Consider the following 57671-nt stretch of genomic DNA (forward strand, 5'->3'; position numbering starts at 1 on the left):
AACAAGGTTGAGGGCCATGGATGGCCGGAGAGGGCGCAGTGGAGGATGGGTGAGGTGCGCAGCGCCCCTTTCCCTGCCGTCGCCAGCGCCGCAAACCGCCGTGCGCCAGCACACTAACCCCGGTTCAGGCCGCCGCGCCAGCGGCCCACCAAACAATGATGCTGCAACTCCAGGGGGAGATCAAGAGGGGCAACGCCCCGCTTACTGCCCGTCCTCGCGGTAACGCTCAGGATCAAACTCACTGACATAAATAAGCCGGCTTAGGCATTGGGGATCCGTCGGCGGCTTACAGATCAACGCCGCTGGCGCTACCGGCGCAGCGCTGGAGGAGGCGTCCGGCGTTGTGTCCGGCAGGAAGAACAAGATCGACAGGAAGGAGAAGGTTAAGGAGAAGGGGATGTGGGTCAGGGCATAGCCCAGATGCTCACTTTTCGTCATCGAGTGGTCGAAGATCGCCACATAGATATGGATCAGCACGGTAGCCGCCACCGGCAGGGTAAAGAGCAGCAGCAGGCTGCCGGAGTACTCGATGCCGATAAAGTGCAGCAGGATCGCCGCGAAGATGTGCACCATGGAGATCAGCGGCGGCAAGGCCAAAAGCAGTTTTAACATAGGGTTGGACTCATAGGATCAGTAAAAGCGGTGGACGGCCAGGCTTGGTGACCGCCCACGGGCTCCCGCCAGCGTGGGGCGGCGGTTAAATCGCCTCCAGCGCCTCCGACAGCTTGCCCACGGCAATCACCTCCAGCCCCTCGATAGGTTGGCGTGGCAGGTTGCCCTTAGGCACGATGGCCCGTTTAAAGCCGTGCTTGGCGGCCTCGGAGAGGCGCTCCTGGCCGTTGGTCACCGGGCGGATCTCCCCGGAAAGCCCCACTTCGCCAAACACCACCAACTCCCGCGCCAGCACTGAATCGCGGAAACTGGAGACCATCGCCAGCAGCAGGGCCAGATCGGCGCCGGTCTCCGCCACCTTGACCCCGCCCACCACGTTGGCAAAGACGTCCTGGTCCGACATCAGCATGCCGCCGTGACGGTGCAGTACCGCCAGCAGCATCGCCAGCCGGTTCTGCTCCAGCCCCACCGCCACCCGGCGTGGGTTGGCCAGCTGGCTGTGGTCCACCAGCGCCTGCAGCTCCACCAGCAGCGGTCGGGTTCCCTCCCAGACCACCATCACCACGGAGCCCGGCGCCTGCTCCTCCCCGCGGGAGAGGAAGATCGCCGATGGGTTGGCCACCTCCTTGAGTCCGGTGCCGGTCATGGCAAACACCCCGAGCTCGTTGACCGCGCCAAAGCGGTTCTTATGGCTGCGCATGGTGCGGAAGCGGGAGTCCCCCATGGAATCGAGCAGCACCGAGCAGTCGATGCAATGCTCCAGCACCTTGGGGCCGGCCAGGGTGCCATCCTTGGTGACGTGACCCACCATGAAGATCGCCACGTTGTGCTGCTTGGCGAAACGGGTCAGGTAGGCGGCGCTCTCCCGAACCTGGGCCACGCTGCCCGGGGCGGACTGAACATCCGCCATGTGCATCACCTGGATGGAGTCGATCACCATGATGGCGGGCTTCTCCCGCTCCGCCACCAGGCAGATCTGCTCTACTGAGGTCTCCGACAGCATCTTGAGCTTGTCCGTGGGCAAGCTCAGGCGGCTGGCCCGCATCGCCACCTGCTGCAGCGACTCTTCGCCGGTGATGTAGAGGGCATTCATCTGCTGTGACAATCGGCACATCACCTGAAGCAGCAGGGTGGACTTACCGGCGCCGGGGTTGCCGCCGATCAGGATGGCGGCCCCGGGCACAACGCCGCCGCCGAGCACCCGGTCCAGCTCGGAGTAACCGCTGGAGAAACGGGGCATCTCCCGCAGGTCGATCTGGTCCAGGGTCTGGACCTGGCTGCCACCGGCACCGGCATACCCGCTGTAGCGGTCACTAGTGCGGGCGCTCTTGGCGCTGCCCAGGCGGACTTCGGTCAGGGTGTTCCAGGCACCGCAGGCATGGCACTGGCCCTGCCAGCGGGGGTGGTCGGCGCCACAATCGTTACAGACGTAGGCGGATTTTGCTTTTGCCATGAAATGAGGGCCTTGAAGTCATTAGGAGGTAAGGATGCGCGCCATTATCACAAAGTCATCACTGCGGTGACAATGGCGGGGTAGCGGGCTTCAAAGCAAGAAGCAGACGAAGATGAATAACGTCGCTGTCCCCCAAATCTGGGCTCAGTCCCCATGAAGTGTTGAAGATCACGCTAGCAATGACAGTCAATGGAACTCGATAGCCCACCAGCGCTTCGCACGCTATTAGGATCTAGGGCCTCGCTATAAGTTCCTAGAACCGAATTCCTAAGGGCCTGGCTCCGGGCGCCTGAGAGCCCCCATAACAGGAGGTGGGCCGGAGAGGGATTTAAGGACGCAACAGGGCCGGGATCGCGTCCAGCCCCAGGGTGGCCAGATGCACATCCACCTGCGCCGCCACCGCTGGCTTGGCCCGGTAACCCACCCCCAGGGCGGCACGCCCAAGCATCGGCAGGTCATTGGCCCCATCGCCCACCGCCAGCCACTGGGTCGCCGGGATCCCATGCTGTTGCCCCAGTTCAGCGAGGATCGCAGCCTTACGCCGGGCATCGACGATGGGGCCCTCAACCTGGCCCGACAGGCAGCCATCCAGCTCCGCCAGATCGTTGGCCTCAAAGTGATTCAGACCCAGCTGCCGGGCCAGAACAGCAGCGATGCGGTTGAAGCCACCGGAAGCCAGCGCCAGCACCCACCCGTGACGCTTGAGCTGCTGACACAGGGTGGTCAATCCCGGGTTGAGCGGCAGTTCGGCGGCGATCTCGTCCATTACGTCGGCGGGGATCCCCTTGAGCATGGCGACCCGCTGGCGCAGCGACGCCTCAAAGTCGAGGCCCCCCTGCATGGCCCGTTCGGTCACCTCGGCCACCTGGTCATACACCCCGCCACGACGGGCAATCTCATCGATGCACTCGATGGCGATGGCGGTGGAGTCCATGTCCATCAGCAGGAGGCCGGGCTGGGACAGCGACGGCGTCGAGGCCGGCACCCTCACCCAGGCCCAGCCTTCGCCGCTTGCCAGCGACAGCGCCGGGATAGCGGCCACCTCCGGCCCTTGCCAGCCCTGCCGCGTCAGCAGGCCCACCACATCCTGTACCACCGGCGTCAGCCCCTGGGTCATGGTGGCAATCTCGGACGATGGCAAAGCGGCACTTCCCTGCCTCAGCAGCAGCAGGGTCTCCTGGGTGGGATCCCAGGGAGAAAGGGGAGATGAGGGGGAGACGGCCATGGCGATTCCTTTGTTTTGCTTATGCGGGGTAACCGGACCATTATAGAAAGTGGACCGTTGGAAGGAACTTATAAAACAAGATGTTATGGGAACAGCGCCTGCGATTTATCAGGTTATTCAAAATGGCCATCACCCTGGCACTCTTTGCTGCGGTGCTGATCGTCTGGCAGCAGCAGCGCCAGGCCCAACAGCAACAGCTGGATCGGGAGGCCTTAGCGCTGACACAGCAGCTACTGACCCATGCCAGCTTCAGCGCTGCCGCGGCCCTGAAGCGGGATGATGATGAGTTACTGCAGTGGGTGGTCGAGTCGCTGGTAAAGAATCCCAAGATCCTCTCCGCCTCCCTGTTTGACTACCAGGGCCACCAACTGGGCTTTGCCCAGCGCCTGTTTCCCGAAGCGCACGCCCCGGAACCTGCCATCATCGAGCGCTCCCTCGAACGTCACCGGGTCCTGACCACCCCGGTACTCTACCAGGATGAACCCCTGGGTTACCTTAGGATCCGGGTCAACCAACGACTCTACTTTTACCCGCTGCGCCAGATGCAAAAGGATCATTTCCGCCAACTGGGCTTACTGCTGCTGCTCAGTGGACTGGTGGGCTGGCTGCTGGGACGAACCCTCTCGGTCAAGCGGGCCGGTTACAGTTACCGGATGCGCCGGGCGAGGCAGATCAAGCAGGCCCGAAGCCGCCAGCGTGGCTGAACCAATAAAAAAGGGCGCTTCATCGAAGCGCCCTTTTGCCGTGGTTCTCTGTGCTGCCTGGCTTACAGCAGGGAGTCCAGGGTCATCACCAGCATCTCGTTGAAGGTGGTCTGGCGCTCCTCGGCACTGGTGGCTTCACCGGTACGGATATGGTCGGAGACGGTCACCACACAAAGAGCGTTGGCGCCGTATTCTGCGGCCACACCATAGAGACCGGCGGCCTCCATCTCGACGCCCAGGACACCCATCTTCTCCATCACGTCAAACATCTCCGGATCCGGGGTGTAGAACAGGTCCGCGGAAAAGACGTTACCGATGCGTACCGGGATGGACGCCTTCTCTGCCGCATCCACCACCTTGCGCAGCAGGCCGTAGTCGGCAATGGCGGCAAAGTCATTGTCTTTGAAGCGGGTGCGATTGACCTTGGAATCGGTACAGGCGCCCAAACCGATGATCACGTCACGGACCTTAACGTCGGTGGAGATGGCGCCACAGCTGCCAACCCGGATCAGGTTCTTCACGCCGTACTCGGTGATCAGCTCCTTGGCGTAGATGGAGCAGGAGGGGATCCCCATGCCCGAGCCCATCACGGAGACACGCTTGCCCTTGTAGGTGCCGGTGAAGCCGAGCATGTTACGGACATCGGTGACCTGCTCCACATCGTCGAGGAAGGTTTCCGCAATGTATTTCGCGCGCAGTGGGTCCCCAGGGAAGAGGACGGTGTCAGCGAAAGCGCCTTCGGGCGCGTTAATGTGAGGGGTGGCCATCAATAGACTCCAGCGTTTTATCAATTACAAAAAAGAGGTGCCGTACTCCATCGGAGTCAGGCGAAAATGACTGGCCAGGCTCTGGCCAATGTCGGCAAAGGTGTCGCGCTTCCCCAGGTCCCCGGGGGTCACGCCCGGGCCGAACAGGATAACGGGCACATGCTCCCGGGTGTGATCGGTGCCGGTCCAGGTGGGATCGCAGCCGTGATCGGCGGTGATGATGACGATGTCATCCGCCTTCAGGCGCTCCATCAATTCCGGTAAACGGGTATCAAAATACTCCAGTGCCGAGGCATAGCCGTTGAGATCCCGGCGATGACCGTAGGAGGAGTCAAAATCCACGAAGTTGGTGAACACCAGGCTGTGGTCTTTCGCCTCGTCCACCGCCTTGAGGGTGGCATCCCACAGTGCCTCAAGGCCGGTGGCCTTCACCATGTCGGTAATGCCGCTGTGGGCATAGATATCGGCAATTTTCCCCACCGAAATCACAGAACCTCCATCCTCCGCCAGCTTGTCCAGCACCGTCGGTGCCGGCGGCTTCACCGCGTAATCTTTCCGGTTGCCGGTACGGGCAAAGTCCATGGCGCTCTGGCCGACGAAGGGACGGGCGATGACCCGGCCAATGTTGTAAGGGGTGAGCTCCTCACGGGCGATCTGGCACAGCTCATAGAGCTTCTCCAGGCCGAAGGTCTCCTCGTGACAGGCGATCTGGAACACGCTGTCCGCGGAAGTGTAGAAGATCGGCGCCCCGGTGCGCATATGCTCCTCCCCGAGACGTTCCAGGATCACCGTACCGGACGCATGGCAGTTGCCGAGAAACTCGGTCAGCCCCGCCCGCTTAAGGATCTTATCGGTGAGCTCCTTGGGGAAGCTGTTCTGCTTGTCGGTGAAGTAGCCCCAGTCAAACAGCACAGGCACCCCCGCCATCTCCCAATGGCCACTGGGGGTGTCCTTGCCGGAGGAGAGTTCGGCGGCAAAGCCATAGGCCCCAACCACCTCCTCCTCGAGGTTAAAGCCCGCGGGCACCTTGCCGGTGCTGCCATAGGCCAACCGGGCAAGGCCGAGTCGGGACAGGTTTGGCAGCGAAAGTGGCCCAGAGCGGCCTACTTCAGCCCCCCCTTCGGCACACACCCGAGCGATGCTTCCGAAGGTATCGGCACCCACATCACCAAACTTGTCGGCATCGGCGGTGGCGCCGACGCCGAAAGAATCCATCATCAATACAATGGCACGAGCCATGCTTTACTCCTTCTTTAACTTCGGTTGCGGACCACCCGGTAAACCTCCGGGGTAGCCTGAGGAGCAACGTCGCTGAGGCTCACGGCCTGGCGAAGTGCCTCCGCCGCCGCCTGCCAGCTCTCTTCATCGCGGGCATGCAGCATAGCCAGTGTCGAGCCCGGCTCCATCTTCTGACCCAGGGTGCACATCTGCTCGAAGCCCACGCTGTGATCAATGGCATCGCTGGCCACCTTGCGGCCGCCGCCAAGATTCACCACGGCCATGCCGATGCCCCGGGTATCCATCGCCGACACGAAGCCGCTGCCCTCGCTGGTGACCGGTTTCACCACCGCCGCCTTCGGCAGGTAGTGATCGTAACGCTCAACAAAATCCTGCGGTCCGCCAAGGGCGGCCACCATGCGACCAAAACGGTCCAGGGCTTCGCCGCGCTCCAGCACCGCTTCCAGCATCGCGCGTCCCTCCTCCGGTGTCTTGGCCAGGTTACCCAGCACCAGCAACTCCGCCCCCAGGGCCAGGGTCACGGCATGGAGCCGGGGGTTTCGGTACTCGCCGTTGAGGTAGCGAACCGTTTCCCGGATCTCCACCGCATTACCGGCGCTGGACGCCAGCACCTGGTTCATGTCGGTCAGCAGTGCGGCAGTGGGCACGCCTGCGCCATTGGCCACCTGCACGATGCTTTCGGCGAGTTCCCCGGAGGCTTCCAGCGTCGGCATGAAGGCCCCGCTGCCGGTTTTCACATCCATCACCAGGGCATCCAGGCCACAGGCCAGCTTCTTGGAGAGAATGGAGGCGGTGATCAGGGAGATGGAATCGACCGTGGCCGTAACATCCCGGGTGGCATAGAAACGCTTATCCGCCGGGGCGAGATCGCCGGTCTGGCCAATGATCGCCACACCGACCTCTTTCACCACCCGGCGGAAGGTGTCGTTGTCCGGCACGATGTTGTATCCGGGGATCGACTCAAGCTTGTCCAGAGTGCCACCGGTGTGGCCCAGACCCCGTCCGGAGATCATCGGCACATAGGCCCCGCAGGCGGCGATCATCGGCCCCAGCATCAGGGAAACGCCGTCGCCCACCCCACCGGTGGAGTGCTTATCCAGCACGGGACCATCAAAGGCCATATCGTCCCAGCTGATCACCATCCCGGAGTCCCGCATCCCTTCGGTCAGGGCAACCCGCTCCGGCATGCTCATGTCATTGAAGTAAACCGCCATGGCAAAGGCGGCAATCTGCCCTTCACTGATCTCGCCGGTGGCGATCCCCTGACAGAAAAAGTGGATCTCTTCCGCAGTCAGCGGCTGATTATCGCGCTTCTTGCGAATGATCTCTTGGGGTAAAAACATCGCTTCCCTCCCTATGAGGAAACGGGGCGCAAAAGCACCCCGATGAAAAGGGGATCAGTAGCCCTGGCCTTCTGCCGGTGCCTCGCCATGGCCCAGGGTGGCCAACAGGCTGGCCAGCAGGCTGGAAGCGCCAAAGCGGAAGGTCCGCGGGGAAACCCAGTTTTCACCCAGAATGGAAGCGGCCAGGTCCAGGTACTCTTTGGCCTGTTCGGCGTTGCGGACGCCACCGGCCGGCTTGAAGCCAACCTTGGGATCTTTCGCCTTGATCACTTCCATCATGATGCGAGCCGATTCCAGGGTCGCATTGACGGGCACCTTGCCAGTGGAGGTCTTAATGAAGTCGGCACCGGCGTCGATGCTCAGCTCGGACGCCTTGCGGATCAGGCTCTCCTCTTTCAGCTCACCGGTTTCGATGATCACCTTCAGCAGCACTGTGTCTCCACAGGCGGCCTTGCAGGCCTTCACCAGGTCAAAGCCCACCTGCTCGTTACCCGCCATCAGGGCACGGTAGGGGAAGACCACATCCACCTCGTCGGCGCCGTAAGCCACGGCTGCCTTGGTCTCTGCGACGGCGATATCGATGTCATCGTTGCCGTGGGGGAAGTTGGTGACCGTGGCGATCTGAACACCCTCAGCGCCGATCTCGCGCAGGGTCTTACGAGCGATGGGGATGAAGCGGGGATAGATGCAGATGGCCGCAGTGTTCCCGGCTGGGGACTTGGCCTTATGACACAGTTCAATCACCTTCTGGTCGGTGTCATCATCGTTCAGGGTGGTGAGGTCCATCAGCGACAGAGCGCGCTGAGCTGCGGCATTAAGATCGGTCATGTTGATCTCCAAAAAATGGGAGTAGTAGGCAGTATAGATAAGTTCACTCGCCCGAGATCGTGACCGGGAGATGGCTGTGTATTGCCCACAGACAAGCCCGTCACGGTAAGGCGACACGGACTTGGTTCCTTGAAGATCGAAAGGAGGAAGCTCGAAGGAGCACCAATCTTCGCGAAAAATCCTTTTCCCCGCAAAAATCGACGACAGAATAGCAAAAGGGCCTGCCAAATGGCAGGCCCCTACAGCAACTTACACTTAGAAGTTGTACTTCACGGTGTAGATCAGTGCATCGCCGTAGCCGGCATCACCCAGCTTGTGATCGTAGTAACGGTACTGCAGACCCAGGGTGAACTTCGCCGGCAGGTGCCACCACAGGGCAACCGCACCGTTGTGACCAACACTGTCCAGGGCGCCGCCCTGACGGAACTGATCTTCACGCAGGAACTCGGTCTCGTGCCAGTTGCTCACAGACAGCTTCTGGTTGCCGACGTTGAAATCGTAACCCAGTACCCAGCCCGCCATCAGACCGTTGTAGCCGGTGCCGGCAAAGTTGTTGCTTTCGATGTGAGCACCCAGGAACGGCTTGAACCAGAAACCGGACTCGGTGAAGACGTTGTAGCGCAGACCCCCAACGTAGTTCTGCACCTGGAAGGTGTTCCCTTGAGAGCCGCTCTCATTCAGGGTGTAAAGCTGACCGTAAACCTGCAGGTTATTCACACCGGTGTTCAGGCCAATGGTCCCTTTAGCGGCCAGGCGGAAACCGTCCGGTTTACCGTCTTTGTCACCGTTACCGATGGAACCCGGGTTTTCCAGGTCGATGAAGCCGTACATTTCACCCCAGGAGAAGCCCGCGCCACCTTCCAGCTCCAGGAACAGGAAGTCTTCTTTGAAGCCGTTGGACAGATCTTCGGCCTTGTTGCTCCAATCCAGGTAGTTTACGGAGGCAGAGCCAAACCCGTACAGGTATTCCGCAGAAGCCGGGGCGGAGATAGACAGAGCCGCAGCGCCAGCCAGGGCCAAAGATTTCATTTTTTTCATCATCAACCTACAAACCAAATAAGTGTGTTTCGTTATTTTTTTAATTCCGTTTGCCTTCATCCCTGCTGGCGGAGGGAATTGTATTCAGCTAACAGATTGAAACAATCACAACTGTGACTTCCTGTTGAGACTTTGTGCGCTCGATCACACTTCGGGGATAAATGGCGAGGCGGCGATCACTTTTGGGTGGGCGTGGCGCGTGGAGGGTTGTTCACGGGTGTGAATGCAAATCAGCGGCGCGCAGAATACCTCAGCTCTGGCGCGCCGCCATCTGGCGTCAGAAGAGTGGCGTTAGAAGTTGTACTTAAAGGTGTAGATAACGGCGTCTCCATATCCCCCCTGGCCCAGCTTGTTGCGGAAGTAGCGATACTGAAGGCCCAGTGAGAAATTCTTCGGCAGGTGCCACCAGAGCGCCAAGGCACCGTTGTGGCCAACCTCACCGGAATTGGTCGGGATAAAGTTGCCATCGGGATCGGTGAAGCCGAGGTAGTTATCATCTCGGCCAAACTCGGTTTCATGCCAGTTGGTGACCGACAATTTCTGACTACCGGCGTTGAAGTCATAGCCAAACACCCAGCCCAGCATGCCGCCATTGACGCCGGTCCAGCCGTCTGTGCGGGTATAGTTCAGTCCCAGGAACGGCGTCATCCAGAAGCCGGAGTCGGTAAAGAGCTTGTAGCGCACACCAAACACGTTGGTGCTGTCGTAGAAACCATTACCCATGGCGTAGTAGGTCTGGAAGTAGGCCTGCCAGTTATTGACCAGGTTGTAACCGATGGAAAACTTGGAGGCGATCCTGAAGGTGCTGTTGCCGTAGAACCGGCCCCCTTCGCCGTCACTCTTCGAATCGTTCCCGGCGAAGGTGTTCTCCATATCGAAAAAACCGTAGAAGTCGCCCCAATCAAAGCCAGCTCCCCCCTCCAGCTCGATATAGTAGAAATCCTCTTTAAACCCCCCGGAGTTTCGCTCTGTCTTGGTGGTCCAATCCAGGTAATTGACATTCAGGTCCGCAAAGCCGTACAGGTATTCCGCCTGCGCCGGGGGCAACAGAAGCACGGCGAAAGCGGCCAGGGTCGCTATCTTCTTCATCATCATCTCCTCGCTCTTTTGCCCAGACGACAGGGCGGCAAAGACCCCCCTGCTCGGGCCTGTTAAACCTTAGTCGAGCACGCCTGTTCCGCCACCGGGCCGGAGCAAACACACAAAAAAGCGGCCACCCCAAGGGGTGGCCGCTCAATCGATGAAAGCGAGAGTTACAGGGCCAGGAACAGGCCAGCCAGGGTCGCGCTCATCAGGTTGGACAGGGAACCGGCAATCACCGCACGCAGGCCCAGTTGAGCCAGGTCGTGACGACGGTTCGGCGCCATGGCACCCAGGCCACCGAGCAGGATGGCGATAGAGCTCAGGTTGGCGAAGCCACAGAGGGCGAAGGAGAGGATCGCCTGGGTCCGTGCGCTCATCTCAACGCCGTTGATCAGCGCTTCACCGCTCAGGTAAGGAGCCAGGTTGATGTACGCCACAAACTCGTTCACGACGATCTTCTGACCGATGAAGGAGCCCGCAGTCAGGGCCTCTTCCCACGGCACACCCATCAGGAAGGCCAGCGGCGAGAAGATGTAACCCAGGATGATCTCCAGGCTCAGGCCGTCAACACCGAACAGACCACCGGCCCAACCGATAATGCCGTTGACCATGGCGATAAGACCGATGAACGCCAGCAGCATGGCACCCACGTTCAGGGCCAGTTGCAGACCGGAGGAGGCACCGGCTGCTGCGGCATCCAGCACGTTGGCCGGTTTGTCTTCCGGCTCGGCCAGGTCCTGTACGTCCTGCTTGGCAGTTTCCGTTTCAGGCTCCATCAGCTTGGCCATCAACAGACCACCCGGCGCCGCCATGAAGGAGGCCGCAATCAGGTACTCCAGCGGTACACCCAGACCGGCGTAGCCCGCCAGAACGGAACCGGCCACGGAGGCCAGGCCACCTGTCATGATGGCGAACAGTTCGGAGCGGGTCATGGTGGCGATAAAGGGACGAACCACCAGGGGCGCTTCAGTCTGGCCCACGAAGATGTTGGCAGTGGCAGACATGGACTCGGGACGAGAGGTACCCAGCGCCTTCTGCAGGGCACCACCGATTACACGGATAATCCACTGCATTACGCCGATGTAATAGAGCACGGCAATCAGGGAAGAGAAGAAGACGATGATCGGCAGCACGTTTACGGCGAAGATAAAGCCGACTTTAAACGCAGCCAGGTCGCCGAACAGGAAGCTGATACCATCGTTGGCGTAGCCAATAACCGAGGAAACAGCCTCAGAAATTCTGCCGAGGATAACCTGTCCAACCGGCACGTAAAGGACGAATGCCCCCAGAGCCGCCTGAATTGCAAAGGCGCCACCCACGGTACGCCAGTTAATCGCACTGCGGTTTGAAGACAAACCGAAGGCAATGGCCAGCAGGGTCAGGATCCCCACCAAACTCATTACTACACTCATGAACCCAATATCCTCTAATTATTTTGATGGACTTGATGTTATCTGCACATCAACCCGCAGAATCGGGCGGATTATACTGGTCCGCCCACCAAATTACTTCGAATATCCCAGATAAAGTGTGATCACCGCATCATTCTGAACGGAATTTCTCATTGCCGGAACACTTCATCACAGGGTTTAACAGAGAGGTCTAACACAATGGGGGTGAACGAAGCTCACCTCAGTGATGCAGTAACCATAGCAGTTCTGCCCATCACCATTAGAGGCCATGCCAACGGGGAAAGAGTGACCGCGTGTTGTTGAGGATCTGTTCGCAGAGGGCGTTTTCAGACACGCTTCGTAACCGCGCCAACTCCGACAGTACCCGGGGCAGACGGGCAGGTTCATTGGCCTGACCCTGAAACCCCTCGAGGGGCATATCCGGACTGTCGGTTTCCAACAGCAGGGAATCGGCGGGCAGTTGGGCCACGGTGTTGCGGGTTTTGGCTGCCCTGGGGTAGGTGATGACGCCACCGATCCCGAGCTTCAAACCGTGGCGCAGGTACTGTTTGGCCAGCTCAGGACTGCCGCTGAAGGCGTGAATCACGCCACCGGCGCTGGGGGGATGACGCTTTAACAGCGCAAGCAGTTCGTTATGAGCCTGGCGCACATGCAGGATGATGGGCAGTTCGTGGCGTCGCGCCAGCCCCAACTGTGCTTCACACAGACTGACCTGCTCTGCCATCGGCAACACCCCGGACACCTTGTCCAGTCCGCACTCACCAATGGCCACGTAGGGGTGGGGAGACTGGAGGCGCTGCGCCATGGCGTCCAGATCCGTCTGGCGATGCGCAAAACAGGGGTGTAATCCGATGGCCACCGCCACCTTGGGCAGGTTCGAGCGCCGCTCCAGTCCGGACCAGTGGCCTCGCTGCACGGCCGGGATCAGGCACCCTTGGACGCCGAGCTTTTCGGCCCGCGCCAACACCGCTTCATACTCCTCGGCCAGCGGGGGCAGGTCCAGGTGGCAGTGGCTATCGACCAGCTTCATCCCGCGGCCTCTCTGACGCCACCGGGGCTCTTTCACCGCCCTCACGGATGGCCCGCTGTGCCCGCTCCGATAAGGGAACGCAGCAACGTCGGTTCTCCGGCGTCAGGCCAAGCCCATCCAAAAAGTCGCAGTAGCGACGCCACAACGCTTTGAACCACCCCATCTTCATCTCCCAACACCACCTTGGGTCCCACTATAACCGCTGAGATTCAAACCAACATCTTTCCAGGCCTCTGCCGCTCTCTGAACAGCGTGGCGAAATAGTTGCGAGTGAGAGTATTTTCTCGGCACAATGAGATAAAGCAACGGAGGCTAGATGGAACCCTTTAATCTTCAGGAGTTTATCCCATATCGCTTGGCCAGATTGTCGGGGCGGGTCAGCCGCTCCCTGGCACAGACCTACCGCAAAGAGGGATTGGCCACCGTCCATTGGCGGATCCTGGCGCAACTGGCGGATAACCCCGGCCTGACCGCGGTGGAGGTGGGTCGCCGTATCGATCTTGAGAAGAGCAAGATCTCCAGGGCGCTGGCCGCCATGGAAGCCAAGGGCTGGCTGGAACGGCGCCGGGATCCCAGCGATCAACGCGCCGCCATCATCACCCTCACCGCTCCAGGCTGGGCCCTGTTTCACCGGATCCGTCCCATGGCCCAGGCCTGGGAGGCAAAGCTGCTCGACACCCTGCCCGCCGAGACCCGGCAACAGCTGCTCGCGCTCATCGAAAGCCTGGAGCAGCGTCTGGATCAGACCGAGTCAGGCTGATTGCCCGGCTGGGCCGCGATGAACTCCGGCAAACGGTTGCAGGCTTCGTAGCTGGCTTGAAGAGTGGGGAAAGCATTCATATCCACACCAAAGCGCAGCGCATTAAACACCTGGGGAATGAGGTAAACCTGCAGCCAGCTAAGGCGCTCTGGACGGTAACTGGGGCTGGTACTCAACCCCTGCTCCAGGACGCCAAAACCCTCCTCTATCCAGTGCCGGATCCAGGCCTCCTTGCCCGCATCATCCACCCCCAGCTCCGCCTTCAGGTAATTGAGCACCCGCAGGTTGCAGATGGGGTGGATGTCGCAACCGATCAGCTGACACCAGGCCCGGACCTGTGCGGCCTCCAGCGGATCCGACGGCAGCAGCGCCGGCTCCGGGTGACTCTGCTCCAGGTACTCCAGGATGGCGCCAGACTGGGTCAACACCTGCCCCCCGTCCAGCTCCAGCGCCGGCACCAACCGCTGTGGGTTGATCGCCGCATAGTCGCTCAGCCGCTGCTCACCGGCAAGCAGGTTCACCGGCACCGACTCGTAAGCGATTCCCTTAAGATTCAGTGCCAGCCGGACCCGGTAAGCGGCGGAGGAGCGGAAGTAACCGTAAAGTTTCATTCCCCCTCCCGACGACGGGCCGGTAGCACCGTCCCCCGGACCTCACCGAAACCGATCCGTACCGCGCCCGGTGCTTCGCAGAAGCCTCGCATCACCACGGTATCGCCATCCTCCAGAAAGAGCCGCTCCTCACCGTTGTCCAGCTTCAGTGGCTGCTTACCACCCTGGGTCAGCTCCAGCAAAGAGCCCGCCTCCTCGGGCAGGGGGCCGGACTGGGTGCCCGTCCCCAGCAGATCGCCGGGCATCAGGTTACAGCCGTTGACACTGTGATGGGTCACCATCTGGGCTGGCGTCCAGTAGGAGTGCCGGAAGTTGGAGCGGGCCAGCTGCTGCGGCGCCAGTCCCTGCTCCGCCATCCCGGCGGTTTGCAAGCAACACTCCAGCTCGATATCCAGCGCACCCTGGGCCCGGTTATGCTCAGAGTCCAGGTAGGGCAACGGCGCCGGATCTCCCTCGGGGCGGGTAAACGCCTGGCGGAAGGGAGCCAGGGCCTCCAGGGTGACAATCCAGGGTGAGATGGTGGACGCAAAGCTCTTGGCCAGGAAGGGACCGAGCGGCTGGTACTCCCACGCCTGAAGATCCCGGGCTGACCAGTCATTGAGCAGACAGAGACCAAATATCTGGTCCTCAGCCTGGGTCATGCTGATGGGCGCACCCAGCTCATTGCCGGTTCCCACCAGGATCCCCATCTCCAGTTCGTAATCCAGCCGGCGGCTGGGCGCCAGGCTCGGCTCGGCGGCATCCGGCGCCTTGACCTGGCCCTGTGGACGATGAAACGCCTGGCCAGAGACATCGATGGAGGAAGCGCGGCCGTGGTAACCGATGGGCACCCACTTGTAGTTGGGCAGCAGGGGGTTGTCCGGTCGGAACAGCTTCCCAACCGCCGTGGCATGATGGATGGAGGAGTAGAAGTCGGTGTAGTCCCCGATGACACAGGGCAGGTCATACCGCACTTCCGCCATCGGCACCAGGCACTGGGCGAACGCCTCCGCGTCCTCCGCGCCCTCGCGCAGGGCCCGGGAGAGGGCCAGGCGCAGCGCCGACCAGGCAGAGGGGCCCATCGACATCAGCAGATTCAGGTAGGGCTGGCTGGCCGCCTCCAAGGCTTCTGCCGCCAGGCCAATGAAGGGGCGCAGGCGTTGCAGGGCTGCCAGGTCGAGCACCTGGTCGCCGATGGCGACGCCACCGCGCATGGCGTTCTCCTCATCCTGGCGGCAGAACACCGCAAACGGCAGGTTCTGGATGGGGAAGTCACACCCCTCCTGGTTGGCGCTGTCCACCCAACTGCGCAGGCTGGGATCATGGGTCTCGTTCAGTAGTGTCATGGTTAATCCTTTAACGGTGTCCGTTGAATTGGCTCTCCAGGCCCTGCCAGCACTGAGCGTAATCCTGCTGGCGTAGCGTGCTGTTCAGGGCGTGGGGCGTGGGCTCGAGCAGGTAGCGGGATTCCAGCATAAAGGCCAGGGTATCCCGGTAACGCTCGGGCTTAAGATCGGTGGTACTCCCCTGGGCATGCACGGCGGCATCGGGCCCGTGAGGTGTCATGCAGTTGTGCAGGCTCATGCCGCCGGGCAAAAAGCCGTCGGCCTTGGCGTCGTATTGTCCCTTAATCAGACCCATAAACTCGCTCATCACATTGCGATGGAACCACGGGGGTCGGAAAGTGTGCTCCGCCACCATCCAGCGGGGTGGGAAGATCACGAAGTCCAGGTTGGCCCAACCCGCGGTATCGCTGGGGGAGGTGAGCACGGTGAAGATGGAGGGGTCTGGATGGTCGAAGCTGACGCTGCCCATCACGTTAAAACGCGACAACTCATATTTGTAGGGCGCGCTGTTCCCTGTCCAGGCCACCACATCGAAGGGGGAGTGGGACAGGGGGGCGGAATGAAAGCCACCGGCAAACTTGCAGAACAGTTGGTGCGGCGCCTTCCTGTCCTCAAACCAGGCCACCGGATAGAGAAAGTCACGCTCGTTAGCGAAACCGTTGGCGCCCACCGGGCCGCGCTCCGGCAGGGTCAAGGGAGCACCATAGTTTTCCGCCAGGTAACCTCGCAGGGGCCCGTTTACCGGATCAACCTTGAACTTGACCCCCCTTGGGATCACCGCGATCTCCCCCGGCGCCACCTGCAGGCGACCAAACTCGGTGAACAGTGACAGCTCCCCCTGCTCCGGCAGAAGCAGCAGTTCGCCATCGGCGTTGTAAAACGCACTATCCCCCATGCCCCGGTTGGCCTGATAGAGGTGGATCGCCAGGCCGCACTGGCTGCGGGCATCGCCGTTAACCGCAACGGTGGTTACCCCTTCAATAAAAGTGAGCGGTTGCTCCGGGGCGGGTGGGGGACTCCAGCGCATCGGCTCCGGCGAGGGATGCCCCCCCTGAAGTGGTGCAGTCAGCCAATTTGACTGGGACCAGGGGGTAAAACCGCCCATCACGACCGAGGGGCGCAACCGGTAGGTCCAGCTACGACGATTATGCGCCCGGGGCGCTGTGAACGCCGTGGTGCTGAACTGTTCAGCATAGAGTCCGTAGGGGCAGCGTTGGGGGCTGAACTGCCCTTTTGGCAACGCCCCGTCCAGGGCCTCGGTTTCGTGTTCGCTGCCAAAGCCAGTCAGGTATTGCAGTGCGGCGACGGTCATCCTTTCCATCCACTATTTGTTGCAGTTGCAACTAACTTAGCCTTCCCGGCCCCCGGGATCAAGCCTCTCCCCTGCCCCTGCTGACGGAACGCCACTGAGGCCAAACGACAATGGGCAGCCGAAGCTGCCCATTTTTGACGGATCGCCAAAAGGCGGCATCAATGCTCCCGGGTTTTGCGGAACTGGATATCCGGGTAACGCTCCATGGTCAGGTTCAGGTTCACCATGGTCGGCGCGATGTAGGTGAGGTTATCCCCGCCATCCAGTGCCAGATTGGTGGAGGCCTTGCGGCGGAACTCATCGAGTTTACGCGGATCCTCACTGTCCACCCAGCGGGCGGTCGCCACGTTGATCGGCTCGTAGATCGCTTCCACCTTGTATTCGCTTTTCAATCGGGCCACCACCACATCAAACTGCAGCACCCCGACGGCGCCGACAATCAGGTCATTGGTGTCCAGCGGGCGAAACACCTGCACCGCCCCCTCTTCGGAGAGCTGAACCAGCCCTTTGAGCAGCTGCTTCTGTTTGAGCGGATCCTTAAGGCGGATGCGGCGGAACATCTCAGGGGCAAAGTTGGGGATCCCGGAGAACTTGAGTGCTTCCCCCTGGGTGAAAGTATCCCCGATCTGGATGGTACCGTGGTTGTGCAGACCGATGATGTCCCCCGGATAGGCCTCATCAGCATGGCTGCGATCGCCAGCCATGAAGGTCACCGCGTCGGACACCGCGATATCCTTACCCAGGCGGACATGGCGCATCTTCATCCCCTTGCTGTATTGGCCGGAGCAGATCCGCATGAAAGCGATGCGGTCACGATGCTTGGGATCCATATTGGCCTGGATCTTAAAGACGAAGCCGGAGAACTTCTCCTCCTGGGCCTCGACCAGCCGCTCCTGGGTCTGACGGGGCTGGGGAGCAGGTGCCCAGGCGGTCAGGCCATCCAGCATATGGTCGACGCCGAAATTACCCAGCGCGGTGCCGAAGAACACCGGCGTGAGTTCACCGGACAGGAACAACTCCCGGTCAAACTCGTTGGAGGCGCCCAGCACCAGCTCCAGCTCTTCACGCAGCTGCGCGGCCAACTCCTCACCAACGGCACTGTCCAGATCCGGGTTATCCAGCCCCTTGACGATCTTCACCTCCTGGATGGTATGCCCCTGACCACTCTGGTAGAGAATGGTCTCATCCCGCTGGATGTGGTAGACCCCTTTGAACTCTTTGCCACAGCCAATAGGCCAGGAGATGGGCGCGCACATGATGTTGAGCTCGTTCTCCACCTCGTCCAGCAGCTCCATGGGATCGCGGATGTCGCGGTCAAGCTTGTTCATGAAGGTGACGATGGGGGTGTCACGCAGCCGGGTCACCTCCATCAGCTTACGGGTACGATCCTCCACCCCTTTGGCGGCATCGATCACCATCAGGCAGGAGTCCACCGCCGTCAGGGTGCGGTAGGTATCTTCAGAGAAATCTTCGTGGCCAGGGGTATCGAGCAGGTTGACCAGCGCATCGTTGTAGGGGAACTGCATCACGGACGTGGTGACGGAGATCCCCCGCTCCTTCTCCATCTCCATCCAGTCGGACTTGGCGTGCTGGCCGGAGCCACCCCGCCCTTTCACCGTGCCCGCTCTCTGCAGAGCCTGACCAAACAGCAGCACCTTCTCGGTGATGGTGGTCTTACCGGCATCCGGGTGGCTGATAATGGCAAAGGTACGACGGCTGTTCACTTCGTCGATAAATTTTTGATCTGACATGGATTATCTCTGGCGGGGGCGGAAAAACAGGCCCCATGGTCATGGCGGTGGGCGACGGGCGCCCGGATCTTGCCGGGGATTATACCGGGTTCATGCTGAAAGAATAGGCGGTGTGGCCCGGCTGCTCCTTTTTCCGGCCCCATGACGAGGGTGTCACAAGCGCCAACAGGGAGGGGGCAGTCCGGTGAGAATAAAAAGAAGGGAACAACCTCCGGTTGTTCCCTCACCTGGACAGTCGGCCACAGCCGACTGCTGCTGGCAGTCGACTAAAGCGACTCCTCCGACTCTGCGGAAGCCATGGCAGCCTCTGCCACCTGGCGCATCTCCAGCAGCGCATAGCGATGCTCAACGAACTCGTAGACGTTGGTGGACAGGGAGAGCTTGTAGAGGTTCATCGCCTTACCGGGATCCCCCTCCAGTCGCGCCTGCTTGCCCAGGTAGAAGTAGGCTTCGCACAAACGCTCTGCCAGCTCCCCCTGTTGGCTCAACCCTTCGCGGCTGCTGGCCAGCAGCTCACCGCCACTGGTGCGCCCGAGGAAAAGATCCACCAACCCGACGGACCACTGGCTCTCATCCATGCGGCTGCGGTGATCCGCCAATTGCAGCTTGGCCTGCTCAGGATCCAGCTCCACCTGGGCGAAGTAGAGCCAGAGTGCCCGGTAAGGATCCGAAGGCTCGGCCAGCAGGAAACTGGTCAGGTCCTCCACCGCCAACTCGGGACGGTCACCGTAGTAGAGGGCAATGCCGCGGTTGAGGTAGGCGTAGATAAAGGTCGGATCCAGCTCGAGTACCGCGTCGAACGCCTGGTAGGCCTGGTCAAACTCCATCGCCTGGGTAGCGTAGATCCCCACGAAGTTGTAGACCTCGGGCATATTGGGCTGCAGCTGTAACGCCTGATTGAAGTCGATCCTGGCCAGGGTACGCAACCCCACCGCGTCGTAACGAATGCCCCGGTCATAGAGGAACCGGGCCCGCTGCTCATCGGTCAGGTCCGGCACCTGCAACAATTCACCGAGTTTGGCCAGTTGGATCTCCAGCTGCGGATCCACCTGCTGCGGCGTGGCCAGCAGGAGTTGCGGACGCTCATCTTGGGGTGCGGGCGCCGAGGCGCAGCCGCCCAGCAGGAGTCCGGCCAGTGCCATAGGGAGCCACAATCTTCTCATTATCATTCCTGTTGTCACGAGCCTGTTTTGAAAACAAACAAAAAAAGGGGAAGCCTTAGCTTCCCCTTTTTTATCACAGTTCGGACTTATTCCGCAGCCGGTTTCACCGCGGCTTCCTTCATGGAGAGGCGGATGCGGCCCTGGCGGTCCACTTCAACAACCTTCACGTCCACTTCCTGACCGATCTGCAGGTGGTCAGCGACGTTGTTGACGCGCTCCTCACAGATCTGGGAGATGTGCACCAGGCCATCTTTGCCCGGCAGGATGTTGACGAAGGCACCGAAGTCGACGATGCGAACCACTTTACCTTTGTAGACACGTCCCTCTTCCACATCGGCGGTGATCGCCTCGATACGGCGGATCGCCTCTTTGGCGGCCAGCCCATCGGTGGAAGCCACTTTCACGGTACCGTCATCATCGATCTCGATGGTGGTGCCGGTCTCTTCGGTCAGGGCACGGATCACGGAACCCCCTTTACCGATCACATCACGGATCTTGTCCGGGTTGATCTTCAGGGTGGTGATCCGCGGTGCGTGATCGGACAGCTCAGAGCGGTGGGACGGCAGTGCCTGGTCCATCACACTCAGGATGTGGTTACGGGCTTCGTTGGCCTGCTTCAGGGCGATCTGCATGATCTCCTGAGTGATGCCTTCGATCTTGATGTCCATCTGCAGTGCGGTGACACCTTGGCTGGTACCCGCCACTTTGAAGTCCATATCACCGAGGTGATCTTCATCACCCAGGATGTCGGACAGCACGACGAAGTCGTCGCCTTCCTTCACCAGGCCCATAGCGATGCCCGCTACAGAAGCCTTGATCGGTACACCGGCATCCATCAACGCCAGGGAGGTACCACAGACTGAGGCCATGGAGGAGGAACCGTTGGATTCGGTGATCTCGGAGACGACCCGTACGGTGTAGGGGAACTCCTCCGCCGTCGGCATGACTGCCTGGATCCCGCGCTTGGCCAGCTTACCGTGACCGATTTCACGACGCTTCGGTGAGCCCATGAAGCCGGTTTCGCCCACGCAGTAAGGGGGGAAGTTGTAGTGCAGCATAAAGCGATCGGTACGCTCGCCGATCAGCTCGTCGATGATCTGGCCGTCACGCTCGGTGCCCAGAGTGGCGGCCACCAGTGCCTGGGTTTCGCCACGGGTAAACAGGGCGGAACCGTGGGTGCGCGGCAGAACGCCAGGCAGAACGGACAGGGCGCGAACCATCTTGGTGTCACGGCCATCGATGCGCGGCTCGCCGGCGATGATGCGAGAACGCACCACCTTCTTCTCCAGGCTGCTGAGCATGCCGCCGATCTCTTGCGGATCCAGATCCGGATTTTCCGCCAGGATCGCCTCTTTGGCTTTTGCCTTCACGGCATTGACCGCTTCGATGCGAGCCATCTTGTCGGTGATGCGGTAGGCGTCGCCCATGCCCGCAGTAGCCAGCTCCGCCACCTTGGCGGCCAAGGCTTCATCTTTCACCGGGGCGGTCCACTCCCAGGCGGGCTTACCCGCTTCGGCTTTGAGCTCGTTGATGGCGGTGATTACCGCCTGTTGCGCCTGGTGACCAAACACCACCGCACCCAGCATCACCTCTTCGGACAACACATCCGCTTCGGATTCCACCATCAGCACGGCGCCTTCGGTACCGGCCACAACCAGGTCCAGCTTGGACTCTTTGAGCTCTTCGACGGAGGGGTTGAGCAGGTACTCACCGTTCTGGTAACCCACACGGGCACAGCCGATCGGGCCGTTGAAGGGGATGCCGGAAAGGGAGAGAGCGGCGGAGGTGCCGATCATCGCAACCACGTCCGGGGAAACAGCCGGCTCAACCGACACCACGGTGGCCACCACCTGGACTTCATTCATGAAGCCTTTGGGGAACAGCGGGCGGATCGGACGGTCGATCAAGCGGGCGGTCAGGGTTTCGCTCTCGGCAGGACGACCTTCACGCTTGAAAAAGCCACCCGGGATCTTACCGGCGGCGTAGGTCTTTTCCTGATAGTTTACGGTCAGCGGGAAGAAATCTTGACCCGGCTGAACCTGCTTTTTCCCTACAACGGTCACCAGTACCGTGGTATCACCCATGCTGGCCAGAACGGCAGCGTCGGCTTGACGTGCAATGACACCGGTTTCCAGAGTTACGGTGTGTTTACCGTAGGGAAAGCTCTTAATGACAGGATTCACTAGCTGTTTCCTTTATCTATTTTCGTCTCAAATTTCGCCCGTTAGTATACTGCAAACCGCCCTGAAAGATAGCGGCAGCGCTCCCCTCTATGGAAAATTACCAAACCGCGGCAAACAGATGCGAAGCACCTCTGGCTACTGGGGAGAACGGAGGAAAACGAGGGGAAAGTTTCTGCGCTCGGAGGTTTTGAGCCCAGGCGGGAACCCGCTAGAGAGTAGGTTCCGGCCAACCGGTGTCAGTCACAGGCTGAAGGGGCGCCGCGGACCCGGCAGGAAAAATGCGAGGTAAAAGAAAAGGGGACCCGAAGGTCCCCTTTTCCAAACTTGGTGCGACTTAGCGACGCAGACCCAACTTGGCGATCAGCTCTTGGTAACGAGCGGCATCTTTACGCTTCAGGTAGTCCAGCATTTTACGACGCTGAGCAACCATACGCAGCAGACCGCGACGGCTGTGGTGGTCGTGGATGTGCTGCTTGAAGTGGCCTTGCAGGTGGTTGATCTGAACGGTGTGCAGGGCGATCTGAACTTCCGGGCTGCCGGTGTCGTTTTCGCCGCGGCCGTATTCAGCAACGATCTTCGCCTTAGCTTCTGCGCTTAGTGACATAGTCTTTTCTCCAAAAATAACGTTACAGGCTTCGTGCCGATCACTAACTCAGCACGAAGGGCGGGGAGTGTAGCGGTTTCACCGCGACAACTCAACCCTGGTGGATATTGATCAGCCGCTTCGGGGCAACGAGCCCGTCATCGTCTATCTGGCCGAGGCCGACGAACACCCGCTCCGAGCCAACCGTCAGGCGCACGCTTCCTTCGGTGGGGGCGCCGTGCACCTGCACTGGCTGGCCCTGCATCAGGTAGCTGGCGACCACCTCGGTCATGTTGACCTCCGGCAGTGTGGCCACCGCGGTGTCCATCGGCAACAGCAGCGGGTCAAGCAGCTCTTTGGGCTGACGCTCCTGGTCCAGCGCCTGCTGAAGCAGGTTTTCAATCTGCTCCAGCTTCACCATGCGCTCGTAGGGGTAACCCGCCACCTGGGTACGACGCAGCACGATAACGTGTGCCCCACAGCCCAGCACTTCACCCAGGTCATCGACGATGGTGCGGATGTAGGTGCCCTTGGAGCAGTGCACATCAAGCTCCACCTCGTCTCCTTCAAAGCGGTTCAGGACCAGCTCATGGACGGTGATGGGGCGGGCCTCACGGGGGACTTCGATCCCCTCGCGGGCGTACTTGTAGAGAGGTTGCCCCTGATACTTGAGTGCCGAATACATCGAGGGCACCTGCATGGTAGTGCCCCGGAAGCCCTCAAGGGCCTCGTTGAGTTGTTCCAGAGTCACTGCAACGGGACGCTCAGAGACCACTTCACCATCGGCGTCGGAGGTCGTGGTCCGAACGCCGAGCTTGGCCACGACGGTGTAGCGCTTGTCCGCATCGAGCAGGAACTGGGAAAACTTGGTCGCCTCTCCCAAGCAGATTGGCAGCATGCCGGTGGCCAGGGGGTCCAGTGCACCGGTATGGCCAGCCTTGGCCGCATTGTAAACCCGCTTTACCTTCTGCAACGCATCGTTGGAGGAGATCCCCTGCGGCTTATCCAGCAGCAGGACACCGTCAATCAGACGGCCACGGTTACGACGACGCCCCATTACTCGGTCTCCTCGCTCTTGTCATCGTCCGCCGATTTGGCCTTGGCCTCATCCTCGGCGCGAACCTTGCTGACCAGGCTCGCCATGCGGATCCCTTCGACCAGCGACTTGTCGTACTGGAAGCGGATCTCCGGCATAACTCTAAGTTTGACCCGGGAAGCCAACAGGCTGCGGATCATCGGCGCCAACTCCACCAGGGCGGCCATCTGCGCCTTAACTTCGGCCTCGTCATCATTGAGGAAGGTGACAAAGGCCTTGGCATAACCCATGTCCTTGGAGACTTCCACTTCGTTGACGGTCACCATACCCAGGCGGCTGTCGCGGATCTCCCGCTGCAGCACCATCGCCAGTTCACGCTGCAACTGCTGGCCAACGCGACGGCTTCTACTGAATTCTCTAGCCATACTCTTCTCTACCAAAAAGAGGGGCACACGGCCCCTCTTTGCTCAATCCGCAGCCCTTACAGGGTGCGTTTCACTTCGACGGTTTCAAATACTTCAATCTGGTCACCGACACGAACATCGTTGTAGTTCTTCACGCCGATACCACACTCCATGCCGTTACGAACTTCCTGGAGATCGTCTTTGAAGCGACGCAGGGATTCCAGTTCACCCTCGTAGATCACCACGTTTTCACGCAGGACACGGATGGGGGCATGACGCTTGACGATACCTTCGGTCACCATACAACCGGCGACAGCACCGATCTTCGGCGACTTGAACACATCGCGTACTTCCGCCAGACCGATGATCTGTTGCTTGAACTCAGGCGCCAGCATACCGCTCATCGCCTGCTTCACTTCGTCGATCAAATCATAGATCACGCTGTAGTAGCGCAGATCCAGGTTCTCATTGTCGACCATCCTACGCGCCACGGCATCGGCACGAACGTTAAAGCCAACGATGATGGCGTTGGAAGCCGCAGCCAGGGAGGCGTCAGTTTCGGTGATACCACCGACACCGCGGCCTATGATGTTCACTTTAACTTCGTCAGTAGACAGCTTGGTCAGCGAGTCGGCAATGGCTTCCAGAGAGCCCTGTACGTCGGCCTTCAGTACCACGTTCAGTTCAGACACATCGCCAGCGGCCATGTTGGTGAACATGTTCTCCAGCTTCGCCTTCTGCTGACGGGCCAGCTTAACTTCGCGGTACTTGCCTTGACGATGCAGTGCCACTTCACGGGCTTTCTTCTCGTCACGCACCACGGTGGCTTCGTCGCCAGCCGCAGGGACACCGGACAGACCCAGGATCTCCACCGGAATGGACGGGCCGGCCTCATCGATAGGCTTACCATTCTCATCGCGCATAGCACGAACACGGCCGTACTCCAGGCCACAGAGAACGATGTCGCCCTGATGCAGGGTACCTTCCTGAACCAGGATGGAGGCAACCGGGCCACGCCCCTTGTCCAGGCGGGATTCGATCACCACGCCGCGGGCCATGCCCTCTTTGCGAGCGGTCAGCTCCAGAACTTCGGACTGCAGCAAGATCCCTTCCAGCAGCTCGTCGATCCCCATGCCGGACTTAGCAGACACGTTCACGAACATGTGCTCGCCACCCCAATCTTCCGGGATCACGCCGTGCTGAGACAGCTCGTTCTTCACCCGATCCGGATCGGCGGTCTCCTTATCCATCTTGTTCACCGCAATCACCAGCGGCACTCCCGCCGCCTTGGCGTGCTGGATCGCCTCGATGGTTTGCGGCATCACGCCGTCATCCGCTGCCACCACCAGAACCACGATGTCAGTGGCCTTGGCACCACGGGCACGCATGCTGGTAAAGGCGGCGTGGCCTGGAGTGTCCAGGAAGGTGATCATGCCGCTGTCGGTTTCAACATGGTAAGCACCGATGTGCTGGGTAATCCCACCGGCCTCACCGGAGGCCACCTTGGCCGCACGGATGTAATCCAGCAGGGAGGTTTTACCGTGGTCAACGTGACCCATGATGGTAACCACCGGCGCGCGCTCAACGGTTTCCGCTTCGGTATCGCGGTCCGCCATTACGGCATCTTCCAACTCGTTCTCATTGCGCAGAACAACCTTGTGACCCATCTCTTCTGCCACCAGTTGAGCAGCTTCCTGATCGATCACCTGGTTAATGGTCACCATGGAGCCCATCTTCATCATGGTCTTGATCACTTCGGTGGCCTTGACCGCCATGCGGTTCGCCAGCTCAGCGACGGTGATGGTTTCACCAATCTCGACGTCACGTACAACCTTATCCGCCGGCTTCTGGAAGCCATGCTTCATGGAGTTGGGTGCAGACATCTTGCCCTTGCCGCGACCACGACGCTCGTTACGCCCCCCACGGGCGTTGCGGTCAGCCGGAGCCTTTTTCTTGCGACGGGGGCCGCTGCGCTCAGCGCGGGCGTCCTGCTGGTCTTCAGCAGCACGCGCCTCAACAGAGGTGGTCACGTGGTAATCGGCGTTCTTCTCTTGCTCTTTGCGCTTGGCTTCTTCCTCGGCCCAGCGCTGGGCGTTCTCTTCGGCCAGCTTCTTGGCCTCTTCGGCCTTCGCTTCGGCCTGTTCTTCCGCTTTCCGTGCCGCTTCTGCTTCTTGCGCTTTTAACAATGCTTCTGCCTCTTGTTTGGCTTTCTTTTCTTGCGCAACGGTTTCCGGATCTCTTTCCGCATCAGCTTTGCGTTGGGCTTCTGCCGCCTCGCGCTTAGCCTTCTCTTCCGCCGCACGCTTGGCCTTCTCATCGGCTTCGCGGCGAGCTTGCTCTTCGGCCAGGCGTTTGGCCTCTGCGGCCTCACGCTTAGCTGCTTCTTCGGCCTCACGGCGAGCTTGCTCTTCCGCTTCCTGCTTGGCCTGTTCCTCTACCGCACTGCGCTTAACGTAAGTGCGTTTTTTACGTACCTCTACCTGAACCGACTTGCTTTTTCCGCCACCGCTGGACACGCTCAAAGTTGAGCGTGTTTTACGCTGCAGGGTCATGCGAGTAGGCTCGGCCTTGCCGCCATGCTGTTCAGCCAGATAGCTCAGCAGGGCCTGTTGTTCCGCCTGGGTGACCGAGTCACCGGCCGCTTTCTTGATGCCGGCGTCGTTAAACTGGGACAGCAAACGGTCAACGGGTTTACCCACTTCCTGGGCCAGGGCTTCAATCGTTTTCTCTGACATTATCCTTTGTATCCTCTGTTGACCGGGGTTTACGCTTCGTCGCTGAACCAGCAGATGTTACGGGCCGCCATGATCAGCTCCCCCGCTTTGGCTTCGTCCAACTCTTCGATGTCGGTCAAGTCGTCGATGGCTTGATCCGCCAGGTCTTCCAGCGTCACCACACCTCGGCTGGCCAGGACGAATGCCAGGTGGCGCTCCATCCCTTCCAGGTTCAGCAGGTCTTCCGCCGGCTCTGCACCATCCAGAGCCTCTTCCGACGCCAACGCCTTGGTGGTGAGCGCAGACTTGGCACGCTCGCGCAGCTCTTCGATGGTTTCTTCATCGAGGCCTTCAATTTCGAGCAGCTCGTTTACCGGGACATAGGCGATCTCTTCAAGGCTGGTAAAGCCCTCATCGACCAGGACTTCAGCAAACTCTTCATCGATATCCAAACCTTCGACGAAGGTGGCGATCATCTTGACGGATTCAGCCTGATGCTTCTCCTGCATCTCTTCGGCGGTCATCACGTTCAGTTCCCAGCCGGTCACCTGGGAAGCCAAACGCACATTCTGACCGGCACGGCCGATGGCCTGTGCCAGGCTGTCCTTCTCAACGGCAACATCCATGGAACGGGCATCTTCATCCACCACGATGGAGGCTACGTCTGCCGGCGCCATGGCGTTGATCACGTATTGCGCGTCGTTTTCATTCCACAGAACGATATCGATACGCTCGCCGCCGAGTTCGCCGGATACCGCCTGGACACGGGCACCGCGCATGCCCACACAGGCACCGACGGGATCGATACGCTTATCATTGGACTTGACGGCGATCTTGGCCCGGGAGCCCGGGTCACGGGCAGCGCCCATGATCTCGATCATCTCCTCACCAATCTCCGGCACCTCGATACGGAAAAGCTCGATCAGCATCTCCGGACGGGAGCGGCTCAAGAACAGCTGAGAGCCGCGGGACTCGAGCCGCACAGAGTGCAGCAGGGCCCGGATCCGGTCACCAGGACGGAAGGTCTCACGGGGCAGCATCTCTTCCCGGAAAAGGATGGCATCGGCGTTGTTGCCAAGATCGACGATGACGGAGTCACGGTTAACCTTCTTGACTACACCGGTAACCAGCTCACCCTCTCGGTCCTTGAACTGCTCAACGACCTGGGCACGCTCTGCTTCACGGACCTTCTGGACAATCACCTGCTTGGCAGTCTGGGTGGTGATGCGGTCAAACACCACCGACTCGATCTGCTCCTCGACGTAGTCACCCACCTCAATGGAGTCATCCTCTTCCATGGCGCGCGCCGTGGAGAGGTAAACCTGGCGGGTGGGGACTTCCATCTCTTCATCGTCGGCGATCACTTCCCAGCGACGGAAAGTGTCGTACTCACCGGTGCGGTGATCGATGGATACTCGTACGTCGATCTCCAGCTCCTGCTTCTTCTTGGTCGCAGTGGCCAGTGCAAATTCGAGTGCTTCAAAAATCTTTTCACGCGGAACCGCTTTTTCGTTGGATACCGCTTCGGCTACCGCCAGGATCTCTTTGCTCATTATCAGCCTCGTTTCACCCTGAAACTTAAAATGTTGGAACCAGATTGGCTTTCTGTACGTTGGACAGCATCACCATCTGATCTTGACCTTCACAACGCAGGGTTACGACGTCGCCGTCAACGGCAGCCACTTCCCCACGCCACTTGCGTTTTCCTTCCATTGGCATATTCAGCACCACAATCACTTCGGAGCCGATGTATTTTTCATAATGGGCCGGTGTAAACAGGGGGCGATCCATCCCTGGGGAGGAGACTTCCAGGGTATATTCCGTGCTGATGGGGTCTTCCACATCCAGCACGGCGCTGGCCTGCCGGCTAACTTCGGCACACGCATCCACGCTGATGCCGTTTTCATGGTCAATAAACAGACGCAAAATGGAGTGTCGACCGGAGCGCACATACTGCAACCCCCAGAGCTCGTAGCCCAGGGCTTCTACCGGCTCACGCAACATTTCGGTCAGGCGTTGTTCTATCGTCGCCATGGGTTCACCCCTACAAACAAAAAAAGGGCATAACGCCCATTCACCCGACTATCTAGGATAGTCAAACCCCAAGGGATAACGCGTTACAACCGCCACCGGTGCGATTGATGTAACAAAAAGCCCCGTGTTTTAAACGGGGCTTAAAGTTCGCAATACCCTGTTTGAAGCTTTCGCTTCGGCCGGTTTCCCCTGCCACCGTCTCCGCCACGGTTTTTGATCTTGCGATCGGCTTATAAGCCACGGAGCGATATCCAGCTGGGCATGACAGACTGCATATCGGCATAAATTCTCAAAAGAGAAGTGGTTGCGGGGGCCGGATTTGAACCGACGACCTTCGGGTTATGAGCCCGACGAGCTACCAGGCTGCTCCACCCCGCGTCCGTCATCCCGTTTTACTTCCGGGAAGAAGTGGCGTCACGTTACCAGAATGGCAACCTTAACGCAAACAAATGGTGCCGAGAGCGGGACTTGAACCCGCACGAGCTATGCTCACCACCCCCTCAAGATGGCGTGTCTACCAATTCCACCACCTCGGCACAAATTCTCTAGTCTTTTAAGCCCTGACTGGGGGCATCATCAGTTCGGTACGTCGCTGCTTGCGGGCACGTCACTGGGTTGAGCCTGCTCAACCACCGGAACCTCAATCTGGTTCCATTCGTCGGTCGGCTGACTGCTGTGGGCGCTCATGCGACCGAGCAGCAAGCTAACAACGAAGAACACCGTCGCCAAGATGGCGGTGGTGCGGGTCAGGAAATTCCCTGAACCGGATGAACCGAACAGCGTTGCTGATGCACCGGCACCGAAAGAGGCACCCATGCCGGCTCCTTTCCCCTGCTGGAGCATCACCAGGCCAACAATCGCCAGGGCAACCAACAGGTAGATAACCATCAAAGCTTCAAACATCTTTCACTCATTCCGCTTGTGAGGCGATGCGGCACAGCGTAACAAACTCGCTGGCATTAAGGCTCGCACCACCAACCAAACCACCATCAACATCCGGCTGGTTAAACAGCTCAGCCGCATTGCTGGACTTTACGCTGCCACCGTACAAGATCCGGATCTTTTCGCCTTCATAAGGCGACAGGTCCGATAACCTTTGACGAAGGAAGGCATGAACCTCCTGAGCTTGCTCGGGAGTCGCACTCTTGCCAGTTCCGATAGCCCAAATGGGCTCGTAGGCAAGGACTGCGTTATCAAATGCCACGATTCCACATTTATCCAGCACCGCATCAAGCTCACCACTGAGAACCTCAAAGGTTCGGTTCGCTTCACGTGCCGCCAGGGACTCGCCGACACAGAGGATGGGGGTTAATCCACACCGCTGCGCCATGGCAAATTTTTCAGCCACCATGTCGCTGGTCTCTCCGTACATACGACGGCGCTCGGAGTGACCGATGATAACATACTTGCACCCAAACTCTTTGAGCATGGTACCGGATATTTCACCGGTGTAAGCCCCGAACTCTTGGTGACTCAGGTTCTGACCACCAAGGGTAAGATTCTTACCCATCAAGCTGCTGGCTTTCGCCTCCAACTTGCTTTGTATGTTATCCAGATAAACGCTCGGCGGACATAGCACCACGTCCGGGGAGATATCGGGAAGTCTCGAGAACTTCTGAATCAGCTCCTCAGCCAACTGGAGGCTACCCGCCATTTTCCAGTTTGCCGCGACCATGGGTCGTCTTGTCGCCATAAACGTCTCCTGTGAAAGCGAGCGAGATAGTATCTAACTGACTTTCATGTGGCAAGGGGGAATATGAGCAAATCCATCCAACCGATGCTTCTTTGCTCAAACTGGCCAGGGTTTAAGCTAACCGGTTCCATGAATTCGCCTCAGGTGCAGTACTGGCCACCCAGTCCTCAACCGGATTTCCCCTGTCCAACTAAAGTAATGGCGTTGAGCGTTGTGCCTGAGTCGCCTGCCATACCCGTACCGCATCCCGGGTTTGGGCCACATCGTGAACTCGCACAATCTCCGCGCCCTGTTGAATGGCCAGCAAAGCACCGGTCACACTCCCCACCATCCGCTGGTCAATGGAGCGTTCCAGCAGATTGCCGATCATGCTTTTGCGTGACAAGCCGATCAGCAGTGGCAACCCATGCTCCCTTAACTGATCGAGGTTAGCCAATAGCTGGAAGTTATGCTGCAAGGTTTTGCCGAATCCCAGCCCCGGATCCAGGATAAGCCTTGAGGCTACAATCCCCGCTTCCCGGCAGGCCTGCACACGGGACTGGAGAAACCGGTTGATCTCAAGGAATAAGTTCTCGTAGGTCGGGGCTTGTTGCATCGTGCGCGGCTGCCCCTGCATATGCATCAGGCAGATTGCAGCCCCGCTCTGAGCCGCCGCCTCAAGCGCCCCGGGCGCTTGCAAGGCACGAACGTCGTTGATTATGCCAGCACCGGCGGCCACCGCCTGACGCATCACCTCCGCCTTGGAGGTATCGATGGAGATCACCACGTCCAACTCAGCGCGGATCTGTTCTATCACCGGTAGCGTTCTATCTAACTCCTGCGCCAAGCTGACTTCAGCAGCACCGGGGCGGGTCGACTCTCCGCCCACATCGAGAATAGAGGCGCCCTCCTCTACCATCCGTCGAGCCTGCGCCATAGCCCCCTCCAGATCGCAATGACGCCCACCATCCGAGAAGGAGTCCGGGGTGACATTCAGGATCCCCATGATCTGGGGCTGGCTAAGATCCAGGGTTCGGGACCCACACTTCAATTTCATCTCTACTTTCCTTTACACAGTAAAAAACCCCGACCAGCGGGGTTTTTTCTCGACGGTTACCTTTACTTGGCCGGAGCCTCTTCACCGTCGCCGGAGGCAGGCTTCACCTCATCGGCTTCAACACTGCTCCCATCGTCATCGTTACCTGACGCCGGACGATCGCTGTCGCTCCAATCTGCCGGAGGCCGCACTTCACGTCGCTCCATCAGGTCATCGATCTGATTCGCATCGATGGTTTCATACTTCATCAGCGCATCGGTCATGGAGTGCAGAACGTCCATGTTATCCACCAGGATCTGACGGGCACGGGCATAGTTGCGATCGATGAACTCCTTGATCTCTTCATCGATCATCTGCGCCGTATCATCAGACATGTGGCTGGCTTTGGCCATAGAGCGTCCCAGGAACACCTCGCCATCATCTTCGGCGTAATTCATCGGACCCAACTTTTCCGAAAGGCCCCACTGGGTCACCATCTTACGGGCGATGTCCGTGGCGCGCTCGATGTCGTTGGAGGCCCCGGTGGTGACCTTCTCATCACCGTATATCAGCTGCTCTGCAATGCGGCCACCGTAGAGGCTCGAGATCATCGATTCGAGGTGTTGCTTGGAATGGCTCCAACGGTCCTGCTCAGGCAGGTACATGGTGACACCCAGAGCCCGACCGCGAGGAATGATCGACACTTTGTAAACGGGATCATGCTCGGGGACCAGGCGACCGACAATGGCATGACCCGCTTCGTGGTATGCCGTCATCCGTTTCTCCTCTTCCGACATTACCATGGAGCGACGCTCGGCCCCCATCATGATCTTGTCTTTGGCTTTTTCAAACTCCTCCATCGCCACCACGCGCTTGGAAGATCGAGCCGCGAAGAGGGCTGCCTCGTTCACCAGGTTGGCCAGCTCCGCACCGGAGAAACCTGGGGTACCACGGGCAATCACCGCCGCGTCAACGCCATCGGCCAGCGGAACTTTGCGCATGTGTACCTTGAGGATCTGCTCACGGCCACGGACATCCGGCAGCCCCACGGTGACCTGACGATCAAATCGACCGGGGCGCAGCAGTGCTGGGTCAAGGACATCCGGGCGGTTGGTCGCGGCGATCACGATGATCCCCTCGTTGCCCTCGAAACCATCCATCTCCACCAGCATCTGGTTCAAGGTTTGCTCACGCTCATCGTGACCGCCCCCAAGACCCGCTCCACGCTGACGGCCAACGGCGTCAATCTCATCAATGAAGATGATGCACGGTGCCGATTTCTTGGCCTGCTCAAACATGTCACGAACGCGGGAGGCCCCGACGCCCACAAACATCTCGACGAAGTCGGAGCCGGAGATGGTGAAAAAGGGTACCTTGGCTTCACCGGCAATCGCCTTCGCCAGCAGGGTCTTACCGGTACCCGGAGGCCCCACCATCAATACACCAGTGGGGATTCGGCCACCGAGCTTCTGGAACTTGGTGGGATCTTTCAGGTAATCCACCAGCTCTTCCACCTCCTCCTTGGCTTCATCACAGCCCGCAACGTCGGCGAAGGTGGTCTTGATCTGGTCTTCGCCCATCAGGCGAGCCTTGCTCTTGCCGAAGGACATGGCACCTTTGCCACCGCCCCCTTGCATCTGGCGCATGAAGAAGATCCACACACCAATGAGCAACAGCATCGGGAACCAGGAGATGAAGATCTGGGCCAACACGCTGGGTTGTTCCGGCGGGAGACGGGAGATCTGCACGTCGTTACGCAACAGCTCATCAATCAGCGCACCGTCTTGATCCGGCATGTAGGTGACAAACTTTTCACCGCTGGTGGTTTCACCGGTGATGGTGATGCCATCCTGCTGGAACTCAACACTGTTCACGCGGCCGTTTTCGTAGGCCTGTACGAAGGTGTTGTAGTTCATGGCGTTGCTGCTTCTGGAGCCCGGAGAATAACTCTGGAACACTGTCATCAACACCACGGCTATCACCAGCCACAGGATCAAATTTTTTGCCATATCACTCAAGGTGTGGAACCTCTCATCTTCCCTTGGTTTACTGCGGTTAGCTTAACCTTTGTATCCGCTAGCCACAATGTAGACTTCCCGCGAACGGGCCCTGGAACTGTCCGGCTTACGAATTTTTACACTACCGAACCGTTTACGCACCTCTTGCAAATACTGATCAAAGCCCTCGCCCTGAAACACTTTGACCACATAAGCGCCTTTAGGTGCCAGCACCTGGTCACACATTTCCAGGGCCAGCTCCACCAAATACATCGCCCTGGGTTGATCCACGGCCCCGGCGCCGGAGAAGTTCGGAGCCATATCGGACATCACCACATCGACCTTACGATCGCCCACGCGCTGCAGGAGAGCGTTCAACACCGCTTCCTCACGGAAGTCGCCCTGCAGGAAGTCCACTCCGGCAATGGGATCCATAGGCAAAATATCGCAGGCGATCACCAGGCCGTCGAGGCCAACTTGCTCGACCGCGAATTGTGACCAGCCACCAGGGGCTGCCCCGAGATCCACCACCGTCATGCCGGGCTTCAACAGGCGATCTTTACCCTGAATCTCCTCCAGCTTAAAGATGGCGCGGGAGCGCAGTCCCTTTTTCTGCGCCTGCTTGACGTAATGATCGTCAAAATGTTCCGTGAGCCAGCGCTTGGAGCTGGCAGAGTGTTTTTTCTTGGTCATACCCGTCGTTATGCCGCTTATGCAGCCTCGTCAGCTGAGGTTGTCTACCCTCAGTATGGTAAGAAGTTAGTATTGCGCTGTAGATGCGGCTAGAATACGCCGTTTTCAAGTCCACCAAGTCAATTAAAGAGTGCCTGATGAGTCAATTGACCACCAAACAGAAGCAGTACCTCAAGGGTCTGGCCCATGGTCTGAAGCCCGTGGTTATCCTCGGTGCCAACGGCCTGACCGAAGGGGTTCTGGCCGAAATCGAACAGGCGCTGGAGCACCATGAGCTGATCAAGGTAAAAGCCGCCAGCGAAGACCGCGAGATGAAACGCGCCATCATGGATGCCATCGTGCGGGAAACCGGTGCCACTGAAGTGCAGACCATCGGTCATATCCAGGTGCTGTACCGCCCTTCAGAAAAGCACAAGATTGAGATCCCCAAGGCGCGCTAACTGCCGCCGAGCCCTAATCTGCTTCGCAACAAAAAAGCCGCCCCGGGGAACCGATGGCGGCTTTTCTCATGATGCCTGTTCCCTCAGCGGTAGTCGACCTTGATCACTTCGTACTCGATATCGCCTGAAGGGGCTTTGACCACAACGACATCATCCAGCTCTTTGCCGATCATTGCGCGGGCGATGGGGGAGTTGACCGAAATCAGGTTATTTTTCAGGTCCGCCTCGTCATCGCCCACGATGCGGTAGGTCACCTCCGCATCCGTATCCACATTCACCAGGGTTACGGTGGCACCGAAGATCACCTTGCCGTTATTGGTCATCTTGGACACGTCGATGATCTGGGCCACCGACAGCTTACTTTCGATGTCCCGCACGCGCGCTTCGACCAGGCCCTGCTCTTCACGAGCGGCGTGGTACTCGGCATTCTCTTTCAGATCGCCAAGCTCACGGGCCGAGGCGATCGCTTCGGTGATGGCCGGACGTCGGGTGTGCTTCAGGTAATCCAGTTCTTCACGCAGCAGCTCGGCACCGCGGACTGTCATTGGGACTTGAGCCATAGTGGTTCCTTTTCTCCAAACAAAAACCCGCCACGCCCGGCAAGAGCTGGGCGCTATCAGCGAGATCAGGGGATGGATTCAGTGATTCTTTGCAGCAGATTGTAATAGGAAAACGCCGGCGGGTCATCCCGTCCGGCGTTTTGATCTTCCTGTCGTCATCCCCACGGCAGCGACCATGAGCAACGAGCCTGAACACGACGCATGTGAATTCGCGCGCTGGGATTGAAGCCATCCGCCACCCTGGAGAGGGGGTAGCCTCAACCCTATCCTGGCTGAATTACACCAGGCTGCGCGATTAGACCAAGCTGCGTGATTAGACCAAGCTGCGTGATTAGACCAAGCTGCGCTTATGCAACTCCTGCACCGACGCCACTTTCTCCCGGTCATCGGCCTGGTTAGCCATGCAGGAGGCAAAGGCGGCATTCATGGTCGTGGTGTAGTTGACCTTGTGCTGCAGGGCACCACGGCGCAGCTGGCGAGAATCCTCGATGGCCTGACGCCCCTCGGTGGTATTCACGATGTAGCTGTACTCGCCGTTCTTGATGCGGTCCAGGATGTGTGGACGCCCCTCGTGCACCTTATTCACCAGGCGCGGGTTGATACCCGCCTCGCCCAGCGCCACCGCCGTGCCATGGGTAGCATCCAGCTCGTAGCCCAGCGCAATCAGTTTCTGGGCCAGGTCCGCCACCCGACGCTTATCGCCCTTACGGACAGACAACAGGGCGCGGCCGTTTTTCGGCACATCTTTGATGGCCCCCAGTTGCGCCTTGGCGTAGGCCTCGGCAAAGGTATCACCAACGCCCATCACCTCACCGGTGGAGCGCATCTCCGGCCCCAACAGCGGATCCACGCCCGGGAACTTGTTGAACGGCAGTACCACCTCCTTGACGGAGTAGTACGGCGGGATCACTTCCTGGGTAAAGTTTTGCTCCTGCAGACTCTTACCCGCCATAACCCGGGCTGCCACCTTGGCCAGCTGCACGCCGGTCGCCTTGGAAACGAAGGGTACGGTACGGGCCGCACGGGGGTTCACCTCGATGAGGTAGATCACCTCATCCTTCACCGCGAACTGGATGTTCATCAGGCCAACCACGCCCAGCTCGAGAGCCAGCTTACGGCACTGTTCACGCATCTGGTCCTGGATCGCCGGGCTCAGGGTGTACGGCGGCAGGGAGCAGCCCGAGTCACCGGAGTGGACACCCGCTTGTTCGATATGCTCCATGATGCCGCCAATCACCACGTCGGTACCATCACAGACCGCGTCCACGTCCACTTCGGTGGCGTCATCGAGGAAGCGATCCAGCAGCACCGGCGACTCGTTGGAGACGCTGACCGCATCATTGAAGTAACGGCGCAGATCCTGCTCGTCGTAGACGATCTCCATCGCCCGGCCACCCAGCACGTAGGAGGGACGCACCACCAGGGGGTAACCGATGCGCTCCCCCTCTCGAACCGCCTGTTCGACCGTGGTCACTGTGCTGTTCTCCGGCTGTTTCAGCCCGAGTCGCTCAACCGCCTGCTGGAACCGCTCGCGGTCCTCGGCGCGGTCGATGGCATCCGGCGAGGTACCGATAATGGGTACGCCGGCCGCCTCCAGAGCGCGGGCCAGTTTCAGCGGAGTTTGGCCGCCGTACTGGACGATCACTCCTTTGGGCTGCTCCACCCGGACGATCTCCAGCACATCCTCCAGTGTGATCGACTCGAAGTAGAGGCGATCCGAGGTGTCGTAGTCGGTGGAAACGGTTTCCGGGTTGCAGTTGACCATGATGGTTTCGTAACCATCTTCGCGCATCGCCAGGGCGGCATGAACACAGCAGTAGTCAAACTCGATGCCCTGACCGATTCGGTTCGGGCCGCCACCGATCACCATGATCTTGTCCCTGTCGGACGGGTTCGCTTCACACTCCTCCTCATAGGTGGAGTACATGTAGGCGGTATCGGTGGCAAATTCGGCGGCACAGGTGTCAACGCGCTTATAGACCGGGAAGAGCTCATGCTTGTGGCGCAGTTTGCGCACCTCACCCTCAGACACACCCAGCAGGGTGGCCAGGCGGGCATCGGAGAACCCTTTGCGCTTGAGGGTACGCAGGAAGTCGTAGTCGAGCTCGGCCATGCCGCGCTCCTTCACCTGCTCCTCCAGCTTCACCAGCTCCTCAATCTGGACCAGGAACCAGGGGTCGATGTTGGTGATCTTGAAGATCGCCTGCATGGACAGCCCGGCTCGGAACGCATCGGCGATGTACCAGGGGCGCTCAGCGCCCACATCCTGGAGCTCGTGACGGATCTTGGCCAGCGCTTCCGGTTGGTTAATGTCAACGATGGGATCAAAGCCGGTCATACCGGTTTCCAGGCCACGCAGCGCCTTCTGCATCGATTCCTGGAAGGTGCGGCCGATCGCCATCACTTCGCCAACGGACTTCATCTGGGTGGTCAAACGATCATTGGCACCGGAAAACTTCTCGAAGTTGAAGCGCGGGATCTTGGTGACTACGTAGTCGATGGAGGGCTCGAAAGAGGCCGGTGTGGCGCCGCCGGTGATGTCGTTGGACAGCTCATCCAGGGTAAAGCCCACGGCCAGCTTGGCGGCGATCTTGGCGATGGGGAAGCCCGTTGCCTTGGAGGCCAGGGCGGAGGAGCGGGAGACTCGAGGGTTCATCTCGATGATCACCATACGGCCATCTTTGGGGTTGATCCCAAACTGGACGTTGGACCCTCCGGTCTCGACACCAATCTCACGCAGTACCGCCATGGAGGCGTTACGCATCAACTGGTACTCCTTGTCGGTCAGGGTCTGGGCCGGCGCGACGGTGATGGAGTCACCGGTGTGCACCCCCATGGGATCGAAGTTCTCGATGGCACAGACGATGATGCAGTTGTCCGCCCGGTCACGAACCACCTCCATCTCGTACTCTTTCCAGCCGATCAGGGACTCATCGATAAGGAGTTCATTGGTGGGAGAGAGATCCAGACCACGGGTACAGATCTCTTCGAACTCTTCCCGGTTGTAGGCGATACCGCCGCCGGTGCCGCCCATGGTGAAAGAGGGACGGATGATGCAGGGGAATCCCACCTGATCCAGGACGCCGTAGGCCTCCTCCATAGAGTGGGCAATGCCAGCGCGGGGGCACTCGAGGCCGATGGACTTCATCGCCTTGTCAAAGCGGGAACGATCCTCCGCCTTGTCGATAGCATCGGCGGTAGCACCGATCATCTCTACGCCGAACTCCGCCAGTACGCCCTTGGCTTCCAGCTCCAGGGCGCAGTTCAAGGCTGTCTGACCGCCCATGGTGGGCAATACCGCATCCGGGCGCTCCTTGGCGATGATGTTGCGCACCACCTCCCAATGGATCGGCTCGATATAGGTGGCATCCGCCATCTCAGGATCGGTCATGATGGTGGCCGGGTTGGAGTTAACCAGAATCACCCGGTAACCCTCTTCACGCAGCGCCTTGCAGGCCTGGGCGCCGGAGTAGTCAAATTCGCAGGCCTGGCCGATCACGATTGGACCTGCACCCAGGATCAGAATGCTTTTAATGTCTGTACGTTTTGGCATCGTCTTCTTCTCGGTACGCTTACTTGCCAGCCTTAAACTGGGCCATCAATTCGATAAAGTGGTCGAACAGCGGTGCCGCATCGTGCGGGCCCGGGCTCGCTTCCGGGTGCCCCTGGAAGGAGAACGCCGGCTTATCGGTGCGGTGGATTCCCTGCAGGGAACCATCAAAGAGACTCTTGTGGGTCGCGCGCAGGTTGGCGGGCAGGGTCTCCTCATCCACGGCAAAACCGTGGTTCTGCGCGGTGATCATCACCACGTTGTTATCCAGGTCCTTCACCGGGTGGTTACCACCATGGTGACCGAACTTCATCTTCACGGTCTGGGCACCGGAGGCCAGAGCCAACAGCTGGTGGCCCAGGCAGATCCCGAACAGGGGGATCTCGGTATTGAGCAGTTCGGTGATCGCCGCAATGGCGTAGTCACAAGGCTGCGGGTCCCCGGGGCCGTTGGAGAGGAAAACCCCGTCCGGTTGCATCGCCAGCACTTCGGCCGCCGGTGTTTGCGCCGGCACCACGGTCACGTCACAGCCACGGTCCACCAGCATCCGCAGGATGTTCTGCTTCACCCCGTAGTCATAGGCCACCACCTTGTAACCCAGCTCGGAGGCAGGGGTGTCAGACGGCAGGCCACCGATCAGTTTCCAGCTGCCTTTGCGCCAGCTGTATGGCGTGGTAATCGTCACCTCTTTTGCCAGGTCCATCCCCTTCAGGCCCGGGAAGGCGTGGGCGGCCTGCAAGGCTTCCTGTTCAGCCTCCTCCACATTTTCAACCCCCGCAATGATGGCACCATTCTGTGCCCCTTTTTCGCGCAGAATGCGGGTCAGCTTGCGGGTATCGATATCGGCGATGCCGACGATGCCGTGGCGCTTAAGGTAATCAGAGAGGGATTCTTCATTGCGGAAATTGGAGGCCAGGGCGGGGAGATCGCGGATGACTAGGCCTTGAGCATGGATTCGGTCGGATTCGACATCTTCGGAGTTGGCACCGGTGTTGCCAATGTGGGGATAAGTGAGCGTGACGATCTGTTTGGAATAGGATGGATCCGTTAGGATCTCTTGATAGCCGGTCATGGAAGTGTTAAAAACGACTTCTCCCGATGACAAACCGTCTGAACCTATGGATTTACCACGGAATACGGTCCCATCCTGGAGCACTAACAGGGCAGTTTTGTTCAACTTGACCTCCCACCAGATATATTTATAAGTTATTGTTTATTAGCCAAACAAAGGCATTCCTTACCTTCGCTTTTTATATTTTTGGCAAATTCCGCGCATTCTAACAGCGAAGTTACCATTTGCCTACATCAAACTGAAAAAAAGGCCCACCGAAGTGCGCCTTGATCTCTCTGAAACTAAACGGCCTTAAAGCCCAACACCTGCTGCATATCGTAGAGTCCAGGACTCTGATCCACCAACCAAGCGGAAGCCCGCATCGCCCCGTTTGCAAAGGTCATGCGGCTGGACGCTTTATGGGTGATCTCCAGTCGCTCACCGATGTCCGCAAACAGCGCGGTGTGCTCGCCGACAATGTCCCCGGCCCGCACGGTTGAGAACCCTATGGTCTGGGGATCTCGCTCCCCGGTGATCCCCTCCCGACCGTAGATGGCGCACTGGGACAGGTCTCGCTCCAGTGTTTCGGCAATCACCTCCCCCATCTTCAGGGCCGTCCCCGAGGGCGCATCCTTCTTGAAACGGTGGTGCCCTTCGATGATCTCGATATCGCTGTAACGGCCCATCACATCCGCCGCCACCTCGAGCAATTTGAACATCAAATTGACCCCGACCGCCATATTGGGCGCCAGCACCACTGGGACACTATTAGCGGCCTCGGCAATCTGCACCTTCTGCGCATCATCAAAGCCCGTGGTTCCAATCACCATCGGCTTGTTGTGGCTCACACAATACTGAAGAAATGACAGGCTGGACTCCGGCGAGGTGAAGTCGACAAGCACGTCGAAATCCTGGTTGACCGAGGCCAGATCACCCGAGAGCTTGACGTCGGCATGCCCCCTGGCCACCAACTCACCGGCATCACAGCCGATCAGGGTTGAACCGGACCGCTCAATGGCGGCGCCCAAGGCCACACCAGGATGGGCTAAAGCGGCTTCAATCAATGTCCGGCCCATTCGGCCACTGGCACCGGTAACGGCGACGCGGATATCTCCCACGATTCTCTTCCTCTGCCTTTTGAATAGGGGGAACTATAAAGCCTTTGTGACCAACAAAAAAGGGAAGCCGAAGCCTCCCTTTTTCTACCATCGAACCCGTTACAGGATCTCCAGCAGTTCCACTTCAAATACCAAGGCGGCATACGGCGGAATCGCGCCACCAGCACCCTGCTCGCCGTAAGCCAGGTGGTGCGGAACATACAGCTTCACCTTGGAACCGACCGGCATGGTCTGCAGGGCTTCGGTCCAGCCAGCGATAACACCGCCAACTGGGAAATCTGCCGGCTGACCGCGCTCAACAGAGCTGTCAAACACTCGGCCGTCGGTGAAGGTGCCGTGGTAGTGGCAGCGAACGGTAGACTCACGGGTCGGCGTTTCGCCTTCACCCTGCTTAAGCACTTCGATCTGCAGGCCAGACTCGGTCACGGTCACTTCATCACGCTGCGCATTTTCGGCCAGGAAAGCTTCGCCTTCCGCAGCAGCGGCTTTGGCTTTCTCTTCGGCCTCGGCACGCATACGCTCGGAGATAACTGCGAACGCCTGTTGCAGCTGCTCTTGAGGTACCTGGCTGGCGACGCCATTCAGGGCATCGGCCAGGCCAGCCTGCACGGCGGCAACGTCAACGCCCTCAAAGCTCTGGCTTGCCAGCTGTTCGCCCATCTGACGACCGACGCCGTAGCTTACTTTCTGTTCAACAGACTCAAAAGTCATGGTTACTTCCCATTTTTGGAGTGCATAAAGGCCGCAGTGTAACAGCTTTCCCCCGCCGTTTTTACCCATTTGGGACACCCGCACTCAGAGTCTGATGCCACTAAACCGGGGTGAACATTCCGCATTCGTGGCCGCGCTCAGGTGGGCCTGTTCAGGAGGGCTGATTTGAAACAAAACCGAGGCCGCTCACCAGCACAAGCGGCCTCAGGCGCCAGCACCACTTCGGCAGGCGACCAGAGCGCACCCGGCGCATTTGAACGACGGCACAGCGCAGAAGTCCGCTTCCGGGCACCTCAGTCTGGCGCTTTACAGGTGGGTTTTCGCCCCTGGGCCAGCGCCTTCTGGTATATGGGCACGGCGTCACTCTGCAGTGAGGAAAGCTGGCTTATCCGGGTCTGACTGGAAGGGTGGGTTGAAAGAAATTCCGGGGGCGCACCGCCGGATGCCTTGGCCATGTTCTGCCACAGGGTCACCGCAGCAGAAGGGTCGAACCCCGCATACGCCATCAGGGAGAGGCCGATAACGTCGGACTCACTCTCCTGCTGACGGCCAAAGGGCAGCATTATCCCCACCTGAGCCCCAAGGCCAAGGCCAGCCATGATCAGATCGGAGTTCTCGGTACCGGACGCCCCCAGTGCCACCTGGGCGATCTGGAGCCCGGCATTGGTCAACTGGCCCCGGGAGACCTGCTCATTGCCATGATCCGCCAGCACGTGGCCAATCTCGTGCCCCATTACTGCCGCCAGCTGGTCTGGCGTCTGGGCGACATCGAGTAAGCCGGTATAAACGCCGATGTGGCCTCCCGGCAGGGCAAACGCGTTCACCTGCTTCGACTCGAACACCACCACTTCCCAGCGCTCAACCTGACCCGGATCCACCTGCGCCAACACGCCAGGTGCGGTCAGCGCATCGGCAACGCACTGCACATAGGCATTGACCCTGGCATCGGTGGATCGCGTCTCCTGCTGTTTAATTTTTTCAAACGACTGCGCACCGAGCTCCCGCATCTGGTCAGCGGAAAACATCAACATCTGATCGCGCCCGGTAGGCGACTGATGGGTGGCACAACCGACCAGCAGCGTCATGATCACGCCAGATAACAGCTTTCCCTCTGCTCGCATCCTCACTTCCTTAATTTGAGAACCCATGGTGAGAGAAACTTTACCGAACTCCCCCCACTGGAAACCATCTTTTCCTTTCGAATGGGAAAATTCCTGGGTACCAACACACCAGGCCACCTCAAAGGTGGCCTGGTAGCAGTGCACAAGAGAGGTTGGAGCTCTGTTCAGCGCGGAGCTAAGACGCCCCATAGCGAATGCCAGGTGTCATCAAGAGGCGGTTACCCGGTCACCAGCCCCCCGCAGCCGGCGCCGTTGGCCTCGCCCCCGGCGGGTTGACCAAACCGCTCCGGCCAGCAGCAGCCAAGAAACAAGATTCAGCGCACCTCCACCACCGGAACCGCTGGAGGCGGGCCCCTGCAACTGGTCCGGTCCCTGTTCGGCGGGTGTTGCACTTAACTCATAGTTGAACTCCGGCATCGCGCTGGTATCGAGCTTATCGCCGTAGCGAGCGCCCACGTATACGGTTCTGACCTGCTCGCTGGTGGTTGTAGGAAACAGGTGCAGAGTGACTCGCTTCTCCGTCTCACCGGCCATGAAGATCACTCGTCCAGTGAGGTCGAGCTCATACTCGACGCCCTCCTCCAGCCCGACCGCGCGGCTGTATACCACCACACTGCTGTCGGTCTCCAACGCTGCGGCATTGCCCGAAGCATCCTGGAGCGCGATCCGGCCCTCGACCCAGGTATCGTCCCCTTCAGCACGAACGTCGAGCCGCTCTGCGACCACCACCGCCAGGGTCTCCATCGGAGGGCGAACCCCACCGCCACCGATTAGGGTGCCCCAGTCGGACTCAACCGCCGCCTCCCCCGCCACCGCCTTGGCGATCAACGACGCCTCCTCGGTCGAAAGGTAGGGAGATTGATAGTCCGAAAAGGCAGTAACGCCGTCACACATGATCGAGCGGGACTCGGCGCTGCATTGGCTATCCTCGGGATGAACCATACCAAGCAGGTGGCCCAGCTCATGGGCCAAAAGCACGTCTGCCTCATTGGTATTGGTATACCCCAGGGTCGCCACCTGGTTTCCCTGGGCATTGCCCAACACGGAGAGCGGACGGTCCGCTTCGATCACCAAAACCACGATATCGGCACCGTACTGGGTCATCAGACTCAGCTCCCGCGAAGGCAGCTGCTGATGCAGACTGTCCATCATCTCGTAGGTGATCGTCGATGACTTCTCTCCTGCGGCGAAGCGCTCGCTTCGCTCGGAGTTGCCCGTCGCTGCAACGTTGACGACGCGATACTCCAGTGTCGTCGACGTAGAGGCAAAGATGGTATTGGCGATCTCGACCCAGTGTAAAATTGACCTGTTGACCTCAGCATCACCGTGGTTTTCCAGCACCAGGTCATCGACGACAAAGAGGAGATCCACTCTCTGATCGGCAGCGATGGCAGGCTGGCAAAACAGGACGAATAGCATCAGCAGGCAGTATCGCAGTAGTCGCATAACACTTTCCTTCTTGATGGGGGAACGAACCGATGCAGGGTTCGGCCATAAAGGCAGTGAATAAAGCAATAGATGACTCCGTCAGAACCTGTGCTCCGGTGCACTCCATCGCCCCACCCCGAGCCAGCTCTCGGCTACAGGCCCAGGGACTGAGCCCCCCTACTGCGCCATCTCCGTCTCCCCTCGCAAAAATTCTGCCCCAAAAAAACCGCCTCCTGAAAAGGAGGCGGTTTTTGATTCGATGCCTTGATGCCGGCTTAGCTGGTCAGATCATCAAAGAACTTTTTCACCCCGTCGAAGAACCCTTCCGCCTTGGGCTTATGACGCTTCGAGGAGGCGGCACATGTCTCTTCCAGTTCGCGCAGCAGCTCTTTCTGACGCTCAGTCAGGTTAACCGGGGTCTCGATGATCACCTTGCAGATGAGATCGCCAACCGCGTGGCTGCGAACGGATTTAACGCCCTTGCCGCGCAGTCTGAACATGCGCCCGGACTGGGTTTCCGCCGGCACCTTGAGGGAGACCCGGCCATCCAGGGTCGGGACATCGATCTCGCCACCGAGGGCGGCATTGGCAAAGGAGATCGGCACTTCGCAGTACAGGTTGTTGCCATCGCGGGTGAAGATCGGGTGATCCTTGATGTGTACCTGGACATAGAGGTCCCCCGCCGGGGCCCCCATCTCACCCGCTTCCCCTTCACCCGCCAGGCGGATGCGATCCCCGGTATCCACCCCGGCAGGAATGGTCACCGAGAGAGTCTTGGTCTTCTCGACCCGCCCCTGGCCGTGACACTTGCTGCAGGGATCTTTGATCACCTTGCCACGACCGCCACAGGAGGGACAGGTCTGGGCCACGGCAAAGAAGCCCTGGCGGATCTGAACCTGGCCCTGGCCATGACAGGTACTACAGGTGGTGGCACTGGTGCCCTTCTTGGCGCCGGAGCCATCACAGCTGTCACAGGTAGAGAGTGACGGGATCTTCAGTTCCCGCTTGCAGCCCTTCACCGCCTCTTCCAGCGAGAGCTCCAGGTTGTAACGCAGGTCCGAGCCGCCCCGAGCCTGCTGGCGTCCGCCGCCACGACGGCCACCGAAGATGTCGCCGAACACATCACCAAAGATGTCGCCGAAGTCCGCTCCGCCGGCACCACCGCCGAAGCCACCACCACGGTTCGGGTCCACGCCGGCATGACCAAACTGGTCATAGGCGGCGCGCTTCTGATCGTCGGTGAGGATCTCGTAGGCCTCCTTGACCTCCTTGAAGGACGCTTCCGCTTGAGCATCCCCGGGGTTGCGGTCCGGGTGGTACTTCATGGCCAGACGCTTGTAAGCTTTCTTGATATCGCGTTCGCTGGCGTCGCGGGCCACGCCCAGCACTTCGTAATAATCGCGTTTAGACATTTGTTTGCCGTTATCCCTTGTTGGATAGCAAAACGGGCGGCCGGGAAAGGCCGGTCGCCCGCTTATTTAGAGTTTAGAAGGGGAAGACAAGAGGTTACTTCTTGTCGTCTTTAACTTCTTCAAACTCAGCGTCAACCACGTCATCAGCGGTCTTGGCCTGAGCAGACTCACCACCCTGAGCGGCCTGTGCCTTCTGCTGGGCGATCTCCATCAACTTGGCGGAGGCCTGGATAAGCTCCTGGGTCTTCGCTTCGATGGCTTCCTTGTCACTGCCTTTGCAAGCCTCTTCCACAGCCTTGGCCGCTTCTTCGATCTTGCTCTTATCCTCGGCAGGCAGGGCTTCACCGGCCTCTTCCACCTGCTTGCGGGTAGCATGCACCAGACCATCTGCCTGGTTGCGCGCCTGAACCAGCTCTTCGAACTTCTTGTCCTCTTCCGCGTGAGCTTCGGCTTCGTTCACCATGGCGTTGATCTCATCCTCGGACAGGCCGGAGGAGGCCTTGATGGTGATCTTCTGCTCTTTACCGGTGTTCTTGTCCTTGGCAGATACGTGCAGGATACCGTCGGCATCGATGTCGAAGGTCACTTCGACCTGCGGCATACCACGGGGCGCCGGCTGGATCCCCTCCAGGTTGAACTGACCCAGAGACTTGTTGCCCTGTGCCTGCTTACGCTCACCCTGCAGCACGTGGATGGTCACGGCAGACTGATTGTCCTCGGCGGTAGAGAACACCTGGGACTTCTTAGTCGGGATTGTGGTGTTCTTCTCGATAAGCGCTGTCATCACGCCACCCATGGTCTCGATACCCAGGGAGAGCGGAGTCACATCCAGCAACAGCACGTCTTTCACGTCACCGGCAAGAACGCCCCCCTGTACTGCGGCACCCATGGCCACGGCTTCGTCAGGGTTCACATCTTTACGCGGCTCTTTGCCGAAGAAATCTTTTACCGCCTGCTGAACTTTCGGCATCCGGGTCTGACCACCCACCAGGATGATGTCGTTGATCTCGGAAACGGAGAGGTCGGCATCCTGCAGGGCCACTTTCAGCGGCTCCAGGGAGCGAACAATCAGGTCCTCCACCAGGGATTCCAGCTTGGCACGGGTTACCTTGATGTTCAGGTGCTTCGGACCAGTGGCATCGGCAGTGATGTAGGGCAGGTTGACGTCAGTCTGCTGGGCAGAGGAGAGCTCGATCTTGGCTTTCTCCGCCGCCTCTTTCAGACGCTGCATCGCCAGCGGATCATTCTTCAGGTCGATCCCCTGCTCGCTCTTGAAGGCGTCCGCCAGGTAGTTGATCAGACGGTTGTCAAAGTCTTCCCCACCCAGGTGAGTATCACCGTTGGTCGCCAACACTTCGAAGGTGTGCTCGCCGTCCACTTCGTCAATCTCGATGATGGAGATATCGAAGGTACCGCCACCCAGGTCATAGACAGCAACGATGTTATCGCCCTGCTTTTTGTCCATGCCGTAGGCCAGGGCCGCGGCGGTCGGCTCGTTGATAATACGCTTGACCTCCAGGCCCGCAATACGACCGGCATCTTTAGTCGCCTGGCGCTGTGCGTCGTTGAAGTAGGCTGGTACGGTAATAACCGCTTCTGTCACCTCTTCACCAAGGTAGTCCTCTGCGGTTTTCTTCATCTTTTTCAAGACTTCCGCAGAAACCTGAGGGGCAGCCATCTTGTTGCCATGCGCTTCGACCCAGGCGTCGCCATTGTCCGCTTCAACGATCTTGAACGGCATGATGTTGATATCACGCTGCACCACTTCGTCTTTGAAGCGGCGGCCAATCAGTCGCTTGATCGCAAACAGGGTGTTGTGCGGGTTGGTTACTGCCTGACGTTTCGCCGGCTGGCCCACCAAGATCTCACTGTCGGTGTAAGCAATAACAGAGGGGGTGGTGCGGTCGCCTTCGGCGTTTTCAATTACACGCGGCTTGCCGCCATCCAGAATAGCCACACAGGAGTTGGTGGTGCCCAGGTCAATACCGATGATCTTACCCATCGAGTGCCTCCAAAAATCTTGAAACAACGCGGTTCTTAAGTATTAAGGGGTATTTGGGGTTGATGTCCGACGCTTTCAAGCACTCGCCACCAACTTTTTTCACCCCTCTGCTGACAAGGTAAATGGGGGCGCCCCAACGGCTTTCAAGGGCAGGCCGGGAAAAAAGTTCATCGGCGCCACCACGGCGGCGTTACCGCGGGTATAATTGCGCCCTTCGCGCCAACGCACCGAACGACAAAGGTGTGGGGGACAATAATCGTTCACGGTCCCAGACCAGGCTTGGAGGTAAAGGGTGAAAAATCAACGTCGGGCAATGCAGTTGGGGCTGATGGCGGTACTGCTGTGGTCCACGGTCGCCACCGCCTTCAAGCTCTCGTTGAGTTACATGACCCCGGCGCAGCTGCTGCTCTTTGCCAGTTTCAGCAGCGCGATTGCCCTTACCGGGATCCTTGCCTACCAGGGCCGATTAGGCCTGCTGAGAGTGCAGTGGCGTAAGACCCCAGCTCTTTTCATCAAAGCCGGCGTGCTCAACCCCTTCCTCTACTACCTGACCCTGTTTGCCGCCTACGACCGGCTGCCGGCCCAGCAGGCTCAGGCCCTTAACTACACCTGGGCCATTCTCCTGAGCCTGCTCGCTGTGCCGATGCTGGGCCAACGCTTGCGCTCCTGGGACCTGCTGGCGGCCCTGTTGGCATACACCGGAGTGGTGGTGATCGCGACCGGTGGCGACCTGCTCCAACTGCAGTTCGACAATCCCGTAGGCGTCGGGCTGGCGCTGTTGTCGACCCTATTCTGGTCGCTCTACTGGATCGTCAACACCAAGGACAGCGGGGATCCCACCGCCAGCCTGCTGCTGAGTTTCCTGATCGCCATCCCGCTGATTGCACTTGTCTGCCTCTGGCGCGGAGAACTGGTTCTCCCCCCCTGGCAGGGCATTGTCGGCGCACTCTATGTGGGCCTGTTCGAGATGGGGCTGACATTCGTGCTCTGGCTCAGTGCCATGCGCAGCGCGACCCATACCGCCCCCCTCTCCAACCTGGTGTTCCTGGGCCCCTTCCTGTCGCTCTTTTTCATCAGCCGCTTCCTTGGCGAAGCGATCGCCATGAGCACACTGGCAGGCCTCGGATTGATCGTCGTTGGCCTGGCAATCCAGCAACTGGGGCCAAGGTGGCGTCGCCAGGACGCCACCGCGAAGCCCTGAACCTTGGGCGATGACAATCTTTTTCTCAGAAAGTTGTTTCGACATATCCGGTGCTTGCAGCGGATCCCTGCAACTGCTTATGCTTGGGATTGGGTGCAGGGATTGATTGCCCCTCCGATGTGTGGAGAATGGCCGCCCAAAATCAATTTGCCGGGAGCGGGGAACAAGGTGCAAAACTGGAAATGGGGGCTGTTCGCGCTGTTGCTGCCCGCCCTGAGTTGGGGGCAGGCGCGAACCGTTGAAGAGGTGATGGAACACTTCGGGCCGGTGGCTCGGGAGCGCCTGTTTGATTACTGGCAACAGCTGCCTTTTGACATGGAGATCCGGGCCGCCAAGTGGGTTGCCATCAAGGATGCCCAGCGGATGGAGGTCTGGCTGCAGGATCAGGGCCTGAACTGGCACAAGTTGCGGGACTACCCCATCCTGAAACTCAGTGGCAGCCTGCGCCCCAAGATGCGCGAAGGAGACCTTCAAGTCCCTGAAGGGGTGTACCGCATCGATGCAGCCAACCCTAACAGTGCTTTCCACCTTTCGCTGCGCATCGATTACCCCAACCGGTTGGATCGCCTCTACGGTGAGTTGGAACAGCGGGATGCCCTGGGTAACAACATCTTCATCCACGGTCAGGAGGTCTCCTGGGGGTGCCTGGCCATGGGCGACGACAACATCGAGGAGTTGTTCGTTCTGGCCCACGATATTGGTCTGAACAACATCGAGATGGTGATCACCCCCCGGGATCCCCGCCTTGAACCGCTGATCCGCCCCGCCGGCGTCCCGGAGTGGGTGGAGCAGAAATACGACAAGATACAGGCCAGCCTGGCGGAGTTGCAGACCCCTGTAACCATGGTCAGTCGATAACGCTTCGCGCAGCCTAGAAATAACAACGCCTCCCAAGGGGAGGCGTTGTTATTTGGTTCAATCAGCAAGGTGTTAGCCCTGGGACACCATCACCATGGCAGGGCGCAACAGGCGCCCATTGAGGGTATACCCCTTCTGCATCACCGTCATGACCGTATTGGCCGGGTGATCGGGGCTCGGAACCATGGAGATCGCCTGGTGCAGTTCCGGGTTAAATTCATCACCCTGGGGATCAACCGGCTCAATACCAAACTTGGCGATGCTGGCGAGGAAACTCTTCTGGGTCAGCTCTACCCCTTCAAGCACGGGCTTCACCAGCTCCTCCTCCCGGTTAGGGATCTCCAGTGCGCGCTCTAGGTTATCCAGGATAGGCAACAACTCGGAGGCAAACTTCTCCAAAGCAAACTTACGAGCTTTTTCAATATCTTGAGCAGTGCGACGGCGAATGTTTTCCACCTCGGCGGCGGCACGGACCACAGAATCTTTCTGATTGTTGATGGTCTCTTTCGCTGCCGCGAGCTCTGCCTCCAACTCCGCGATACGCTGCACGTTAGGATCAACCTCTACCGCGTCCTGCTTCACCTCTTCGGCTTCCACCTCCGCGGCCTGCTCATTATTAATCTCTTCTTGATCCACTACTTTTTGCTGCTCGTCGCTCATCACAACTCCGCCAAACCACTTTATTCACGAAAACACTGAGCCTATTATGGGGACGAAATCTGCCACTTCAAGGCCCCTCTGGCCCGGAAAATCGATGACCAAAACCTTTCATACCATCGGCCTCATCGGCAAGCCCAACCACGAGGGCGCCAATCAGACCATAGAGTTACTCTACCACTGGCTTACGGGCCAGGGCTACGAGGTGCTGCTTGAGCAGCGGGTCGGAAAGCAGCTGGAGGATGTCGAAGCCCAGAACCTGCCCCTTAACGAGTTGGGGGAGCGATGCGACCTGGCCATTGTGGTCGGAGGTGACGGGAATATGCTCGGCGCTGCCCGGGTGCTCTCCCGGTACGATGTGGCGGTTATCGGGGTGAACCGGGGCAATCTCGGTTTCCTGACCGACCTGCCGCCGGATGGCTTCGAATCACCCTTGAGTAAAGTGCTGGATGGCGAATTTGACACCGAGCATCGCTTTTTGCTGCAGGCGGAGGTGTATCGTCACGGTGAACTCAAAGCCTCCAACAGCGCGGTCAATGAAGCGGTCCTCCACCCGGGGCGGGTCGCCAATATGATCGAGTTCGAGGTCTATATTGATGGGCAGTTCATGTACAGCCAGCGCGCGGATGGCATGATCGCCTCGACGCCGACCGGCTCCACCGCCTACGCCCTCTCCGCCGGCGGGGCAATCCTGACTCCGAATCTTAATGCCCTGATCCTGGTACCGATGTTCCCCCACTCCCTCTCCGGCCGCCCTATCGTTGTCGACGGCAACAGCGAAGTGAAGCTGATCGCCTCCCCCGAGATGGGTGATCGGCCGTTGGAGGTCAGCTGCGACGGTCATGTTACCCTTGCCGCCCTGCCCGGCGACGAGATCATCATCCGCAAAGCGGACCATGCCCTGCGCCTGATCCATCCCAAGGGACGCAACTACTTCGAAGTCCTGCGCAGCAAGCTAGGCTGGGGCAGCAAACTGTTCTAAACGGCTCCTCTTCCCCTCCTCTACGCCCAGATATAGGAGGCACATCCCTCTTTAATGACGCTCGTAAACCGTCGAACTTACCTCTTCCCTCCCTCATCAATCCGCGCTTTCAATAGCGGAGGCTTCCGACCCTCCCGGGGCCGATGAAATTTTCTTGCCGCCGGCCTTTACTGCACACACATTCCCCATATACTGTCTCCATATACAGTGTTTATTCATACAGTACTTCGACAAGGATGCAGTATGCTCACTCAGCTGACCGTCAGTCACTTTGCCATCGTGAAATTTTTGGAGCTGGATTTCTGCGCCGGGATGACCAGCATCACCGGGGAAACCGGAGCGGGTAAGTCCATTGCCATCGATGCCCTTGGCCTCTGTCTCGGCGGCCGTGGCGAAGCCAGCATGGTGCGTGCCGGCGCCGAACGTGCGGAACTCTCCGCACGCTTCGAGCTTTCCGCCATTCCGGCGGCACGCCAATGGCTGAAGGATAATGCCCTGGAGAACGATGAAGAGTGCATCCTGCGCCGCACCATCTCCACCGAGGGCCGCTCCCGGGCCTGGATCAACGGTCACCCGGTGCCCCTGGCACAGCTTAAGAGCCTGGGGGAACTGCTGGTCAGTATCCATGGTCAGCACGCCCACCACAGCATGCTCCATGGTGACGTGCAGTTGGACCTCCTGGATCAATACGCCGGACACCAACGACTTATCGATGACTGTCGCCGGGGCTATCAGCGCTGGAAGGAGATCGACAGCGCCATCGAGCGCCTGGAGCAGGCCCAGTCCCAGCGCCAGGCACGCGCTCAACTGCTTGAGTACCAGGTGCAGGAGCTGGACGAGTTTTCCCTACAGCCGGGCGAGTTCGAGCAGATCGAACTGGAGCATAAGCGCCTCGCCAACAGCGGCAGCCTGATGGAGCAGAGCCAACGTGCGCTTTACCTGCTGAGCGAGGGTGAGGACGTGTCGGTACAAAGTCTGCTGTCCCAAGCCATCAGCGAAGTGGAGTCGCTGCATGGAAATGACCCGAGCCTGAGTAACGTCCTGACCATGCTGCATGAGGGGATAATCCAGATCCAGGAGAGCAGCAACGAGCTGGATGCCTACCACAGTAAACTGGAGTTGGATCCGGAGCGCTTCCATGAGCTAGAGCAACGGCTATCCCGGGCCATGAGCCTGGCGCGCAAACACCAGGTTCCTCCCTCTGACCTCGCGGCGCACCACCAGTCCCTGGCGGATGAACTGGTCCAGATGGCCGGCGATGATGACCAATTGCAACAACTGCACAGAGAGCGACAACTGGCCCGGGAGGAGGTCAGCGCGGCGGCCCTCAAGCTGCACAAGAGCCGTCAACGCTACGCCAAGGAACTGGATAAGCTGGTGACCGCCAACATGAAAGCATTGGCGATGCCCCACGCCCGCTTCCAGATCGATCTTCAACATCAGCCTGAACGCCTCAGCGCCGAGGGGGCGGATCGCGTCCAGTTTATGGTTTGCACCAACCCGGGCCAGCCGATGCAGCCCTTGGCACGCACCGCATCCGGTGGTGAGCTGTCCCGAATCGGTCTGGCGATTCAGGTGATCACCGCTCGCAAGGTGGCCACGCCTACCTTAATCTTTGACGAGGTGGATGTGGGGATCTCCGGCCCCACCGCTGCGGTGGTGGGCAGGATGCTGCGTCAGTTGGGACAATCTACCCAGGTCTTCTGCGTCACTCATCTCCCCCAGGTCGCCGGTAACGGTCACCAGCACATGTTTGTTTCAAAACAGACCCAGGGGCGCAGTACGGAAACCCAGATGTTGCCTCTGCAGGGTGAAGCACGAATCGATGAACTGGCCCGTCTGCTGGGAGGCGATGTCATCACGGACAATACCCGCGCCAATGCCAGCGAGCTACTGGTGCACTGAACCCGGTAACGCGCTCGGTAGCGGATGGAAAGGCGCCGTTATCTCCTTGCCGTCCCAGGCACTGGCTGATGCCCTTTTTTTCCCGTGAAACCTTGAGGTATGATGCGCTCCTAAACAAAAAAGCAACGCAGAGAATAAAATGAAGCAGTTTCGGACGCTGGTATTGGCTGCGACCCTCACCACAGCGGTGTCAGGGTGTTCGGTCTTTGATTGGATGGTTTACAAGATCGACATTCCACAAGGGAACTTTATTGAGCAAGTTCAAGTAGATAAGCTGCGTGTAGGGATGACGCCGGAGCAGGTTGAGTTCGTCCTGGGACGTCCTGTGCTTCGTGACAGTTTCGCTTCCGACACCTGGTACTACGTGTATCAGTTTAAGAATGGCCGTACCAATGAATTGACCCGAAAAGAGCTGGTGGTCAACTTCACTGACGGCAAAGTCAGCACGCTCAAGGGAGATTATGAGGTCGGGGATGACTTCTATACCCCATTGGACGCCGGTCGCCCCTAAACACGGTTTTATCTCTAGTCATCTATTTCGGCCGACCCATCCAGTACGAATTTAACGAATAGAACACCCCTTCTGCCATACGGCAGAAGGGGTGTTGAGGGGGGATGAACAAACACCATCAGAATGCCTGAAGTGTTATCTATTTTCTGCCCTCATCGTGGGTAACGGTGACTGTCTTCTTTTCGGAAGTAACATTGCCAGCGTCGTCCTTGGCTTTGAATACGATTGTGTAGATACGATTATCAAGTAAACCTGATCGTTCGGCGCGCAGGAAGATGCGCCCGTCCTCCTTAATATCTATGTCCCGCGAAGTGTTACCATCTCCACGTTCGTTTTCGCTGTCGGCGCTAATTACCGCCTCCAACCAGACATCGGGTGAAGAGTCTTGATTGTCGCTTACTTGAATTTCTACGTCGATTTCTACCATTTATAGATGCCATGCCAGAATTTGGAGGTCGAGAAATGAAAAATGTAAACAAGGCCTTTGATGTGCTGAGAATAGTATTTATTATCCTTAGCCCAATACCGGCCGTCATGTTTAGTTGCTTATATCTATTGGTACAATCTGCGGAGGGATTTGGAGCATTTGGCGTAGCCCAGGTGCTGCTTGTACCAACCACTTTAAGTGTTGCAATGACTCTGGCAGGAGTTATCGTGGCCTTCTGGGCCAAGTACCTAGGCGAAAGGTTAATAGAACTAGTCTTAACAACTCTCTTATCCAGCTCTGTATTGATTTTCATATTCATTATCAAAGTTGTTTTGTGAAAACAGGTATTACTGGCGATACCATTCCTCGGTCATGATATGTCTTCCCGTTCTGCACTCAATGCTAGCATTCCGAGCTAAATACCTAACACAACTTTAAAAAATATAAACATTAACTTTGGACAAATAAAGATAAGAGACCTGCATAAAAAACATTAATAAAAAATAGGATGTATAGTGTTTCGATGTAAATATATGATTAATAAAGGTAGAGAACTGTGCCAGACAGGCTCCGCCTGTGCTCGAACCGACCAGCAAAGAATCTTTGCGAAATCATATAATCTGAGACACCAAATTATTATCAAAGCAGGCCTGGAAAGTTTAATTATTATGCGAACGTCATCGCACCTTGCTGCTTCGCACGAATTAGAGGTTGATTCGACGTACTGACTCACGCCTAACATGAGGAAGATGCTATTGAGGCAGGACTCATCGTCGATAAGAGAAACAGTAAGCGTCATTCGTTGGGACATACGGCCTCCATGCCGATCTTTTAGCTTTGTGGCACACAGCATCTTTACTATGCTTATTACTAAGTCCGCAATAGATATCAGGAAATTCGATATCAACAGTTTCCCACTTTCTCCGAAAGGACATGTAGAAAAGTGAATAACTCTAACGCCATATATATTCTTAGCAGGATACCTAGTGTGTGTAAGTTTTTAAGCGAATGCACCATAAATCTCGACACACCTAGCCGGGGCCAATTTGGTAAATGAATCACCCCGACTTTCATAGACGCATAAAATAAGGATTTTAAGTATCTATCAGACCTTGGCATTACAATTTTTAGGTATCTATAGGACCTTGGGTATTCCACTATGACCTTGCAGACTTTGAATACTTTACCCAGTTCCTCGACCAGATTGAGCAAGCAGAACTTGTGTTTGATGATTAGTTGTGCACTTTCGATCAAAGTTGGTAACCCTCTGTTTTTCCGAACGAAGTGTCTGATTAGGTCTGGTTCAATACTCTTTATCTAAAAAAACGCAGCCTCTCGGCTGCGTTTTTTCTATCGCTTTAAAGGCTACTGGTAAACCTACTGAGCAATCACATGAGCCTTGTATTCCCGGGTATCCAGCGTCAGCAGGAAGTGCTTCAACACGTCGTAACCCAGCAAGCCTTTCGTCTTAACCCCTTTCTGGATCCGGGTCCCGGTTAACACAGGATTAAGCTTCCTCAGGTTAGTGGCCTCCCCTTCCCCTGGGATCACCGTCTCAACCTGCTCCAGCTGGTAGGGGCCAAAGGTCACCAGCGGCATCGAGAACGCTTCCGCCACGGCGCTCTCGTTAACACCCGAGAGATGCTGCAGTTCCTTCTCTTCAGTCACCAACTCATGCTCCAGCGCAAACAGGCGATCCAGCAGGAGGCCACTGCTGGCTCCGGTGTCCAGTGTCAGCCAGACATCTTCGCGATTATCCAGCCGGACCTGAACAGCAGGCAGCGTCGAATTTCGCTCCTGCCGGATCGACAGGTTATCCCAATCCCCTTCAACCGCATCACGGGTCAGCAGTCGCATGCGCTGGTTGGGGTAGTCAAACTGAACAATGAACTCATCAAAGAAAGGCTTGCCGATCAGTACGGGTACACTGCTGTCGACCGAATAGAAACCCATCTTGGTATCGAAACCGAAGAGAGTGATGGGCACGCCGGACGCGGCCTTGGCGCGAGTTTTCCCATAAACGCCCGAGATGGTCATATTGGAAACGTTCAACTGCACCCCGGACTGCTCAGCCACTGCCTCAGAGATGAGATTTATCTCCGCTCCACTGTCGAGAATCGCCTCGACCTCAATGCCGTTTACAGTCATTGGTACATAGATGTGACCATTTTTGAGGGTAAAGTCGAGCCAGGGAGTGACAGCAGCGCTGGTCTGCGCCGTGAGCAGCAATAAGCCCAATGAGAGTATCCATACTTTCATTAGAAAGTTCCTTCTTTCTGGTTAACAACACGTTACAACACTACCTCGCTGCCACAAAAAAGGCGACCCTTTGACCGCCTTTGTGATGATGAAGCGGTGTCACCCGCGGCTGCCAGAAGAGTCTTTGGTTACTCGTCGTTGCGCAACGGATTGAGCTTGCCTCCAGTCACCCTATCCGCACGACCCTCCAGCTTGGCTTTCTCCGCACGACGCTTACGGACCTCCCGAGGATCCGCCAGCAGGGGGCGATAGATCTCGACCCTGTCCCCCGCTTTGAGCGGCTCGGTTAACTTTACCGTGCGACTGAAGATCCCGACTTTTTGGCTGCCAAGGTCGATCTCCGGATAGCGATCAAGGACACCGGACTGGTGGATCGCCTCCTCGACGGTGGCGCCTGTCGGCAACACCATCTTGGTTAGAAACGCTTTCTCTGGCAGCGCATACGCCACCTCAACCTGGATCTGGTCAGCCACCGTACACCTCTTTGGCTCGTGTAGAAAAAGAGTGGACCATCGATTGGGCCAGTTCGTTAAACACCCTGCCGAAGGCTTTCTCCACCAGGACATTGGCAAACTCAAACTGCAGCACCAGCTCGACCTTGCAGGCATCCTCGCGCAACTCGGTGAAGCGCCACACGCCCTCTAACTGTCGAAAGGGGCCGCTCTTCAACTTCATGGTGATACTGCGGTTGGCCTCCAGAGCATTCTCCGTGGTGAAGGTTTGGGCGATCCCCACCTTTTTCACTGATACCGAGGCGATCATGCGCGCATCTTCACGCTCATGTATCTCGCTGTCCACACAGCCGGGCAAGAACTGGGGGTAGGAGGCGACATCGTTGACCAAGTCGTACATCTGCGCGGCACTGAAACGCACCAATGCGCTTCGATTGATTTCTGGCATCTCACCCTCCCATCATTGATGGCCGCATTTTGCCATACCAGTGGCGATACCAAAATGGTTCGCGACAGGTATAATGCGCAGCCTATGGCAAAGAAAAACACGAAAAAATCCCAGCCGACGTCCTCCACTATCGCTCTTAACAAAAAAGCGAAACACGAATACAAGTTCCTGGAGAAGTTCGAGGCGGGTCTTGCCCTTCAGGGGTGGGAAGTCAAATCCATGCGGGCAGGCAAAGTCAACCTGACCGATTGTTACGTACTTATCCAGCGCGGAGAGGCGTACCTGGTGGCGTGTAACATCACCCCACTGAATACCGCCTCCACCCATGTGGTCTGTGAGCCGATGCGTCCCCGCAAGCTCCTGCTGAATAAGCGGGAATTGGAACGGTTGATAGGCCAAGTCGAGCAGAAGGGCCTCACCATAGTGCCCGTCGCCCTCTACTGGAAGAAGTCCTTCGCCAAGTTGGAGATCGCCCTGGCCCAGGGTAAGCAACAACACGATAAGCGCCAGGACAGCAAAGAGCGGGACTGGCAGCGAGAAAAAGCGCGAGTCATGAAAGGAAAGATGCGC

General features: G+C 58.6%; 53 protein-coding genes and 2 tRNA genes (1 of these 55 only partly in view). 10 read left to right on the top strand and 45 right to left on the bottom strand.

Annotated features, from left to right (window positions below; all coding sequences use genetic code 11):
* Positions 1–201: 201 nt before the first annotated feature.
* From ABD997_RS00580 to serB, 3 genes are all read right to left on the bottom strand, one after another.
* Positions 202–612 (bottom strand): hypothetical protein, encoded by a 411-nt coding sequence (locus ABD997_RS00580; RefSeq protein WP_345315071.1) that lies wholly within the window; start codon positions 610–612, stop codon positions 202–204.
* A gap of 85 nt (positions 613–697) precedes the next feature.
* Positions 698–2065, bottom strand: coding sequence for a DNA repair protein RadA (gene radA / locus ABD997_RS00585; protein ID WP_345315072.1), 1368 nt, complete (start codon positions 2063–2065; stop codon positions 698–700).
* 328 nt (positions 2066–2393) lie between these two features.
* Positions 2394–3290, bottom strand: coding sequence for a phosphoserine phosphatase SerB (serB, locus tag ABD997_RS00590; RefSeq protein ID WP_345315073.1), 897 nt, complete (start codon positions 3288–3290; stop codon positions 2394–2396).
* An 80-nt stretch (positions 3291–3370) separates the two neighbouring features.
* On the opposite strand from serB, the gene ABD997_RS00595 reads away from it, so the two are divergent.
* Entirely contained in the window at positions 3371–3994 is a 624-nt protein-coding gene (locus ABD997_RS00595; protein ID WP_345315074.1) for an AhpA/YtjB family protein, read from the top strand.
* A gap of 62 nt (positions 3995–4056) precedes the next feature.
* On the opposite strand, the gene deoD is transcribed toward ABD997_RS00595, so the two are convergent.
* From deoD to ABD997_RS00640, 9 genes are all read right to left on the bottom strand, one after another.
* On the bottom strand, positions 4057–4761 hold the full coding sequence (deoD, locus tag ABD997_RS00600) for a purine-nucleoside phosphorylase (protein ID WP_345315075.1): 705 nt from the start codon (positions 4759–4761) through the stop codon (positions 4057–4059).
* 24 nt (positions 4762–4785) lie between these two features.
* Positions 4786–6000, bottom strand: a complete 1215-nt coding sequence (locus tag ABD997_RS00605) for a phosphopentomutase (protein WP_345315076.1) — start codon at positions 5998–6000, stop codon at positions 4786–4788.
* A gap of 14 nt (positions 6001–6014) precedes the next feature.
* The gene (gene deoA, locus ABD997_RS00610; RefSeq protein ID WP_345315077.1) at positions 6015–7343 is read right to left on the bottom strand and encodes a thymidine phosphorylase; all 1329 of its coding nucleotides are present in this window, start codon (positions 7341–7343) and stop codon (positions 6015–6017) included.
* Between the two features lie 54 nt (positions 7344–7397).
* A complete protein-coding gene (gene deoC, locus ABD997_RS00615) occupies positions 7398–8171 on the bottom strand; it encodes a deoxyribose-phosphate aldolase (protein ID WP_345315078.1) in 774 nt (257 codons plus the stop codon).
* Positions 8172–8426: 255 nt separating this feature from the next.
* On the bottom strand, positions 8427–9200 hold the full coding sequence (locus ABD997_RS00620; RefSeq protein ID WP_345315079.1) for an outer membrane protein OmpK: 774 nt from the start codon (positions 9198–9200) through the stop codon (positions 8427–8429).
* A gap of 300 nt (positions 9201–9500) precedes the next feature.
* Complete coding sequence (locus tag ABD997_RS00625; protein ID WP_345315080.1) at positions 9501–10298, bottom strand: outer membrane protein OmpK; 798 nt, start codon at positions 10296–10298, stop codon at positions 9501–9503.
* Between the two features lie 164 nt (positions 10299–10462).
* Complete coding sequence (locus ABD997_RS00630) at positions 10463–11704, bottom strand: NupC/NupG family nucleoside CNT transporter (RefSeq protein WP_345315081.1); 1242 nt, start codon at positions 11702–11704, stop codon at positions 10463–10465.
* A gap of 259 nt (positions 11705–11963) precedes the next feature.
* Positions 11964–12734 (bottom strand): TatD family hydrolase, encoded by a 771-nt coding sequence (locus tag ABD997_RS00635; protein ID WP_345315082.1) that lies wholly within the window; start codon positions 12732–12734, stop codon positions 11964–11966.
* Entirely contained in the window at positions 12718–12903 is a 186-nt protein-coding gene (locus ABD997_RS00640) for a DUF5363 family protein (protein WP_345315083.1), read from the bottom strand. The genes ABD997_RS00635 and ABD997_RS00640 overlap by 17 nt, the downstream gene beginning before the upstream one ends.
* A 147-nt stretch (positions 12904–13050) precedes the next feature.
* On the opposite strand from ABD997_RS00640, the gene ABD997_RS00645 reads away from it, so the two are divergent.
* The gene (locus tag ABD997_RS00645; protein ID WP_345315084.1) at positions 13051–13494 is read left to right on the top strand and encodes a MarR family winged helix-turn-helix transcriptional regulator; all 444 of its coding nucleotides are present in this window, start codon (positions 13051–13053) and stop codon (positions 13492–13494) included.
* Here ABD997_RS00645 and maiA read toward each other — a convergent pair.
* The 19 genes from maiA to rlmE all read right to left on the bottom strand — a co-directional run bounded on the left by maiA (position 13476) and on the right by rlmE (position 34008).
* The gene (maiA, locus tag ABD997_RS00650; RefSeq protein ID WP_345315085.1) at positions 13476–14105 is read right to left on the bottom strand and encodes a maleylacetoacetate isomerase; all 630 of its coding nucleotides are present in this window, start codon (positions 14103–14105) and stop codon (positions 13476–13478) included. The genes ABD997_RS00645 and maiA overlap by 19 nt on opposite strands.
* Positions 14102–15430: a fumarylacetoacetase gene (gene fahA / locus ABD997_RS00655; RefSeq protein ID WP_345315086.1), complete on the bottom strand. Its 1329-nt coding sequence runs from the start codon at positions 15428–15430 to the stop codon at positions 14102–14104. The genes maiA and fahA overlap by 4 nt, the downstream gene beginning before the upstream one ends.
* A gap of 10 nt (positions 15431–15440) precedes the next feature.
* Positions 15441–16742, bottom strand: a complete 1302-nt coding sequence (hmgA, locus tag ABD997_RS00660) for a homogentisate 1,2-dioxygenase (protein WP_345315087.1) — start codon at positions 16740–16742, stop codon at positions 15441–15443.
* A 158-nt stretch (positions 16743–16900) separates the two neighbouring features.
* Positions 16901–18493, bottom strand: coding sequence for a peptide chain release factor 3 (prfC, locus tag ABD997_RS00665; protein ID WP_345315088.1), 1593 nt, complete (start codon positions 18491–18493; stop codon positions 16901–16903).
* 266 nt (positions 18494–18759) lie between these two features.
* Positions 18760–19656, bottom strand: a complete 897-nt coding sequence (nlpI, locus tag ABD997_RS00670) for a lipoprotein NlpI (protein WP_345315089.1) — start codon at positions 19654–19656, stop codon at positions 18760–18762.
* An 86-nt stretch (positions 19657–19742) separates the two neighbouring features.
* Positions 19743–21839, bottom strand: a complete 2097-nt coding sequence (gene pnp, locus ABD997_RS00675; protein WP_345315090.1) for a polyribonucleotide nucleotidyltransferase — start codon at positions 21837–21839, stop codon at positions 19743–19745.
* A gap of 334 nt (positions 21840–22173) precedes the next feature.
* On the bottom strand, positions 22174–22443 hold the full coding sequence (rpsO, locus tag ABD997_RS00680; protein ID WP_345315091.1) for a 30S ribosomal protein S15: 270 nt from the start codon (positions 22441–22443) through the stop codon (positions 22174–22176).
* Between the two features lie 91 nt (positions 22444–22534).
* A complete protein-coding gene (truB, locus tag ABD997_RS00685; protein ID WP_345315092.1) occupies positions 22535–23479 on the bottom strand; it encodes a tRNA pseudouridine(55) synthase TruB in 945 nt (314 codons plus the stop codon).
* Complete coding sequence (rbfA, locus tag ABD997_RS00690) at positions 23479–23883, bottom strand: 30S ribosome-binding factor RbfA (protein WP_345315093.1); 405 nt, start codon at positions 23881–23883, stop codon at positions 23479–23481. The genes truB and rbfA overlap by 1 nt, the downstream gene beginning before the upstream one ends.
* A 56-nt stretch (positions 23884–23939) precedes the next feature.
* Positions 23940–26597, bottom strand: coding sequence for a translation initiation factor IF-2 (gene infB / locus ABD997_RS00695; RefSeq protein WP_345315094.1), 2658 nt, complete (start codon positions 26595–26597; stop codon positions 23940–23942).
* A gap of 29 nt (positions 26598–26626) precedes the next feature.
* The gene (nusA, locus tag ABD997_RS00700) at positions 26627–28129 is read right to left on the bottom strand and encodes a transcription termination factor NusA (RefSeq protein WP_345315095.1); all 1503 of its coding nucleotides are present in this window, start codon (positions 28127–28129) and stop codon (positions 26627–26629) included.
* A gap of 25 nt (positions 28130–28154) precedes the next feature.
* Positions 28155–28610: a ribosome maturation factor RimP gene (gene rimP, locus ABD997_RS00705; RefSeq protein ID WP_345315096.1), complete on the bottom strand. Its 456-nt coding sequence runs from the start codon at positions 28608–28610 to the stop codon at positions 28155–28157.
* Positions 28611–28911: 301 nt separating this feature from the next.
* Positions 28912–28988 (bottom strand) — tRNA-Met (locus ABD997_RS00710).
* A 72-nt stretch (positions 28989–29060) separates the two neighbouring features.
* Positions 29061–29146, bottom strand: a tRNA-Leu gene (locus ABD997_RS00715).
* A 40-nt stretch (positions 29147–29186) separates the two neighbouring features.
* Complete coding sequence (secG, locus tag ABD997_RS00720) at positions 29187–29513, bottom strand: preprotein translocase subunit SecG (RefSeq protein WP_345315097.1); 327 nt, start codon at positions 29511–29513, stop codon at positions 29187–29189.
* Positions 29514–29520: 7 nt separating this feature from the next.
* Positions 29521–30303 carry a triose-phosphate isomerase gene (gene tpiA / locus ABD997_RS00725; protein WP_345315098.1) on the bottom strand — a complete coding sequence of 261 codons (783 nt, stop codon included), beginning with the start codon at positions 30301–30303 and terminating at the stop codon, positions 29521–29523.
* 190 nt (positions 30304–30493) lie between these two features.
* On the bottom strand, positions 30494–31339 hold the full coding sequence (folP, locus tag ABD997_RS00730; protein ID WP_345315099.1) for a dihydropteroate synthase: 846 nt from the start codon (positions 31337–31339) through the stop codon (positions 30494–30496).
* A gap of 62 nt (positions 31340–31401) precedes the next feature.
* Positions 31402–33336: an ATP-dependent zinc metalloprotease FtsH gene (ftsH, locus tag ABD997_RS00735; protein WP_345315100.1), complete on the bottom strand. Its 1935-nt coding sequence runs from the start codon at positions 33334–33336 to the stop codon at positions 31402–31404.
* Between the two features lie 42 nt (positions 33337–33378).
* Complete coding sequence (gene rlmE / locus ABD997_RS00740) at positions 33379–34008, bottom strand: 23S rRNA (uridine(2552)-2'-O)-methyltransferase RlmE (RefSeq protein ID WP_345315101.1); 630 nt, start codon at positions 34006–34008, stop codon at positions 33379–33381.
* Between the two features lie 137 nt (positions 34009–34145).
* On the opposite strand from rlmE, the gene yhbY reads away from it, so the two are divergent.
* Positions 34146–34448: a ribosome assembly RNA-binding protein YhbY gene (gene yhbY / locus ABD997_RS00745; RefSeq protein WP_345315102.1), complete on the top strand. Its 303-nt coding sequence runs from the start codon at positions 34146–34148 to the stop codon at positions 34446–34448.
* A gap of 83 nt (positions 34449–34531) precedes the next feature.
* Here yhbY and greA read toward each other — a convergent pair whose 3' ends face one another.
* From greA to dnaK, 9 genes are all read right to left on the bottom strand, one after another.
* Complete coding sequence (gene greA, locus ABD997_RS00750) at positions 34532–35008, bottom strand: transcription elongation factor GreA (RefSeq protein WP_345315103.1); 477 nt, start codon at positions 35006–35008, stop codon at positions 34532–34534.
* A 331-nt stretch (positions 35009–35339) separates the two neighbouring features.
* Positions 35340–38561: a carbamoyl-phosphate synthase large subunit gene (gene carB / locus ABD997_RS00755; RefSeq protein ID WP_345315104.1), complete on the bottom strand. Its 3222-nt coding sequence runs from the start codon at positions 38559–38561 to the stop codon at positions 35340–35342.
* Between the two features lie 19 nt (positions 38562–38580).
* A complete protein-coding gene (gene carA / locus ABD997_RS00760) occupies positions 38581–39735 on the bottom strand; it encodes a glutamine-hydrolyzing carbamoyl-phosphate synthase small subunit (protein WP_345315105.1) in 1155 nt (384 codons plus the stop codon).
* 176 nt (positions 39736–39911) lie between these two features.
* A complete protein-coding gene (gene dapB / locus ABD997_RS00765; protein ID WP_345315173.1) occupies positions 39912–40730 on the bottom strand; it encodes a 4-hydroxy-tetrahydrodipicolinate reductase in 819 nt (272 codons plus the stop codon).
* Between the two features lie 96 nt (positions 40731–40826).
* Positions 40827–41438 (bottom strand): BamJ family beta-barrel-assembly machinery protein, encoded by a 612-nt coding sequence (gene bamJ / locus ABD997_RS00770; protein ID WP_345315106.1) that lies wholly within the window; start codon positions 41436–41438, stop codon positions 40827–40829.
* A 293-nt stretch (positions 41439–41731) separates the two neighbouring features.
* A complete protein-coding gene (locus ABD997_RS00775) occupies positions 41732–42559 on the bottom strand; it encodes a M48 family metallopeptidase (protein WP_345315107.1) in 828 nt (275 codons plus the stop codon).
* Between the two features lie 207 nt (positions 42560–42766).
* Positions 42767–44005: a M12 family metallo-peptidase gene (locus tag ABD997_RS00780; protein WP_345315108.1), complete on the bottom strand. Its 1239-nt coding sequence runs from the start codon at positions 44003–44005 to the stop codon at positions 42767–42769.
* Positions 44006–44262: 257 nt separating this feature from the next.
* Entirely contained in the window at positions 44263–45399 is a 1137-nt protein-coding gene (gene dnaJ / locus ABD997_RS00785) for a molecular chaperone DnaJ (protein ID WP_345315109.1), read from the bottom strand.
* 94 nt (positions 45400–45493) lie between these two features.
* Positions 45494–47401, bottom strand: coding sequence for a molecular chaperone DnaK (gene dnaK, locus ABD997_RS00790; RefSeq protein WP_345315110.1), 1908 nt, complete (start codon positions 47399–47401; stop codon positions 45494–45496).
* A 292-nt stretch (positions 47402–47693) separates the two neighbouring features.
* Between dnaK and ABD997_RS00795 the strand changes: the two genes are divergently transcribed.
* Together ABD997_RS00795 and ABD997_RS00800 are read left to right on the top strand one after the other, a co-directional pair.
* Entirely contained in the window at positions 47694–48602 is a 909-nt protein-coding gene (locus ABD997_RS00795) for a DMT family transporter (protein WP_425557020.1), read from the top strand.
* A 168-nt stretch (positions 48603–48770) separates the two neighbouring features.
* The gene (locus ABD997_RS00800) at positions 48771–49460 is read left to right on the top strand and encodes a L,D-transpeptidase family protein (protein ID WP_345315111.1); all 690 of its coding nucleotides are present in this window, start codon (positions 48771–48773) and stop codon (positions 49458–49460) included.
* A gap of 72 nt (positions 49461–49532) precedes the next feature.
* Here ABD997_RS00800 and grpE read toward each other — a convergent pair whose 3' ends face one another.
* A complete protein-coding gene (grpE, locus tag ABD997_RS00805; protein ID WP_345315112.1) occupies positions 49533–50120 on the bottom strand; it encodes a nucleotide exchange factor GrpE in 588 nt (195 codons plus the stop codon).
* A gap of 94 nt (positions 50121–50214) precedes the next feature.
* Between grpE and nadK the strand changes: the two genes are divergently transcribed.
* The 3 genes from nadK (at position 50215) to ABD997_RS00820 (ending at position 53515) form a co-directional block, all read left to right on the top strand.
* On the top strand, positions 50215–51099 hold the full coding sequence (gene nadK / locus ABD997_RS00810; protein ID WP_345315113.1) for an NAD(+) kinase: 885 nt from the start codon (positions 50215–50217) through the stop codon (positions 51097–51099).
* A 243-nt stretch (positions 51100–51342) separates the two neighbouring features.
* A complete protein-coding gene (recN, locus tag ABD997_RS00815) occupies positions 51343–53004 on the top strand; it encodes a DNA repair protein RecN (RefSeq protein ID WP_345315114.1) in 1662 nt (553 codons plus the stop codon).
* A gap of 139 nt (positions 53005–53143) precedes the next feature.
* Positions 53144–53515, top strand: a complete 372-nt coding sequence (locus tag ABD997_RS00820) for an outer membrane protein assembly factor BamE (RefSeq protein WP_345315115.1) — start codon at positions 53144–53146, stop codon at positions 53513–53515.
* A gap of 139 nt (positions 53516–53654) precedes the next feature.
* On the opposite strand, the gene ABD997_RS00825 is transcribed toward ABD997_RS00820, so the two are convergent.
* Positions 53655–53942 carry a hypothetical protein gene (locus tag ABD997_RS00825; RefSeq protein ID WP_345315116.1) on the bottom strand — a complete coding sequence of 96 codons (288 nt, stop codon included), beginning with the start codon at positions 53940–53942 and terminating at the stop codon, positions 53655–53657.
* 35 nt (positions 53943–53977) lie between these two features.
* On the opposite strand from ABD997_RS00825, the gene ABD997_RS00830 reads away from it, so the two are divergent.
* Positions 53978–54280: a hypothetical protein gene (locus ABD997_RS00830; protein ID WP_345315117.1), complete on the top strand. Its 303-nt coding sequence runs from the start codon at positions 53978–53980 to the stop codon at positions 54278–54280.
* A gap of 1039 nt (positions 54281–55319) precedes the next feature.
* Here the strand turns inward: ABD997_RS00830 and ABD997_RS00835 are convergent.
* The 3 genes from ABD997_RS00835 to ABD997_RS00845 form a co-directional block, all read right to left on the bottom strand.
* On the bottom strand, positions 55320–56201 hold the full coding sequence (locus tag ABD997_RS00835) for an aspartyl protease family protein (protein WP_345315118.1): 882 nt from the start codon (positions 56199–56201) through the stop codon (positions 55320–55322).
* Positions 56202–56329: 128 nt separating this feature from the next.
* A complete protein-coding gene (locus ABD997_RS00840; RefSeq protein WP_345315119.1) occupies positions 56330–56674 on the bottom strand; it encodes an RnfH family protein in 345 nt (114 codons plus the stop codon).
* Positions 56667–57101 (bottom strand): SRPBCC family protein, encoded by a 435-nt coding sequence (locus tag ABD997_RS00845; protein WP_345315120.1) that lies wholly within the window; start codon positions 57099–57101, stop codon positions 56667–56669. The genes ABD997_RS00840 and ABD997_RS00845 overlap by 8 nt, the downstream gene beginning before the upstream one ends.
* Before the next feature lie 84 nt (positions 57102–57185).
* Here ABD997_RS00845 and smpB point away from each other — a divergent pair, with 84 nt between their 5' ends.
* On the top strand, positions 57186–57671 hold the 5' portion of the coding sequence (smpB, locus tag ABD997_RS00850; protein WP_345315121.1) for an SsrA-binding protein SmpB. It continues 3 nt past the right edge of the window; only the first 486 of its 489 coding nucleotides appear in the window; its start codon is at positions 57186–57188; its stop codon lies off the right edge, out of view.

Origin of the sequence: Ferrimonas gelatinilytica (assembly GCF_039544205.1) — a bacterium.
In the GTDB taxonomy this organism is placed as follows: Bacteria; Pseudomonadota; Gammaproteobacteria; order Enterobacterales; family Shewanellaceae; genus Ferrimonas; species Ferrimonas gelatinilytica.

What these genes read in the sequence shown, in the direction of transcription:
- ABD997_RS00580 (WP_345315071.1), bottom strand. Translation starts at nt 612, where the DNA reads ATGTTAAAACTGCTTTTGGCCTTGCCGCCGCTGATCTCCATGGTGCAC.
- radA (WP_345315072.1), bottom strand. Translation starts at nt 2,065, where the DNA reads ATGGCAAAAGCAAAATCCGCCTACGTCTGTAACGATTGTGGCGCCGAC.
- serB (WP_345315073.1), bottom strand. Translation starts at nt 3,290, where the DNA reads ATGGCCGTCTCCCCCTCATCTCCCCTTTCTCCCTGGGATCCCACCCAG.
- ABD997_RS00595 (WP_345315074.1), top strand. Translation starts at nt 3,371, where the DNA reads ATGTTATGGGAACAGCGCCTGCGATTTATCAGGTTATTCAAAATGGCC.
- deoD (WP_345315075.1), bottom strand. Translation starts at nt 4,761, where the DNA reads ATGGCCACCCCTCACATTAACGCGCCCGAAGGCGCTTTCGCTGACACC.
- ABD997_RS00605 (WP_345315076.1), bottom strand. Translation starts at nt 6,000, where the DNA reads ATGGCTCGTGCCATTGTATTGATGATGGATTCTTTCGGCGTCGGCGCC.
- deoA (WP_345315077.1), bottom strand. Translation starts at nt 7,343, where the DNA reads ATGTTTTTACCCCAAGAGATCATTCGCAAGAAGCGCGATAATCAGCCG.
- deoC (WP_345315078.1), bottom strand. Translation starts at nt 8,171, where the DNA reads ATGACCGATCTTAATGCCGCAGCTCAGCGCGCTCTGTCGCTGATGGAC.
- ABD997_RS00620 (WP_345315079.1), bottom strand. Translation starts at nt 9,200, where the DNA reads ATGAAATCTTTGGCCCTGGCTGGCGCTGCGGCTCTGTCTATCTCCGCC.
- ABD997_RS00625 (WP_345315080.1), bottom strand. Translation starts at nt 10,298, where the DNA reads ATGAAGAAGATAGCGACCCTGGCCGCTTTCGCCGTGCTTCTGTTGCCC.
- ABD997_RS00630 (WP_345315081.1), bottom strand. Translation starts at nt 11,704, where the DNA reads ATGAGTGTAGTAATGAGTTTGGTGGGGATCCTGACCCTGCTGGCCATT.
- ABD997_RS00635 (WP_345315082.1), bottom strand. Translation starts at nt 12,734, where the DNA reads ATGAAGCTGGTCGATAGCCACTGCCACCTGGACCTGCCCCCGCTGGCC.
- ABD997_RS00640 (WP_345315083.1), bottom strand. Translation starts at nt 12,903, where the DNA reads ATGAAGATGGGGTGGTTCAAAGCGTTGTGGCGTCGCTACTGCGACTTT.
- ABD997_RS00645 (WP_345315084.1), top strand. Translation starts at nt 13,051, where the DNA reads ATGGAACCCTTTAATCTTCAGGAGTTTATCCCATATCGCTTGGCCAGA.
- maiA (WP_345315085.1), bottom strand. Translation starts at nt 14,105, where the DNA reads ATGAAACTTTACGGTTACTTCCGCTCCTCCGCCGCTTACCGGGTCCGG.
- fahA (WP_345315086.1), bottom strand. Translation starts at nt 15,430, where the DNA reads ATGACACTACTGAACGAGACCCATGATCCCAGCCTGCGCAGTTGGGTG.
- hmgA (WP_345315087.1), bottom strand. Translation starts at nt 16,742, where the DNA reads ATGACCGTCGCCGCACTGCAATACCTGACTGGCTTTGGCAGCGAACAC.
- prfC (WP_345315088.1), bottom strand. Translation starts at nt 18,493, where the DNA reads ATGTCAGATCAAAAATTTATCGACGAAGTGAACAGCCGTCGTACCTTT.
- nlpI (WP_345315089.1), bottom strand. Translation starts at nt 19,656, where the DNA reads ATGAGAAGATTGTGGCTCCCTATGGCACTGGCCGGACTCCTGCTGGGC.
- rpsO (WP_345315091.1), bottom strand. Translation starts at nt 22,443, where the DNA reads ATGTCACTAAGCGCAGAAGCTAAGGCGAAGATCGTTGCTGAATACGGC.
- truB (WP_345315092.1), bottom strand. Translation starts at nt 23,479, where the DNA reads ATGGGGCGTCGTCGTAACCGTGGCCGTCTGATTGACGGTGTCCTGCTG.
- rbfA (WP_345315093.1), bottom strand. Translation starts at nt 23,883, where the DNA reads ATGGCTAGAGAATTCAGTAGAAGCCGTCGCGTTGGCCAGCAGTTGCAG.
- infB (WP_345315094.1), bottom strand. Translation starts at nt 26,597, where the DNA reads ATGTCAGAGAAAACGATTGAAGCCCTGGCCCAGGAAGTGGGTAAACCC.
- nusA (WP_345315095.1), bottom strand. Translation starts at nt 28,129, where the DNA reads ATGAGCAAAGAGATCCTGGCGGTAGCCGAAGCGGTATCCAACGAAAAA.
- rimP (WP_345315096.1), bottom strand. Translation starts at nt 28,610, where the DNA reads ATGGCGACGATAGAACAACGCCTGACCGAAATGTTGCGTGAGCCGGTA.
- secG (WP_345315097.1), bottom strand. Translation starts at nt 29,513, where the DNA reads ATGTTTGAAGCTTTGATGGTTATCTACCTGTTGGTTGCCCTGGCGATT.
- tpiA (WP_345315098.1), bottom strand. Translation starts at nt 30,303, where the DNA reads ATGGCGACAAGACGACCCATGGTCGCGGCAAACTGGAAAATGGCGGGT.
- folP (WP_345315099.1), bottom strand. Translation starts at nt 31,339, where the DNA reads ATGAAATTGAAGTGTGGGTCCCGAACCCTGGATCTTAGCCAGCCCCAG.
- rlmE (WP_345315101.1), bottom strand. Translation starts at nt 34,008, where the DNA reads ATGACCAAGAAAAAACACTCTGCCAGCTCCAAGCGCTGGCTCACGGAA.
- yhbY (WP_345315102.1), top strand. Translation starts at nt 34,146, where the DNA reads ATGAGTCAATTGACCACCAAACAGAAGCAGTACCTCAAGGGTCTGGCC.
- greA (WP_345315103.1), bottom strand. Translation starts at nt 35,008, where the DNA reads ATGGCTCAAGTCCCAATGACAGTCCGCGGTGCCGAGCTGCTGCGTGAA.
- carB (WP_345315104.1), bottom strand. Translation starts at nt 38,561, where the DNA reads ATGCCAAAACGTACAGACATTAAAAGCATTCTGATCCTGGGTGCAGGT.
- bamJ (WP_345315106.1), bottom strand. Translation starts at nt 41,438, where the DNA reads ATGACTTTTGAGTCTGTTGAACAGAAAGTAAGCTACGGCGTCGGTCGT.
- ABD997_RS00775 (WP_345315107.1), bottom strand. Translation starts at nt 42,559, where the DNA reads ATGCGAGCAGAGGGAAAGCTGTTATCTGGCGTGATCATGACGCTGCTG.
- ABD997_RS00780 (WP_345315108.1), bottom strand. Translation starts at nt 44,005, where the DNA reads ATGCGACTACTGCGATACTGCCTGCTGATGCTATTCGTCCTGTTTTGC.
- dnaJ (WP_345315109.1), bottom strand. Translation starts at nt 45,399, where the DNA reads ATGTCTAAACGCGATTATTACGAAGTGCTGGGCGTGGCCCGCGACGCC.
- dnaK (WP_345315110.1), bottom strand. Translation starts at nt 47,401, where the DNA reads ATGGGTAAGATCATCGGTATTGACCTGGGCACCACCAACTCCTGTGTG.
- grpE (WP_345315112.1), bottom strand. Translation starts at nt 50,120, where the DNA reads ATGAGCGACGAGCAGCAAAAAGTAGTGGATCAAGAAGAGATTAATAAT.
- nadK (WP_345315113.1), top strand. Translation starts at nt 50,215, where the DNA reads ATGACCAAAACCTTTCATACCATCGGCCTCATCGGCAAGCCCAACCAC.
- recN (WP_345315114.1), top strand. Translation starts at nt 51,343, where the DNA reads ATGCTCACTCAGCTGACCGTCAGTCACTTTGCCATCGTGAAATTTTTG.
- ABD997_RS00820 (WP_345315115.1), top strand. Translation starts at nt 53,144, where the DNA reads ATGAAGCAGTTTCGGACGCTGGTATTGGCTGCGACCCTCACCACAGCG.
- ABD997_RS00825 (WP_345315116.1), bottom strand. Translation starts at nt 53,942, where the DNA reads ATGGTAGAAATCGACGTAGAAATTCAAGTAAGCGACAATCAAGACTCT.
- ABD997_RS00830 (WP_345315117.1), top strand. Translation starts at nt 53,978, where the DNA reads ATGAAAAATGTAAACAAGGCCTTTGATGTGCTGAGAATAGTATTTATT.
- ABD997_RS00835 (WP_345315118.1), bottom strand. Translation starts at nt 56,201, where the DNA reads ATGAAAGTATGGATACTCTCATTGGGCTTATTGCTGCTCACGGCGCAG.
- ABD997_RS00845 (WP_345315120.1), bottom strand. Translation starts at nt 57,101, where the DNA reads ATGCCAGAAATCAATCGAAGCGCATTGGTGCGTTTCAGTGCCGCGCAG.